The organism is Vibrio sp. VGrn 2 (assembly GCF_009361695.1).
In the GTDB taxonomy this organism is placed as follows: domain Bacteria; phylum Pseudomonadota; class Gammaproteobacteria; order Enterobacterales; family Vibrionaceae; genus Vibrio; species Vibrio diabolicus.
Genome location: NZ_RBWD01000003.1, coordinates 230,686 through 287,924, shown reverse-complemented (window position 1 = coordinate 287,924; position 57,239 = coordinate 230,686). Strand labels below are relative to the sequence as shown.

The following is a 57,239-nucleotide window of genomic DNA, read 5'->3' as shown; positions in this document are numbered from 1 at the left end:
ATCCAAACTGATTGATAGAGTTTAGCAACCTTGGGAGCTCGGATTGGAAGGATAACGCCGTGCAATAGCGGACACCAAAGCCATCGAGTCATGTCTACCACTCGGTGATCATGAAGAAACTGACTTAAAAAGCGCTTTACGGCAGGAGCGGTTGGTGCGTCAGGAGTACCCAGGTTCACTAGGAGTACACCCTGTTTATTATTCTCTTTCATAACATCCTATTCATGGTAAACGGCTTAGTTCATATACTTAAACAGCCTCATAGTGCTGCATCGCTGCAGCTTAAAGTTATTTAGATATATGTTTACGAGCAAACTAAAAAAAGCGACCACTTGGGTCGCTTTCAATATATCAAAATATTAAATTTTTGACTTCAGCAAATTAAGAGAGTGCTTTCTCGATATCTGCACTAACTTCAGCTACTTGCTTAGTACCATCAAACTTAAGGTACTTAGTGTTGCCTGCTTCAGCTTCTTTACCGTAGTAGTTGATTAGTGGTGCAGTTTGCTCGTGGTAAACACCTAGACGTGCACGTACTGTTTCTTCTTTGTCGTCATCACGAACAACAAGATCTTCACCAGTTACGTCATCTTTACCTTCCACTTTAGGTGGGTTGTAAACAACGTGGTAAGTACGACCAGAAGGAAGGTGAGCACGACGACCTGCCATACGCTCAACAATCACATCATCTGCAACGTCAAATTCGATAACGTAGTCTACATCAACGCCCATTTCTTTTAGGCCGTCAGCTTGAGGAATAGTACGTGGGAAACCATCCAGTAGGAAACCGTTTGCACAGTCTTCTTGAGCGATACGCTCTTTGATAAGGCCAAGGATGATTTCATCAGAAACTAGCTGACCAGCGTCGATAACAGCTTTAGCTTGTTTACCAAGCTCTGTACCTGCTTTGATAGCAGCACGAAGCATATCACCAGTAGAGATTTGTGGAATACCGTATTTTTCCATGATGAAGTTTGCTTGTGTGCCTTTACCTGCACCTGGAGCACCTAGAAGAATGATGCGCATGATTTATCCTCTTTAATATTTAAGATTTATACCGAAGCTCACAATAGCTGGGCTTCTTAGACATCAAACCCGAGAAGCACTCGCAACGATAAGTTTCGGTATAACGTATATAGGCGAGCAAAAATACACGCCTTATTACTCACATTCAAGTCGCAGATTCTATCACAGGTTCGCCGCGCAAAGAGTGTCTTAAGACTAAAGAATGTTAACGATACCCTCTTTCACGCCCTATTGATTATTAACTCAACACCTGAGATGCAAAATTTTGCGACAACAAACAAAAAGCTCGCGAAATGCGAGCTTTTTGATGTACTGAGGTTATTACACCTTAGTCAAAAGTTTATTAACAGCTCCTAAGAACTCCGTTGGGTCCTCAATTGAGCCTCGCTCTGCAAGCATTGCTTGACCAAGCAGGACTTCTACCCAACGACCAAATGCCTCTTCATCCGCTTCGTCAGCCATGCGCTTAACCAGCTCGTGCTCAGGGTTTAGCTCAAAGATGTACTTCACTTCTGGCACTGCCTGACCCGCCGCTGCAAGAAGCTTCGCCATTTGAGTGCCCATTTCATAATCGTCCGTTACCACAACAGCAGGTGTAGACGCGAGTTTAAAGGTCGTACGAACTTCTTTCACACGATCGCCTAGGTAAGACTTCGTGCGTTCTACAACCGACTTAAACTCTTCTTCAGTTTCTTTCTGCTTCTCTTTTTCTGCTTCATCTTCAAACTGACTTAGATCGAGCCCAGCTTTTGTGATTGATTGGAACTGCTTGCCGTCAAACTCAGTTAAGTAGTTCATCAGCCACTCATCAATGCGGTCGTACATCAAGATAACTTCAATGCCTTTCGCTTTGAACTGCTCTAAGTGAGGGCTGTTTTTCGCAGCTGCATAGCTGTCTGCCGTCAAGTAGTAGATCTTATCTTGACCTTCTTTCATGCGCTCAACGTAAGCAGCTAGACCCACGGTTTGCTCCGCAGAATCCACTTCAGTTGAAGCAAAGCGCAATAGGCCTGCAACTTTCTCTTTGTTTGCGAAGTCTTCTGCCGGACCCTCTTTCATCACAAGGCCAAACTCTTTCCAGAATGATTGGTATTTCTCTTCATCATTCTTAGCCATGCGCTCTAACATCGTTAGCACACGCTTAGTACAAGCATTACGTAGAGACTGAGTCACTTTGTTGTCTTGTAAGATCTCACGCGATACGTTGAGTGGCAGATCATTGGAGTCTATTAAACCACGTACAAAACGTAGGTAAGACGGCATGAACTGCTCTGCATCGTCCATAATGAACACGCGTTGTACGTATAGTTTCAAACCTGATTTGTGGTCGCGGTTCATCATATCCCATGGCGCTTTAGATGGGATGTAAAGCAAGCTCGTGTAATCGTTTTTACCTTCTACACGGTTATGGCTCCAAACCAATGGATCAGCAAAGTCATGTGATACGTGCTTGTAGAACTCTTGATACTCTTCATCTGAGATATCCGATTTATTACGCGTCCACAGAGCTTGAGCTTTGTTGATTTGCTCCCACTTCTTCTCATCCGTTTCTTTGCCTTCGTCATCGCGAACAACAGTTTGGATTGAAACTGGGATGCCAATGTGATCCGAGTACTTACTGATCACATCACGTAGACGCCATTCATTTAGGAATTCTTTACCTTCTTCACGCATATGAAGAATGATGTCAGTACCACGCGATTCTTTAGTGATGTTTTCGATGGTGTACTCACCTTCACCGGCTGAGTGCCATTGTACTGCTTCATCAGCGGCTAGGCCCGCAGCACGAGTACGTACGGTGACGGCATCAGCAACGATAAACGCCGAGTAGAAACCAACACCAAACTGACCAATAAGCTGAGAGTCTTTGCTCTGCTCTTCAGACAGTTTCGAGAAAAACTCTGCGGTCCCGGATTTTGCAATCGTACCTAGGTGCTCGATCACATCATCGCGGCTCATACCGATACCGTTATCAGAAATGGTTAAGGTATTTGCGCTTTCATCAAACGACAGTTTCACGCAAAGATCTGCATTACCTTCATATAAGTCTGGGTTAGATAGCGCTTGGAAGCGCAGTTTGTCCGATGCATCTGATGCGTTAGAAATCAGCTCGCGCAAAAAGATCTCTTTATTTGAATAAAGAGAATGGATCATTAAATGCAGTAGTTGTTTTACTTCTGATTGAAAACCACGAGTTTCTTTGTTTTGAGATACGGTTTCGCTCATGTGTGCTCCATAACATCTAAACTAATTGGCTTTTTCATGGAGATAAGTTTGTGACTTTCCCCTTGAAATTACCTTACTGAGATGTCATTTAACATGTGGCTGACAAATGTAAATTCAAGGTCAATATTGCTAAAAACGGTGTTTTTTTAGAAAAATTTAATTATCCTACCAGCCTAAAAGCATCTAAAATGTCGTACGCACTCCATGCGCTTCGGTAATTTTGTGACATAAATCACTATAATTACAACATCATCCATCTAAGAAGAACTAAATGACTAACATCGGCACCAAATTTCTACTTGCTCAAAGGTTCACCTTTGATCCAAATAGTAATTCGCTCGCTGACCAACAAAACGGCAACGACGTTGTACGATTAGGAAGCAACGAAAGCCGTATACTTCTGATGTTGGCAGAGAGACCAAACGAAGTTTTAACCCGTAACGAGCTTCACGAGTTTGTTTGGCGTGAGCAAGGTTTTGAGGTGGATGACTCAAGCCTGACTCAAGCGATCTCTACTCTGCGTAAGATGTTGAAGGACTCAACAAAATCTCCAGAGTTTGTTAAAACGGTTCCTAAACGCGGTTATCAACTCATTTGTTCAGTGGAACGCTTAAGCCCATTATCTGCTGACTCTAATACTGACGTTGAAGAAGCCACTTCTGAAAATGAAGCGCACGCTGCGGAAATAGAAACAAGTGACGCGCCGTCAACAGAAGCGGCGGCAGACACCACGACTGAAGTAGAGCCTCAAGTAGAACTACCTAAGGCACAGCCAAAACCAGCAGCTAACACTAATAACTGGCTGCCGCGTATGATCGTTCTTTTGTCTCTGCTGCTTCCTATTTGTGTATTGCTATTCACCAATCCTGCAGAATCCCAATTCCGTCAGATTGGTGAGTATCAAAATGTACCTGTGATGACGCCAGTGAACCACCCGCAAATCAATAGTTGGTTGCCGTCCATTGAGCAGTGCATTGAACGCTACGTAAAATACCATGCAGAAGATTCAATGCCGGTAGAAGTGATTGCTACAGGTGGCCAGAACAATCAGCTGATTCTGAACTACATTCATGACAGTCAACATTCATATGAGAACGTGACATTGCGTATTTTCGCTGGTCAAAATGACCCAACCGATATCTGTAAATAAGGAGGCCAGAATGAAGATAAAATTAGCATCTGCGGTTTTGGCCGTATCCGTTCTTTTCAGTGGTTGGTTATATTGGGGTAGCGACCTAAAAGTGGAACAGGTCCTCACTGCCAATGAGTGGCAGTCAACCATGGTGACGGTCATTACAGACAGCTTGCCTGACGATCCTGTCGGCCCACTGCGTCGTGTTAATGTTGAATCAAATGTGAAATATCTCCCTAATGGAGACTATATTCGCGTAGCAAATATCAAACTATTCGCTCAAGGTTCAACGGCAGAATCCACGATTAATATCTCGGAAAAAGGGCGCTGGGAAGTCAGTGACAACTATTTGTTGGTTTCGCCTTCTGAGTTTAAAGATATTTCATCTTCTCAATCAAAAGACTTCTCCGAAGCACAGCTACGTTTGATCACTCAAATCTTTAAGCTTGATGCCGAGCAAAGTCGCCGTATTGATGTCGTGAACGAAAAAACGCTATTGCTCACTAGCTTGAACCACGGTTCTTCGGTGCTGTTTAAAAACTAACTTTGATTTGATGATAAGGGGGCAAGACGCCCCCTTTATTTTGCTTATGGATTGGCTAGATACCCTCACCCTCTTTTTCGGCTCACTTATCGCCAATACTCTGGCTTCGCTTTCTGGCGGCGGTGCAGGCTTACTTCAATTCCCTTTGCTCATCTTTCTCGGCTTGCCATTCTCGGTTGCGCTGGGGACACATAAAGTGGCTTCCGTCGCTTTAGGCTTAGGGGCAGCAAGCACACACTTAAAAGCAGGCACAATTAAATGGAAGGTCGCGCTCTACCTTATAGTCTCTGGCAGCATTGGCGTAGTCTTAGGGGCGAACTTAATTGTCCAAATACCTGATGGTATGGCGGAAAAAATGCTAGGGAGCATGATTCTCGCGCTCGGCATCTATTCACGATTTAAGAAATCGTTAGGCCAATCAGAAATAATACGTAACCGTCACCCAATCGGTTGGGTCATCGGCGGTGTCGGACTAATGCTCATCGGTATCATCAACGGGTCGCTGACCGCAGGTTCTGGTCTGCTCGTGACATTATTTTTAGTTCGCTGGTTTGGGTATAACTATAAACAAGCCGTTGCTTACACCATGATTTGTGTCGGCCTGTTTTGGAATGGCATTGGAGGCATTGCCGTCGTCCAAGCTGGCGCTCCGATACATTGGGCTTGGTTGCCTGTTTTATTGTTAAGCTCATTTCTAGGCGGCAGTTTAGGCGCATGGGCCGCGACTCGATACAGCAACCGAGTGATTAAAATTGCATTCGAAATTCTCACGTTTGCCGTGGGTATCAAGTTGCTAGTTTAAACCGATTAAAAGGAAAGTTTCATGGATAAAGCAATCATTGATATTTATTACTGCCGCCAATGCAACTGGATGTTGCGTTCAACTTGGCTATCGCAAGAACTACTGCATACTTTTAGCGAAGAAATAGAAACGATCAGCTTACACCCAGATACGGGTGGTCGCTTCGAAATTTTCTGCAATGGCCAGCAAATTTGGGAACGGAAAAAAGACAGCGGCTTTCCTGAAGCAAAGGTGCTAAAACAGCGCGTAAGAGACATTATCGACCCAGAACGCGATTTAGGACATTCAGACACAAAATAGGGAGCAATTCGCTCCCTATATTTTTACTTAGTAAAACCGTTAAATCATGGTTTGTGCTAATACTTCGCCTTCTGGCGTTTTTACCGTTAGCGTATTGTCTTCTAAAGTACCAAAGCTTCTTGGTAAACCATTACGTGGAAATGTCATCGAGCCTGGGTTAAAAATAATGACCCCATCTTGCATCTCTGCGACAGGAACATGCGTATGACCGTGGGCGATGATATCACCTTCACGCAGTGGCGGCCGTTTTTCAGAGTTGTACAAGTGACCATGAGTCAAAAAGATTCTCTTACCAGATTCAAGTAGCACCCACGAGTAATCCATCATCATTGGAAACTTCAATAGCATTTGGTCCACTTCACTATCGCAGTTACCACGCACAGAAATAATTTGATCACTGTATTGGTTCAGTAGCTCCGCCACCTGCGGTGGGTTGTAACCTTCTGGAATCGGGTTTCTTGGCCCGTGGTTTAGCGTATCCCCCAACAAAATCAGGTGCTCCGCACCAGAGGCTAAAAATAGCTCAATAGTTTCTTTAGTTGCTGGCAAAGAGCCATGCAGATCTGAGGCAAAAAATAGTTTCACGACATCGTCTCCTCACAAAGTACGAGGTCATTCTACGGCATTTTTATGACAGCTCAACCAACGACTACTGATAGCGCAATGATTCAATGACCATAGGCAAAATATAGAACCATGCTGCATACGCAGTTCCAACCAACACCAGTATCCAAAACACCATCGACATAAATTTTGACTTAGCTAGGTGGTGCAGCGGGTCTGGCTCTCCGCATCCTGGACATGCGTGAGCGCGCTTTGAGATTTGTTTCTCACACACAGGGCAAGAGACTAAAGGCATGATACAAATTCCTCGACAATAGACTTAGGGCGCAAAGAATAATGGTGAACTAACACATATGCAACCTAACATATATTAAATATTTTAGTTCTTTGTAACAGTCGCTGACTTGAGAAAAAATGCGTTGATTTTTCATTTATATCAACCCATTACACTTCTTCTCGCACCATGCCATTGATGACAATATTGTTATAACTCACCATGCCAATGACCTCCCCATCTTCAATGACCGGAGCTCGGCTAATGCCAAATCGTTCAAATAGGCGCGCACAATATTTCACATTCATATCAGGGTCGACACACAAAGCGGGCTTGGTCATGATTTCATAAATATTCGTGCGCTGTGGAGAGCGATTATTCGCCAGCACCTTTTTGGCGATATCATTCATCAAGACGATGCCATATTCATCGTTGTCATCTCGCTTTTTCACTACCAGCGCTTTGACTTGGTATTTTTTAGCCAACGTTATGCCTTCATAAACTGTCATTAGCCCATCAACCATGACATAAGTAGCCGCCATTACATCTCGAACTCTAATTATCGTTTGACTGCTCATAACTCATCCTCGACCACTTTGGTCAACGTCTCTACTTGATGCGCGACACCGACTGCATCCTCAATATCGATCTGAATAGCAATGCCCTGCCCCGACTCTCGGTCGAACTCACCAACTTCATTGATGGTTTCTAATATGTGTCGAGAAAGGTGCTCCTCAACGACAAACAGCAGCACATCTTTTTGTACTTCCAGCGTTAAGCCAAAAAACGTTCGCTTTTGATTTAAACCTTGTCCACGAGCGTTATTAATCACTGTCGCACCAGTCGCGCCAGCTTCGCGAGCAGCGTCCAGTACCTTGTCTGTTTTGCTGTCTTCAACAAACGCAAGTATCAATTTAAAGCGCATTTTCTTCGTCCTCCGAGACTTCTTTATTCAGCCATTGGGTTATTTGCGCATAGCCCATCACAGAGATCATAGGAAACAGACTGGCAAAAGCGATCAAGCCAAAGCCATCAATCATTGGGTTTCTTCCTGGAACGGTAGAAGCAAGCCCCAGCCCTAATGCGGTTACAAGCGGAACAGTGACAGTAGAAGTCGTTACGCCTCCAGAATCGTAGGCGAGTGGAACAATAAGCTTTGGCGCATAAAACGTTTGAATCACAACCACGATGTAACCCACAATGATGTAATAGTGAATAGGATCACCGACAACAATCCGATAGCTCCCTAGCGCGATGCCAATGGCCACCCCAAATGCAACAGCCACGCGTAAGCCGTTAATACTGATACTGCCACCAGAAACTTGGTTTGCTTTTATCGCTACAGCGATTAGAGAAGGCTCAGCAATCGTGGTACTAAAACCGATAAAAAAGGCGAAGGTATACACCCAATAGTAGTCGACCCACACTAAGGCTTTTCCCACAGAAACTTTAAACTCTTGTAAAAATTCCGGCGCCGTCAGTTGCACGGCCATGGTCTCTCCGAGCGGAAACAGAGCCATTTCTAATCCGAGCAAAAAAAGAGCGAGCCCAAGAATCACATAAACAAACCCAAGCAAAACCTTCTTAAGGTTGTTAACTGGACGCCTTAACACCGCTAACTGAAAACCAAAAATAATGCTGGCGATGGGAATGACATCTCGAACGGTCGATAATAAAGTGTCTAGGAAATGTTCAATTGAAATCATGTTACGACCATTCCGTAAACCATCACAAACATCATCGGTAGAAGCGAGGCAAAAGCGATCAAACCAAAACCATCCACCATGGGGTTGCGCCCTTTAATCGCCGATGCTAAACCAACCCCTAGTGCAGTGACCAAAGGCACGGTGATAGTCGACGTCGTCACACCTCCAGAATCATAAGCAACGCCAATAATGGCTTCCGGTGCAAACCACGTCAGGACTACAACGCCGACGTAGCCGCCGATGATCATGTAATGAATTGGCCACCCTTTTAAGATGCGCAGAACGCCAATAACGATGGCGATCCCCACAGAAAGAGCCACCGTTACTCGTAGCCCTTGTCCATAGTCCTGCATGGATTGCTCTGAGTTTGTGATCATCCCTCCTTCTGCCGCAACTTCTGATGCTTCTTCTGCTACGGCCGTTAATGCTGGCTCGGCGATCGTGGTGCCAAACCCCAAACAAAACGCAAAAACTAACAACCAGAACACGCTACCTTTTTTTGCAAAGGCTTGAGCCATACTCTCTCCGATAGGAAAAAGACCAAGCTCTAGACCAAAAATAAAAAACGTTAACCCTAAAACCACAAGCAATAAGCCAAAAAGAATGGAGATGAGATTAGGAAGTGGCTCTTGCAAAACAACTAATTGAAAAAAAGTGATAACAACAACGATGGGTAGCAGATCGCGAGCACTATTAAGGAGCGCTCGAAAAAGAGCAACAAATGCTTCCATACCTATCCTCCTTGATGGTGCAAACTGATTACGCTTGTTCCGTTAGCGATGTTTTTAGTCTGGCATAGATTTAGTTCTCCTACCGTGAACGAATTAGCGCCATGCATAACATTTAGTTACATTTTTTCAATATGTGAAGTCAGTAGCCTCGCTACAGGCTTGCCACTATCCTAGAAATAATAGTCGTGAGATGATCAAGCTCAGCACAAAACGACTATAATGTTCTAATACGTGTACATTCAAAGAGATAACATGAAGATATTACTCACAGGTGGCACTGGGTTTATTGGTTCGGAGTTGCTCAAGCTGCTATCCACTCACCAAGTTATGCTACTTACACGCTCTCCAGAGCATGCAAAACAACGCCTCCAACATGCTGATTTGGGTAATATCGAATACCTTGACTCGCTTGAGTCATTCGCCGATCTCAATCACATTGATGCCATAATTAATCTTGCGGGTGAGCCTATCGCAGATAAAAGATGGACCAGTGAGCAGAAAGAAAAAATCTGCAAAAGTCGCTGGAAAATTACCGAACAAATCGTTGAGCTGATTCACGCCAGCACAGAACCTCCCGCTGTTTTTATTAGTGGCTCGGCCGTTGGTTACTATGGCGATCAACAAGACCACCCGTTTGATGAGTGCCTGCATGTTAACAGTGAAGACTTTCCTCACGAAGTTTGTGCAAAGTGGGAGCAAATAGCCAAACGCGCAGAGTCTGAACAAACACGTGTTTGTCTATTGCGAACTGGCGTAGTACTCGGCCTTAATGGCGGGGCTTTGGCGAAAATGCTCTTACCTTACAAACTTGGCGTAGGCGGCCCGCTCGGGAACGGTAACCAGTACATGCCTTGGATTCACATTCTGGATATGGTCCGCGCCATCATGTACTTGCTTGAAACACCACATGCCCACGGTGCGTTCAATATGTGCGCACCTCACCCTGTGACTAACCGTATCTTTAGCGGCACGTTGGCAAAAACGCTCAAACGACCACATATCTTGTTCACGCCTAAATGGGCAATGGAACTCCTAATGGGTGAATCTTCCTGCTTATTGTTCGATAGCATGAGAGCAAAACCCAAAAAGCTCACCGAACTTGGCTTCAAATTTAGCTACTCCAGAATAGAGCCAGCACTCAAGCACTTGCTTCATGACCGGAGCTGATGAATGATGACCTCATTCAATGTTTCTTGAGGCTTAATTTATGAAAAAGTCGATTCTTATTACGGGTTGCTCAACCGGTATCGGTTACGTGTGCGCTCACGCCCTGCAAAACGAGGGATTTCATGTCATAGCATCTTGTAGGAAAGAGCAAGATGCCCAACGTCTAATTAATGAAGGGCTAACCTGCATCAAGCTAGACCTAAACAGCCCTGAAAGTATTTCTTCGGGCGTGAAGCAAGCATTAGAGCTAGCAGAAGGTAAGCTTTATGCCGTGTTCAATAATGGTGCCTATGGCCAGCCCGGTGCATTGGAAGACTTGCCCACCGAGGCTCTTCAAGCTCAATTTCAGACCAACTTTTTTGGTTGGCACCAGTTAGTCAGAGAAGTGCTTCCTCACATGCGCATACAAGGCGAAGGACGCATAATACAAAACAGTTCTGTTCTTGGCTTTGCTGCAATGAAATACCGCGGCGCCTACAATGCGTCAAAGTTTGCCCTAGAAGGCTGGACTGACACACTACGGCTAGAGCTTGCGGATACGAATATCAAAGTGGCATTGATAGAACCTGGGCCTATCGAAACTCAATTTAGAAACAATGCATTAAAAGCCTTCGAGAAGTGGATTGATATTGAATCCAGTCCTCACCGCCTCGCCTATGAAGGACAAAGAGAGCGACTCAACAAAGACAAATCTAATAATCGATTTGTTTTACCTGCAGAGTCCTGCGTCGCACCTGTTCTTCATGCATTAACTAGCGCTTCACCTAAAATTCGCTATCGAATTACTACGCCGACTAAATTATTCGCAATCTTGAAAAGGTTATTACCAACCCGTGTGCTTGATAAAATTTTGCGACAAGCTGCATAAAAAAGTTTTGTCACAATGTAATTTCATCGTAACAATGTGATGTCATTATGAGCATGTAGGTTAAAAAAACCTCAAGCAAACGAATCAATTTCTACGCAATTCAGTGAGCACTATTCAGCCTAAAGTGAATGAGTTGCTTAGATTTGGTATCGCCACCCATTACGTTTTGTAGCAATGTTTTTACTACTGCGAGGCAACAATGACATTAAATCAGCTTAACTGGCTTAGTGTGGGTGTAGTGTTGACCATGTTCATCCTATTTTGATACCGCACTAACAAATAGCATTAGAACTGCGCTGCTTCGGCAGCGTTTTCTTTTTGCCTTACACCTATTCAGCAGTAACACTATTCTCTTACCGCATCCTTTCACAAAATAGAATGATTCATTATTGATGACGATTAGCAACCATCGCTTGAATTTCCCTTAAATCAACTCCATATCTATTATCAACGACAAGACACAAAGCAAGGATACTCTGATGCAATCCCCATTTATCGTTGAGATAACAGAACAGAACTTTCGCGAAACGCTTGAAGGATCAATGAACACGCCCGTTCTGATCCACTTTTGGGCCAATGCTCAACCAGAAAGCGCACAGATACTCCCTGAGTTGCAATCTCTTGCTCAACAGTACAACGGTGCATTTACGCTTGCTTTATTAAATTGTGAAGATCAGCCGGCTCTAGCGTCTCAATTTGGTGTGCAAGTATTGCCAACTATCGCGCTGTTTATAAATGGTCAAGCCGTCGATGGATTGGGTGGCCCTCAGCCAATTGATGCCATTGCAACCATGCTACAAAAGCATTTGCCAAGCCCAGATGAACAGCTATTAAAGCAAGTCAGTGAACTTCTTCAGCAAGGTGAGCATGCTCAGGCTTTAAGCATCATCCACACTTTGCCGCCAGAACTGCAAGAGCGTGGTGATGTGAAACTCGCGATGGCTGATTGTTTATTAGAAACCAAACAATTTGATGTCGCTCAAGAGCTACTGAACGCTATCCCTCTTGAGTATCAAGATAACTACTACAAGAGTCTAATAGCCAAGCTCGATCTGCATTTGCAGGCTGCAGATAGCCCTGAGTTACAACGACTAGAACAAACATACGCAGCAGACATGGCAAACTTCGAACTTGCTTGTGAATTGGCGGTACAGTACAACCAAGTGGGTCGTGATGAAGAAGCGCTAGAACTGCTGTGGAATATTCTTAAAAAAGACTTGGGCGCCCAAGACGGTGAAGTGAAGAAGACTTTTATGGATATTCTCAGCGCGCTAGGTCAAGGCAACGCATTAGCAAGCAAATACCGCCGTCAGCTGTATTCAATTCTGTACTAACTCGCTGAAAAGCGAAACTTGAACTAAAGGCCGGATATTCCGGCCTTTGTTATATAAAAAACCAATAACCTCTTAAGGTTCTCAGAACTTCAATTGTCTATTGTCTATAAATAGGTAAAAATGAATCGGACATTATGCACTTAAGGGAATAACTCATGCCAATTGATTCACTGATTACCATCGGTATTTTCGTCGTTCTTGCTGTAGTTATCTTATCTTCAGCCATTAAGACGGTGCCACAAGGAAATAACTGGACAGTAGAACGCTTCGGACGCTACACCCATACGCTAAAACCCGGCTTAAACTTGATCATCCCATTTGTTGATAAGATAGGGCAAAAAGTCAACATGATGGAGCGCGTTCTTGATATTCCAGCGCAAGAAGTTATTTCAAAAGACAACGCTAACGTAGTTATAGATGCCGTCGGATTTGTTCAAGTCATCGATGCTGCCAAAGCCGCTTATGAAGTCAACGATTTGGAACATGCCATTAGAAATTTAACTCTCACCAATATCCGCACCGTTTTAGGCTCAATGGAGCTGGACGAAATGCTGAGTCAGCGTGACATGATCAACTCCAAGCTGCTGGCAATTGTTGACCAAGCCACCAACCCATGGGGTGTAAAAGTCACACGAATTGAAATAAAAGATGTCCAGCCACCATCCGATCTAACGGCGGCGATGAATGCTCAAATGAAAGCCGAGCGAAATAAACGAGCGGAGATTCTCGAAGCAGAAGGGGTACGCCAAGCTGAAATTTTAAAGGCTGAAGGTCATAAGCAATCGGAGATATTAAAAGCTGAGGGCGAAAAGCAGTCTGCTATTCTCCATGCTGAAGCTCGTGAACGCGCCGCGCAAGCAGAAGCAAAAGCGACTTATATGGTTTCTGAAGCGATTGCCAAAGGCGATATGCAAGCCGTCAATTACTTCGTTGCTCAGGGCTATACCGAAGCGATCAAAAGCATTGGTCAAGCCGAAAACGGCAAAATCATTATGCTTCCATTAGAAGCGACCGGACTAATGGGCTCGGTTGCAGGGATAGCAGAGATGTTTAAACAACAAGATAAAGAATAACTTATGGACTTTTTCAGTTTGCTGGAAGGCGTCTCTTTCTGGCATTGGCTAGCCTTCGGTTTTGCACTTCTAGCGGTAGAGCTACTTGGGACTGCGGGATATTTTCTCTGGCTCGGAGTTTCTGCACTTATCGTTGGGGCACTAATGACCGTTTTGCCAATGAGCTGGCAATTACAATGGCTTTGCTTTGCAAGTTTCAGCTTAATCACCACTTGGTTATGGTGGCGACGACAATGGTCTAAAGACAAGAAAGAAGACCAAGAAAGAGATCTGAACCAAAAGTATAAGCAGTTAATCGGACGCACACTTACCATTGAAGAGGACTTTTCTGTTGGGCTCAATCGTATCAAGGTTGCCGATACCACGTGGTCGGCACAGTCGGATCAAGCACTTCCAGCAGGAACGCGCGTTAAAATAAAAGATATCGATGGTATTATTTTAATCATTGAGCCTGATTCTAAGTAATTTATGCCAAAGTAATGGGGCAAACTATGCTCCATTACTTTAATCTAAACAACCGCTTTCATTTCATTGATCTAATTAAAATCGAACAAAAAATAAGTAGCAGAAATATTATTAATATCCTACCCTCTTCTTCCAATTATTTAATTCTTCATCATACGATAATCAATAAGATAGAAATATATCGATATAAATTATCTTTCTAAATTTATTTTAAAAAATAAAACTTTATTGAATTATTTTTTGATCTTTTTGCCCCCCCATACATACTTAACGCATAAGCATTTAAGTTGAATGCTTTTTATTTGGTAAGTAAGAGGATGTACTATGAAAAAACTTCTCTTTTTAATGTTATGCGGTATCTTTTCTTTTTCTTCCTTTGCCTACACCAACGGAAATGGTGGTACAACTAATTTAGGACCGATAGTCGAATGTAAATTGCCAAGTGGTGATGTCACTAATATTCCAAGTGAAATGTGTCGATTTAGAGGCGGAGAATGGAACTAATATAGAAGTCAGTAGTTAGTTCGATATAAGTAAACTATTGATACCTTACTTTTCAGTAAAGTCATTATTTACCCAAGCAAGTAGATATTCAATGTCTACATTAAGGTGATGATTATGAGATTTTTAGCTGGTCTATTGTTAGCATGTTTTGCCCTAGCTCCATTAACTACTCATGCCAATGGTGCTTCAGGTGGACGTACGCTAGCCCCAGAGATAAAGTGTGAGTTACCAAACGGTAACGTGCATATGTTACCGCCGTTATATTGCAAAATATATGATGGTCGAGAAGTAAAATAAAAAAGGAGCCTAGCGGCTCCTTTTTATCATCTCACTAAGTATTAGTGGAAGCTGTAAGGGATAAGAACTTGTAGACGTAGGTCTGTTTCATCCGCATCACCAGCACCAGCGTACTCATCGCGCTCTAGGATTGTACCGTGTAGACGGATCGTAGAACCTTTCAGTGCGCCACTCTGTAGAGAGTAAGATACTGTCGCGTTAACTGCGTATTCACTTTCGTAATCCCAGTCACCTGATGCACCGCTTGCTGCAGAATCAGCACCAGTACCGTAACCAAAGCCTAGGTAGTAGTTCCAGCCGTTACCTTGGTTGTAAGATAGACGGTTGTACCACGCTAGCTCACCCGCTTTGTTCCAGTCAGACAGTGCATCCCACCACTGAGACCAAGTACCGTTGTTCATACCGTAAGTATGAATTGTACGAGGAACGAAGTCAGCACGGTTGTCTGTGTCTGTGTAGCGTAGCTCAGACATCCAAGCTAGCTTGCCGAAAGATTGATTCAAAGATAGACCAGTGTGGAAACCTAGACCATCGTATTTCACATCATCGTCAACACCGTAGAAATCAAATGCTAGAGTTGTACGGTCACTCACAGTGTACTTCAAGTAAGCCTTGTAAGAAGTGTTGTCAGTTTCGTTGTGGTAGCTAGTTACTTGACCTGCACCCCAGTCGATACCATTTGCATATTGAACGCCAGTAGCTTGACCCAAACCAAGTTGCATAAACAAGCTGTCAGTTAGGTTACCGTTTAGGCCTAGAGAGTGTAGGTAGCTCCATGACGTGTCAGACCAAAGCGCTGGCGCGTAGTCATCTTCGTGAAGTAGCCAAGGTGCTGTAAATTGGTCTGCACCAAAGTAGCTTAGGTTGAAATCACCTAGTTTAGCGTTCAGTTCGAAACCACGGTAAGTACCAGGTACGAAACTCCAAACGTTACCAATAGTACCGTTACCACCCGCTTGTAGCATACCAAAGCGCGCGTTGAAGCTTTCGTTTGCTTTGAACTTCAGTGCTGCTTTGTAAACTTTAAGCTGTTGACCATCACCTGCACCCCAGTCTAGGTTGTTACAAGTTGAAATTTCATTACATAGGTAGCCTTCGTTTGAATTGTAAAGGCTATCGTTGTAAAGGTCGCCAGAATAGTAAGCCGCAACATCTGCACCAACCCAACCATCGTGGTAGCCAGAAGTAAAGTCTAAAATTGCGTTGTAAGAAGAGTAGTTTAGACGACTCCAACGGTCACCGTTTTCACCGCCAGGCTTACCTGTTGTACGAGTACGAGAACGAGTATCAACTAGAAATAATGCATTAAGACTAGAGTCTTGCATAAATTCGTTCACTTTCTCTACGTACTCGCCACCTGCTGCACTTTCAGTAGACGCTGTAGCTGGAGCAACAGCAACAACACCAAACATTGCTGCGGTTAACGCTGAAACCTTAAAAAATTTGTCCATGGAAAAACTCCTAAAAATGGATATAGCTGTATTTTTCTATCTCACCTTTAGTTGGCCGCCGAAGGAGAGAAGTAAATTCCTGATCAAACCTCATTATTTCTAATTTGGCTTTTTTTAGTTCCTGCATACACACCGTGTATCCACGTGATTAAGACTAACTTCGCAGCTAAAAACATCCAAACGGAACTTATTTTTTTTCTAAAAAAATATGAGCCAGTCCAAAGTTCCATATAAGTTGTTGATCCAGATCTTACTTTTAACAACACTAACACAAAAAGACAGTTAAACATTAAATATCAACAGCTTAAATCACACCCTAGAATTCCAACTTGAAGTCACTCGCAGACTAAAGAAGTAAAAAACCTTAATAATTCAATGGGAGATCTTGATCACTGAAAAGATAAAAAGCACAAATAACTCAATAAAAAAGCACTTAATTATGATCAAGAAAAAGCCCCACATGCTTACCATGTGGGGCTTTTAGTTATTTTTTAGCTTTTTTGATGAGACTTAATTCATCAACTCGAGTAAGTCTTGTTCTGTTTTGATCTCGATACCCAGTTCTTGTGCCTTTGCCAACTTCGAACCTGCATTTTCACCAGCAAACAAAATATCCGTTTTCTTAGAAACACTACCTGTCACTTTTGCACCTAGTGATTGAAGGGCTTCTTTAGCCTCTGTGCGACCTAATTGAGAAAGTGTTCCTGTCAATACAACTGTCTTACCTTCTAACGGTAGCTCTCCTACCTGCTCAGTAGTATTAATCTCTGGCCAGTGGATCCCTTGTTCAAGCAAATCTTTAACCACTGCTTGGTTCTGCTCTTCACTGAAGAAAGTCGTAATATGTTGAGCAACCACAGCACCGATGTCTTGCACTTCAATTAACTGCTCTTCGTTAGCATTTTGGATGGCTTCCAACGTTTTAAAGTGCATTGCTAGGTTTGCGGCGGTTGCCTCGCCAACTTCACGAATCCCCAGCGAATACAAAAAGCGAGGTAACGTTGTTTCTTTGGATTTTTCTAACGCATTCACAATATTCTGCGCAGACTTTGGCCCCATGCGATCTAATATCGTTAAAATCCCCGCAGATAACTTAAATAAGTCAGCAGGAGTTTTTACCATCTCACGATCAACAAGTTGCTCGATCACTTTATCGCCTAGACCGTCAACGTCTAACGCTTTGCGAGACACAAAGTGTTTTAGCGCTTGTTTACGTTGGGCTTGGCAAACTAAGCCACCCGTGCAACGTGTTACCGCCTCTCCTTCGATCCGCTCAACATGCGAGCCACAAACCGGACACTGAGTTGGAAAAATAATATCTCGCGCTGTTTCTGGTCGACGCTCTTTGATGACAGAAACGACTTGAGGAATAACGTCACCCGCTCGACGAATCACAACGTGATCACCGATCTTAACTTGCAGACGTTCTATCTCATCTGCGTTATGAAGCGTCGCATTACTTACCGTTACCCCGCCAACAAATACAGGCTCTAGTTTAGCAACAGGTGTAATCGCACCAGTACGACCAACTTGGAATTCCACCTCATTCAACGTCGTCATTTCTTCCTGAGCCGGGAATTTGTAGGCAATCGCCCAACGTGGAGCGCGAGCAACAAATCCAAGACGCTCTTGCACGGCAATATCGTCAATTTTAATGACGACACCATCGATCTCATAAGGAAGGGCATCACGACGCTGCAAGATATCTTGGTAGTAAGCTTTTACATCCGCCAAGCTTTCAACTCGCTTGGTCTCCGGGCACATTGGTAATCCCCAAGATTTAATTTGCAAGAAGCGTTCGTAGTGACTTGCCGCCAATTCAGCGCCTTGCACCACGCCCACACTGTATGCATAGAAGCTAAGCGGACGAGAAGCCGTAATGCGTGAATCCAATTGTCGTAAGCTACCTGCCGCAGCATTACGTGGATTAACAAAGATTTTCTCGCCTTTCTTCCTTGCTAATTCATTGAGCTTTTCAAACCCAGCTTTCGGCATAAAGACTTCACCACGAACTTCAAGACGATTTGGCCAGTCATTACCCCTGAGTTTTAAAGGAATGGCTTTAATCGTACGTACATTTTCTGTGATGTTCTCGCCAGTAGTGCCATCGCCTCGTGTTGCCGCCTGAACTAACACACCGTTCTCATACAGTAAACTAACTGCGAGTCCATCCAGTTTCGGCTCACAACAGTATTCTTTCACACTCTGACTGCCCACCCGCTCTTGTGCTCGCTTATGGAAACTATCAAGTTCGCTGTCATCAAACGCATTATCAAGCGAAAGCATCGGTACTTCATGTGTCACTTGGCTAAACGCAGAGAGAGGTTGTCCACCGACACGTTGACTTGGTGAATCTACGGTAATTAAATCAGGGTTCTCAGCTTCAATATCCAGGAGCTCTCGCATTAAGCGGTCGTACTCGGCATCAGGGATCTCTGGGTTATCTTCCACGTAGTAACGCACAGCGTGGTAATGCAACGACTCTTTTAGTTCTTCTAATCGCTGAAGTACTGATTCAGACATAGTAAAGCCCCGTGTATTTTCAATCGGTGAGGTTGGGAAATCCAAGAAAAAGGGCTCCATCCGGAGCCCTATTATTATTTGCTGTTAAGATTATGCGTTAGCGGCATTAAACTCAACTATTTGACGTCGATAAGACGCTAAACGATCTGGCGTCATTAAGTTACGCTGGTCATCAAGAACGTTGCCACCTAAATCATCAGCAATTTGCTGCGCAGTTCGGAGCATTAAGTTGAAGTTCTGTTCAGCCTCGCCATAACAAGGCAATGTCATGAAGAATGAAATACCCTTCGTTGTAAACTCAGCAGGATCAGCATGCTCAAACGTACCAGGGTGCATCATATTAGCGACGCTAAACAGCACTTTGCCGTTACCGGACAAGTCGACATGACGGTGGAAAATATCCATCTCGCCGTAAATTAAGCCGTTTTGTTGCATACTTTCAAATAAAGCAGTACCAACAAATGGCTCTTCACCCGCGCAGTGCACATTCAATACAATCACTTGCATTTCAGGTTCTGGCTTTGGCTCTTCCTTAGGCTCTGCAACTACAGGCTCACTAACCGTTTCGACTTGCTGTTCTTTCTCAGCAATATCAAACGCGGCGGGAATAGCTTCTTCTTCCACAGCAGGCTGGAGTGGCTCTTCAACTACTGGTGCTTGAACAACAGGCTCAACGTCCTCTTCTTTATCTTTTTCTGCAACAAATGAAGGGATGTCATCTGGCTCCTGCTGCGTCTGTTTTACTTCAGATGGACCACCGAATAACGGGTCAGATTCAAACTTGTTGTCGAAAGAACTCGCCATCCCAAAATCTGGCTCTTTGCGATCTTTACGAATGATCTCAAAGTCATCTTCAGGAGCGGGAGCGAAGTCTCGTTCTTTCTCGACAAGATCATTTTTGTCTTCTTGGTCAACATCCAGCTTACCAAGTGGCTTGTTACCAAACTTTGCTTTGCCTTCTTTTTTACTGCTCCATAAACCATGAAACAGTAATGCCGCGATGGCTAATGCGCCAACAACAATGAGTACGAATCGCAATTCCTGCATTATTTACTCTCAATATACTTGTTTTTACTACTCGCAGTTCCTTGAGCAGCAACCCAAGTGCAATAAATCTGAATGATACGTTTACTTTACCAAAACTATATGTAGATTTAGAACAACTTAATGCAAGAAGTTCCGTTTTTTGTTGTGATTCTTGCCACGATTCCACTTAACAAGACGTCATTTGTCAGGGCATTGAAAGAAAAGTCCTCACAGGTACAATGAGTTTTCATTTACACGAAGCCAAAATAGACATGAAGCAAAACAATCAGCAGAGAACCGGATTCGGTTATTTTCTATACGGGATACAATTGGCACTTGCCCCTAAAATCAGACGCTTTGTCATCTTACCTCTACTTGCAAATATCTTGCTTGTGGGTGGTGCCATCTTCTATCTATTTTCAAACCTTAATATATGGATCGAAGACTGGATTGGGCAGCTGCCTGAGTTTTTATCCTGGTTAACTTACATTCTTTGGCCTTTACTCGCTCTGACAATACTCGCTACCTTCTCCTATTTTTTCAGCACACTCGCGAACTTTATCGCCGCGCCATTCAATGGCCTCTTAGCTGAAAAAGTGGAAGAGTACTTAACGGGACAAAAAGTAAATGATGATGGTTTCACTGCCGTCCTGAAAGATATTCCTCGCGTTTTAGCTCGTGAGTGGAGAAAGCTGCTTTACATCTTACCTAAAGCAATAGGCCTATTCCTGTTATTGCTCATCCCTGCCCTTGGACAAACAGTAGGCCCATTTTTATGGTTTATCTTTACCGCCTGGATGCTCGCGATTCAATATTGTGACTACCCGTTTGATAACCATAAAATCCCATTTAACGACATGCGTTACAAATTGAAACAAAAGCAAGGTAAGGCCTATGGCTTTGGGGTATTGGTGTCTGTGTTTACGACGATCCCAATTTTGAACCTCATTGTCATGCCTGTAGCAATATGTGGTGCAACCGCTATGTGGGTCGCGGAGTTTAAGCACCAACGATAGTCGACTAGAGATTAAGGAAAGGGATCAGCGCCAGCTTTTCCCTTTTCTTTTATCAAGTTCTGGGCCAACCTAATAAGATATAACTTTTTAATCCTTTTCCCTTTTTTTCATACCGCATATTCTTCTATCCATATTCACACAACGTGTAATGAAGGAACATCACTATGAGCAAAATCTACGAAGATAACTCTCTTACTATTGGTAATACACCTCTCGTTCGTCTAAACAAAGTAAGCAACGGCAAAGTTCTTGCGAAAATTGAAGCGCGTAACCCTAGCTTCAGTGTTAAGTGCCGTATCGGTGCAAACATGATTTGGGAAGCAGAGAAAGCGGGGCTTCTTAAGCCAGGTGTAGAGCTTGTAGAACCTACCAGTGGTAACACAGGTGTTGCTCTAGCATTCGTAGCGGCCGCTCGCGGTTACAAGCTAACATTGACCATGCCTGAATCAATGAGCCTAGAACGCCGTAAGCTACTTAAAGCACTGGGCGCTAACCTTGAGCTGACTGAAGCGGCGAAAGGCATGAAAGGGGCGATTGCTAAAGCAGAAGAAATCGTAGCAAGCAACCCTGAGAAATACCTACTTCTTCAACAATTTGACAACCCTGCGAACCCAGAGATCCACGAAAAGACTACGGGCCCTGAGATTTGGGAAGCGACAGACGGTGAAATCGACGTATTCGTTGCTGGTGTCGGTACGGGCGGTACTATCACAGGTACAAGCCGTTACATCAAAGGTGAAAAAGGCAAAGCCATCACTTCTGTCGCAGTTGAGCCAGCAGAGTCTCCAGTTATTGCACAAGCACTTGCTGGAGAAGAAATCCAACCTGCTCCGCACAAAATCCAAGGTATCGGTGCTGGTTTTATCCCAGGTAACCTCGATTTAGACATTATTGACCGTGTTGAGCAAGTCACCTCAGAAGAAGCGATTGAGATGGCTCGTCGCCTAATGGAAGAAGAGGGTATCCTAGCTGGCATCTCATCTGGCGCGGCTGTTGTTGCAGCTAACCGACTTGCAGAACTACCTGAATTTGAAGGAAAAACAATTGTAACCGTTCTACCAAGTTCAGGTGAGCGTTACCTAAGTACAGCACTCTTTGCAGGTATCTTTACCGAAAAAGAGAACCAACAATAATATGTGTTCAAATCAATTTTTAGTTTAAAAAAGCCCCGTTTAGGGGCTTTTTTGTTGATCCCTGCCCTACCTTTGGTAATATCAGGGTGTTTTATTTCTAGCTTCAAAATAAAGAAGCAGAACACAAAAAGGTTTCAAAGTGATTACGCACGCAAACAGTTGCGTAGTTACCAAACTTTTGACTAGTATCAGAACTGACGCGCTTTGAACTCTTCCCGTGCTAGCGCACAAGATGTAAAGCAGTTAAGCTAAAATCTAGTCACAAACTAACAAAAAAATACATTTATTGGGGTATATCACATGTACGAGAAGCAAGTAGAAATCACAGCAGAAAACGGCCTTCACACTCGTCCAGCTGCACAGTTTGTTAAAGAAGCAAAAGCATTCGACGCAGACATCACTGTGACTTCTAACGGTAAAAGCGCTAGCGCTAAGAGCCTATTCAAACTACAAACACTAGGCCTAGTAAAAGGTACTCAAGTAACTATTTCTGCTGAAGGCCCACAAGCTCAGCAAGCAGTTGACCACCTAGTTGCTCTAATGGACCAACTACACTAATCCGGTCTCCTACTCCAGAAGCCATTTTGTGAAAGCAAAATGGCTTCGTTGGAAATAGGCTCAAAACTAAGCTAAAACTATTCGTTAGCGCACCCATTATTCTCCCGTTTTATAAAGTTGACCAAACTTAAGGTAAGGCTATGATTTCAGGCATCCTAGCATCTCCTGGTATTGCAATCGGTAAAGCACTACTACTTCAAGAAGATGAAATTGTCCTAAACACAAACACTATTTCTGACGATCAAGTAGAAGCTGAAGTTCAGCGTTTCTTCGACGCTCGTAACAAATCTGCAGCTCAGCTAGAAACTATCAAGCAAAAAGCGCTTGAAACGTTTGGTGAAGAAAAAGAAGCGATCTTTGAAGGTCACATCATGCTTCTTGAAGACGAAGAGCTAGAAGAAGAGATCCTAGCACTTATCAAAAACGACAAGATGACTGCGGATCACGCTATCCACTCAGTTATCGAAGAGCAAGCATGTGCTCTTGAGTCACTAGATGACGAATACCTAAAAGAACGTGCAACTGACATCCGCGATATCGGTTCTCGTTTTGTGAAAAACGCACTGGGTATCAACATTGTTTCGCTTAGCGACATCAATGAAGAAGTTATCCTAGTTGCTTACGACCTAACGCCATCTGAAACGGCACAAATTAACCTAGACTACGTACTTGGTTTTGCTTGTGATATCGGCGGTCGTACATCTCACACTTCAATCATGGCTCGCTCTCTTGAGCTTCCAGCTATCGTTGGTACTAACGACATCACGAAAAAAGTTAAGAATGGCGATATGCTGATTCTTGACGCGATGAACAACAAGATTGTTGTTAACCCATCAGAAGCTGAACTAGAAGAAGCGAAAGCGGTTAAAGCGGCATTCCTAGCTGAAAAAGAAGAGCTAGCGAAACTGAAAGACCTGCACGCAGAAACGACTGACGGTCACCGTGTAGAAGTTTGCGGTAACATCGGTACAGTGAAAGACTGTGACGGTATCCTCCGTAACGGCGGTGAAGGTGTTGGTCTGTACCGTACTGAATTCCTATTTATGGACCGTACTGCGCTACCAACTGAAGAAGAACAGTACCAAGCGTACAAAGAAGTTGCAGAAGCAATGAACGGTCAAGCTGTGATCATCCGTACAATGGATATCGGCGGCGATAAAGATCTCCCATACATGGATCTTCCAAAAGAGATGAACCCATTCCTAGGCTGGCGTGCTGTACGTATCAGTCTGGATCGTCGTGAAATCCTTCGTGATCAGCTACGTGGCATCCTACGTGCGTCTGCACACGGTAAACTGCGTATCATGTTCCCAATGATCATCTCTGTTGAAGAAATCCGTGAGCTTAAGAAAGCGATCGAAGAGTACAAAGAAGAGCTACGCGCTGAAGGCCACGCGTTCGACGAAAACATCGAAATCGGTGTTATGGTTGAAACTCCTGCTGCTGCTGCGATCGCACACCACTTAGCGAAGGAAGTGTCTTTCTTCTCTATCGGTACAAACGACCTAACCCAGTACACGCTAGCGGTAGACCGTGGTAACGAGATGATCTCTCATCTTTACAACCCACTATCACCAGCAGTACTAACCGTGATCAAGCAAGTTATCGACGCTTCTCACGCAGAAGGTAAATGGACTGGTATGTGTGGTGAACTTGCAGGTGACGAGCGTGCAACGCTTCTACTTCTAGGTATGGGTCTGGACGAGTTCTCAATGAGCGGCATTTCAATCCCTAAAGTGAAGAAAGTAGTTCGTAACTCTAACTTCGCAGAAGTGAAAGCAATGGCGGAAGAAGCCCTTTCTCTACCAACAGCTGCAGAAATCGAAGCAGTGGTAGAAAAGTTTATTGCTGAGAAAGCTCAGTAATCGGTAGTACCAAGTAATTCAATACTTAATGGCCATTAGACGGCGAAAAAAGTCGTCTAATGCGCTATATTGGTATACTATAATTCGACAGAATAAAACCAAACCTTAGGAGCATGACACAATGGGTCTGTTTGACAAACTTAAGAAGCTTGTATCTGATGACAGCGCTGACGCTGGTGCTATCGAAATCATCGCGCCACTTTCTGGTGAGATTGTAAACATCGAAGACGTGCCAGATGTTGTTTTCGCTGAGAAAATCGTTGGTGACGGTATTGCTATCAAGCCAGCAGGCAACAAAATGGTAGCTCCTGTAAACGGTACTATCGGTAAGATCTTCGAAACTAACCACGCATTCTCTATCGAGTCTGATGACGGTGTTGAGCTTTTCGTTCACTTCGGTATCGACACAGTTGAACTAAAAGGTGAAGGCTTCACGCGTATCGCTGAAGAAGGTCAAACTGTTAAAGCTGGCGACACTGTAATTGAATTCGATCTAGCTCTTCTAGAAGAGAAAGCGAAGTCAACGCTAACTCCAGTTGTTATCTCTAACATGGACGAAATCAAAGAGCTAAACAAGCTTTCTGGTTCTGTGACTGTTGGTGAAACTCCAGTTCTACGTGTAACTAAGTAATTTTTACTTAGCCGAACACGAAAAAACGCTGCCATTGGCAGCGTTTTTTATTACCTGAAGTTTATACTTTCTTACCGGATTCAACTGAGTAGACCAAGTGCCGAACTCGGCCTTTGTTTTGCCTGAGCCAATAACGCAGTTGTCGCATCTTGGAGCACTTGAGAACGCACCATTTCCGTAGATTCTCTTGCGAAGTCTGTATCTCTTATTCGACTCTTGGACTCTGTAACACTCCGATTCACAGTATTTAAGTTATCCATCGAGCCGTTTACACGGTTCTGAAAGCTGCCAATTTCACTTCGGTGCGAATCAACGTACTTAATTGCTGCATCAATCACCCCAACTGAAAGCTGAGCCTTACCTGCCGTCGACATATCAATGTCATCCATTGTGACTAATTGACCAGCGCTCACATCAAGCTCATCCGCTAAACTCCCTTCGAGAACCACACCCTCTGGCGCCTTCATCGTAGAAGCGAAGAATTGCAGTTCGTTGTTTTCCGTTACTGAGGCACTCACTACCGATTGTTGGGCATTGATGTAAGTGGCGACCTGTTCTACGCGATCACCCAATTTGAGCCCAATGGATTCCGTTTGGGTTTGCCCTTTACTGTCTTGGTATTCGACTTTGAGGGTTTGGTTACCTTGAGTGACTCGCCAATCTTTATCGACCGCATCACCAACATAATGCTTCCCTCCCATCTGTGGGATATGGCTACGCATATTACGTAACGTCAAAGAGATTGAGTTAGCGTTCGCTCCAATATGGAAACTTTGTGAACCGTAAGATCCATCAAACAGGTTTTTATCCGCAAATGTTGTCGTGATCGCGACACGATCAAGCTCATCCTGCAGCGCTACGACCTCGTATTGGATGCTTTGTCGGTCACTGGTATCGTTACTACCATTTGCCGCTTGAAGCCCTAGAGAGCGTAACCGTTGCAAAATATCACTGCTCTCATGTAACGCGCCTTCCGCGGTTTGCGCGACCGAATAAGCATCGTGCGCATTTCTTAAGGCGACATCAAGCCCTCTCGTTTGCACATGGAGAGTATTCGATATCTGTAAACCTGCCGCATCATCACTCGCCGAGTTAATTCGAAAACCAGAAGTGAGGTTCCGTTGTGACTCGACGTTTTGCGCTGCCGCTTGACTCAGGTGTCTCTGCGCCACCATCGCGGCAACATTGGTATTTAAAGAGACCATCTAATCGATATGAGTGCCTTGTCGAACATCCTGTTGGGACGCATCTAAATCGTTATAGCCGATAAGCAAAAAAGCCAGGGATGAGCCTGGCTTTTGTATCTTGTCTTATTAAGGTGATTAACCTAACAGACTTAGCGCTGAGTTTGGCGCTTGTTTCGCTTGCGCAAGGATTGAGCTTGACGCTTGCGATAGAATTTGTGACTTGGTCATTTGAGTCGTTTCTTTCGCGAAATCTGTATCTTTGATACGACTCTTCGACGCATTCACGTTCTCGTTGATGTTGTCCAAGTTGCTGATTGCATGGTTGAAACGGTTCTGGAATGCACCCAGCTCTGCGCGGTGGCTGTCGACGTATTTCAGTGCCGCATCGATTATAGCCACAGATTCTTGTGCGCCACCAACTGAGGTTACGTCGATAGTATCTACCGTTACTTTTTTACCTTCGCCTAAACCTAGTTCACCAGATAGGCCGCCTGAAAACTCGACTTCGCCTTCGACTTTGTTGTTGCCAGCAAAGATTTGCAGTTTACCGTCTTGGTCTACTGAGGCTTTCACTAGGTCAGTTTGACCGTTAATGTAAGTCGCAAGCTCTTCGATATCGTCACCTGCTTTTGCGCTGATGTTGATTTCTTGCTCTTGGCCGTAGCTGTCCGTTAGGTTGATTTTTAGGTCGTTCTTACCTTCAGCAACGTTCCAGTCTTTACCTTTACCACTTTCAGCTTGGTAGCTCACACCGCCCATCATTTTGTTGTCTGAACGCATGTCTTTTAGCTCAAGCATCACTGCTTCACCGTTATCCGCACCGATTTGGAACGATTTCGCGCCGTGTGTGCCGTTTAGTAGCTTGTTACCACCGAAAGAAGTGGTTTCTGCGATACGGTTTAGTTCGTCATTTAGCGCGGTCACTTCTTCTTGAATCGCCACACGCTCTGATTTCGAGTTTGAGCCGTTTGCTGATTGTAGAGACAAGTCACGCATACGTTGAAGAATGTTAGTGGTCTCGTTCATTGCACCTTCAGCGGTTTGTGCAATTGAGATACCGTCGTTCGCGTTGCGAACCGCCACATCCAAACCACGGCTTTGTACGTTCAAACGGTTCGAGATTTGTAGACCCGCAGCGTCATCTTTTGCGCTGTTGATTTTGAAACCCGAAGACAAACGCTCCATAGAAGTTTGTTGAGCTGAGTTTGCGTTGTTTAGGTAACGCTGAGCGGTCATCGCTGATACGTTAGTGTTTACATTCACTGCCATGGTGATTTCTCCAATTGATTTTCCGGTATAGCGGTTTCCGACGTCTCGGAAAACCAAGTAGTTCTCTCAAAGTTACCCCTATTAACGACACCAAATTCAGAAGCTTTAGAAAAAAATTTAAAAAAATAACATTGCGAGATTTGGCTAAAAAAATTGAAGAAAAGTAAGAAAAAGTGCTCAAGTTTCCACAAATCGAGCCGAGAGGGCCAAATTGTATAGAAAATCAGCAAAAGGAAACAATTGAAGGTAAGTTCGCAGACGATAGACGTGAGAATTAGAAAAGAAAAAGCCCCTTTTCCTTTGAGAGAACTGGGGCTAGGTTGGTCGCCAGAGCCTATGTGGAGATCAAGAGAAATGAACACATTTCCGGCATACCGAGTGCAACTTTACATTGAAAATGATTGGCAGGTGAGAGATGAGAGAGCCGCTCATTCTATTATAAAGTTGCTTGCCAAAAGCCTGCATTCCCATCCACGTCTGAATGTATTGAGTACAGGCTAAGTAAACTACTGCAATAGCGACATTGCAGAGTTTGGCAACTGTTTCGCTTGAGCAAGAATCGATGTACCTGCTTGTTGCAAAATTTGTGCTTTGGTCATTTGCGTGGTTTCTTTCGCAAAGTCCGTGTCTTTAATTCGGCTGTTCGACGCGTCAACGTTTTCTTGGATGTTTGCCAAGTTGTTGATGCTGTGACTCAGACGGTTTTGCTTCGCACCCAGATCCGCACGTTGTGAATCCACGTATTTCAGTGCCGAATCCAGCACAGAGATAGCGTTTTGAGAACCTTGTACGGTTGTCATATCAATATCTTGTACTGATGTTCTAAGAGGTTCATCGCTCAAACCAAGCTCAGACGCCAATCCACCCGAAATTGAAATTTCACCCTGAACGTTTGGATGTGCAACAAAAACTTGTAACTTGCCATCTTCACTTACAGACGCGTTGATCATATCAGACTGACCATTAATGTACGTTGCAAGCTCTTCGATGTCGTCACCTGCTTTTGCATTAATGTTGATTTCTAGATCATCGACATTGCCGTCTTCGTCTTCACCCATACCTGGCAAAGTGATTTTTAGATCCGATTTAGCTGGGTCAACGCCCCAATCTTTATCTTTACCGTTTTCCGATAAGAAGGTCACACCGCCCATGCGAGTATCGTCCGCACGAATGCTGGTTAGCCCCATAATCATTGCTTCACCTGAGCTCGCACCAATCTGGAATGCCGCTTCACCGAATGAGCCGTTCAATAGACGACGGCCACCGAATGACGTGGTTTCTGCGATACGGTTTAGCTCGTCAATCAATGCCATTGACTCTTCGTTGATCGCCTGACGCTCAGCCGGAGAGTTAGTACCGTTCGATGATTGAATAGCAAGGTCACGCATACGTTGCATGACAGATGTTGCCTCATTCATCGCACCTTCAGCGGTTTGTGCAATCGAGATACCATCGTTCGCGTTACGCATTGCGACATCTAGACCACGAGACTGTGCAGTTAAGCGGTTAGAGATCTGTAGACCTGCCGCATCATCTTTTGCACTGTTAATCTTATGTCCTGAAGATAAGCGCTCCATCGACGTGTTTAATTCGTCAGTCGCTTTGTTTAGGTAACGCTGCGCGGTCATCGCGGAGACGTTAGTACTAACTGTTACAGCCATTTTGCTCTCCTTTTGAGTTCGCAAGCTTTTGCGAAGCGGCCAGCTTTACTCTCATTTGGATAAGCACTGACCGTAAAAATTACTTGCTAAATCTGCCTTAAACGCAGGGTTTAGAATCTCTAAATCTGTTCTGATATTTTCAATACAATTTGTGTGCCAACTTATAAAATTTATTTCACCGCTCTTAAAAGGAGCACATAAACAATAAGTTAGCGTTATCACTAAACCATTTCCGGATAATGAGGCTCATCTTGCTTCATGGATATTGACCGCTACTTTGTTGCCGCCCGACTTGCCTCTCGCGTCATTGCCGCTTTGGGTAAAATCGTGCCGCATAGCCTGACTCTTAATTTACGTCGATTTATCGCACTTAAGGCTTTGCACATAAGGCATCAAAAATCAGACAGTGTGTCTTAAATCAGACTAAATATAGTTAAACAGAGTTAGATCTTTGGTCTTACCGAATGCTTGTTGCGATGCCTGTAACGCTCGCGAGTTTTCACTGAACTCGATAACGGCTTTAGAGTAATCCAAATCCTCAAAGTTGCTCTTCGCTTTCGCCAGAGACAAATTAAAGTCTTCGTGGTTTTGCTCTTGGATATCGAGCGTGCTCAATCGAGCGCCAGCATCAGTACGCGCTTTATTCAAATGGATAAAAGCAGCGTGAAATTCTTCTGTCATTTGGTGCAATTTGGCGGTCGCCGACGTATCCGACACCGATTTATCTGACCACGCCATTGCATCCTTGAAGGTATCGAAAATGCTGAACTCTGCCCGCTTTTCAATCTCGATGCTGTCGCCAGGCGTAATTTGACCTTTTACGTGCACTTTCAGGCCTTTGTACTCAATGCCTTTTTCTGGAGAAAACTCATCGGCATCCACGACTTTACCGTTACGCTCTAGTTGGTAACCAAATTTGCCGTTGTTCATATCGACAAATGTCACGCGATACGCCGCATCATCCTTCGTATCAACGTTAGTGGCTCTGTTTAATAGCAACTCAGAACCGTTTTGTAGATCGTAATTCGGCTGATAATCGCCAAATGGGTTTGGTATCTCCATAAACAGCTTGCTGCCAGGATCGTTCATTGGCATCTCAAGCATGCTGGAGACTTTCATTTTGCGCTGGTAATCGTCTCCAGCGTATTGCACGCTACCGTCTTTATCGCGATAGAATGGTTGGCTTTTTGGCTTAGTGCCCGCAAACACGTAGTTACCAGATTCATCTTGCGAGTTCACTAAGTTAAGGAAGTTGTTCGCAATCTCTTCTAACTCACGCTTCTTTGCTTGTCGGTCTTCCGCAGAAAAGGCACCGTTAATCATCTCCATCGTTAAGCGCTTCGACTCGTCGGCAAAATTCTCCGCATTGGCGATATTAACTTCGTGGTTTTCTAGACGATTACGCACCAACACTATCGAGCTAAGATATTGTTGTAGCTGTTCTTGTTGCTGACTAATATTTTGAATGTAATGCGACGCAAGGGGATCATCGCTAGGTTTCAGTAACTTTTTCCCTGAAGCTAGTTGCTCTTGGTTATGGTGAACCTTATTCTCTTGACGACGCAAATCATTTTGTACGGACTGATAGTTGTGGAAACTAGAAATTCGGGTTAGCACTTATCTCTTCTCCTTACCTCAGTTGTAAAATGGTATTGAAGGTATCATTCGCCGCTTGCATCACACGTGATGAAGCCATGTACGCTTGTTGAAACTTCATCATGTTGGCCGCTTCTTCATCGAGGTTAACGCCAGAGATAGAAGCAACGCGCTCTTGTGCCGCTTCATGCTCTAAGCGAGCGACAGAGGCTAATCGGTTTGCTGTAGAAGATTTCAATCCGACTTCGGTATTGAGGTTGTGATAAACATCAATCAAAGTACTGGATTTTCCGTCCATCATCTTGTCTGTTTGGATCTTCTGCATTTTTCTCAAGTTGCCATTACCACCTTCCGAAGGCACCAAGTTCGCGGTGAACTTGTCATTCATCAGCGCACCTTCGCTCAGCTCAAATACAGTCGCATCGCCATTTTTATACAGCGGATGACTTTTCGGCACTGAGATTTCAATCATCGGGTTATCTTTGTCTAGCGGGTATGAGTATTTGTCCGATAGCAAATTGCCTTTGTTGTCCGTGATCTTTAACCACGGCTTATCATGTTTCTCGTCAGCTGGTTGTACGGTGACCTCAAACTCTTTGACATCCCCCGCCTCACGAATTTTGAACTTGGCGTTACCTTGAGCAAAAGTGGTTGAAGCTTCATAACTTTGCGCGGCAATGGCTTTCGCATCATTGGTTTCCATCTTGATGATGGCTGCGCCACTTCGTGTTGGGCGCAACAATACGCGCTCACCAGCGGCAAGACCTTCACCAATTTGCACTTTCATACCATCTAGAACAAACGAAGAATCCGATTGATCAATGTTCAACGACATTTGCTCACCTTTCGGTGTTGTCACGCTATACTGGTCGCCATCATAACGTAGCGAATATTCACCACCTTTGATCGCTGAGATATCATCAATGTAAACCGCAACATCAGCTTGAGAGTCAGGCGCAGCAAAAACTCGAGATTTTGCCACCAGCTCAGAGTTCACGTCGGTAAATACGTCTTTACCTATCTTACCGTTAAGATCCAGACCTTGAGATTGCAGCTGATTAATTTTGTAGGAAAATCCCGTCGCTAAGCGGCCCATTTCATCCTGAAGTTGCGGAATGTGTTTATCGCGCATTTCAAGCAAGGCACCGATTTTGCCATCCATGTCGTCAGACTTGATCGCTTTAATGCCATCTCCTTCCACCATCGCTAATCGTCTTTGGTGAACATCAGGATAGCCGTCAATCATTTTGAGCTGGCTTGCTTCCGTGCCCGAAACTAGCGTGTGTCCATTGCCAATGTGAACATTAAACCCTTCCGCATTTTTGCGTGGGGTTACGGTAACTTTGGTGTACTCAGATAACTCAGTAACCAGCTTTTCATGCTGGTCCATCAAATCATTATGTGGACCGGGTGTGCGCATCATTAACCGATGCACATCGCGGATTTCCAACGCAAGTTGGTTCACGCGTTCAATGCCCATATCCAATTTTTTATTGGTCACATCAGATTGCAATCGCACGGTTTCATGGAAGTCATTTAATGTATCAGAGAAGATTTTCGCCTTTTCCAATACCACTTTCCGTGCCCCCAAATCGTTCGGGGTATCTGCCATGGTTTTGATCGCATCGAACCACTCGTTCAAGTTCTCTGGGATTTTCTTCGATGCAACTGAGCTCAACATGCTAGAGAGCATATCAAGATTGTCTTGGGTATCCGTTTTGTTGGCATTGTTGGTTGACGACAAGTTCAGTTCATTCACGGCAAACTGATCCCACGAGCGGCGAACATTTTCCACATGCACACCCATGCCGTAGGTAGAACCACCAAACATGCGCGGATCATTCGTACCTTGGATAACAGACTGGCGGCTATAACCCTCTGTATTAACATTAGAAATGTTATGACCAGTGGTGTTTAATTGTCTCTGAGCAGTAAGCACACTTTGAGTACCTACATTCAGAAGATCTGACGCCATACATGCCCCCAAAAACGAAATAAAATCGGCAAAACCGATCACCTAGACACATCAAAGCAAAAGGTGTGCCAAACAAAAGAGAGGTAAAGCAAAAGGTGTGCCAAATAAAAGAGAGGTGTGAATGTTCAGAAAAAGTAAAGGCTTGCACTGTGGCAAGCCTTCGAAAACAACATGAACTGGCGAAGAGTAAATTACATACTTTCGATTTTCTGCTTCACCTGCAGGACTTTGTCTGCGTAATTCGGATCGGTCGCGTAACCCGCGCTGTGAATGCCGCGAATGAAGGACTCTGAATTCCCTCGCTGTTGCAATGCTGTCTCGTAACGTGGGTTGTCATTTAAAAAGCGCACAAAGTCATTAAAGCTGTCTTCGTAATTTGAGTAGGCGCGAAACGCTGCCGTCTCTTTCACTGGCGTATTATCGTGGAACTCTAGCGTTTGAGTCGTCACTTTGTCACCCAGCCAGCTTCGATCTGCTTTGATGTTAAATAAGTTGTTGCTGCTGCCACGCGCGTTCTTCACTACCTTTTGTCCCCACCCGGTTTCCAAAGCCGCTTGCGCAAGTAGCAGAGATGGCTCGACACCTAGGGCTTTCGCGGCTTTCTCCGCGTATGGCTTCATCGAGTTAACAAAAGATTCTGGCGAATCGAATCGAGTTGGTTCATTGCTTGGTCGAGATAGCTGACCAGATTCAATCAAGCGCTGTTCAATCTCACGCGCTTTTTTCGGGTCAACACGACGATATTCCACGGCATTATTTGCCGCATCACGCATTGCCGTTTCACTCTTGTCGTTACCTTGCCCAGCCGTTAATTGCTTAACAATCATATCGGCCAAGCCCATTGAACCAGACGAACTGAGCTCGCTCGCCATCTGCTCATCCAGCATTTGTCGATAGAACTTCTCGTTCTGGCTGTTCATCATGTTGGACTCAAAGCCCTCATTGGCTTCTCGCATGGATTTCAACATCATGGAGGTGAAAATAGATTCGAACTGACGAGCCGCTGCACGCAATGCTTCTTGCTCGCCATCTTTACCTTCCTTCACTGCTTTTTGACGCAAGGTATCCAGCGAACTGATGTCATGAATAAAACCAATGTCGTTAGGATTGTTCATTATACCTACCTCCTAACCATTAAATGATGATCAACTGGCCTTCAATGGCACCAGCTTGTTTCAATGCTTGCAAGATAGCCATCAAATCCGACGGCGCTGCGCCGACTTGATTCACTGCACGGACCAAATCATCCAACGTTAAGCCTGGCTCAAACTTAAACATCTTGCCCTGCTCTTCGCTAACTTCGATATCCGAGTCTGGCACGACAACGGTTTGCCCACCAGAAAAGCCGTTAGGTTGGCTAACATTCAGGTTTTCTTTGATCGCAACCGTCATGCCACCATGCGTTACCGCAGCAGGTTTGAGACGAACATGTTTACCAACTACGATGGTACCCGTGCGAGAGTTAACGATGATTTTGGCTGCGCCATCTGCTGGGTCGAATTCTAGGTTTTCAATTGCCGATAAGAACGCCACACGCTGGCTGACATCACGAGGGGCACGTACACGTACCGACGTCGCGTCTACCGCGCTCGCCATTTGTGGGCCAAGGAAGTTGTTTACCGCATCCGCCATACGTTGAGCCGTTGTGAAGTCTGACTCAAGCAAGTTGAACGTGATGTAATCGCCACGACCAAATGGGTTTGGAATTTCTCGCTCTACTGTCGCACCACTAGAGATAAGACCAACGGTTGGATTGTTACCTACGATTTTTGAACCGTCAGCACCTTCAGCACTGAAGCCGCTCACCACTAAGTTACCTTGAGCAACCGCGTAAACTTGACCATCGAGACCTTTGAGGAACGTTTGCAGTAGCGTACCACCACGCAAACTTTTGGCACTTCCGATGGAAGAGACTGTCACGTCTACTTGCTGACCCGGTTTAGAGAAAGGCGGCAACTCTGCCGTTACCATGACTGCAGCAACGTTTTTAATTTTTGGCTTTGTGCCCGGCGGCATCTGAATGCCGAAGTTTTGCAGCATAGCGGCGAAACTTTGCTCCGTAAACGGGTTCGCTTCGCCTGTGCCAGGTAAGCCTGAAACCAAACCATAACCCACGAGTTGGTTGCTTCGTACACCTGCCACTTGCGCGACGTCTTTGATACGTGCAGCTTGGGCAGCGGTAGCAAACAGAGCAACGCTCATCAGTATTAAAAGGAGTTTTTTCATGCTTACTTATCTCTTGCAGTCAAATTGCCGTCAGCACGGCGTGTTATAGCGCTACATTAAAGAATCGTGCCAAGAAACCCGGCTCTTGCATATCTTGTTGTACACCGGTGCCAGAGTACTGAATTCTTGCGTTAGAAACGCGGTTTGATGCAATAGTATTATCGAAACTAATGTCATCCGGACGAATAGTGCCGCTTAAACGTATGTACTCATCACCCGTATTAAGCGTCATCCATTTTTCTCCACGGATAACGAGGTTGCCATTTGCCAGAACTTCAATCACCTCAACAGTAATGTAACCACTGATGCTGTTGCTCTGCTTTGCAGAAGAGTCACCTGCAAATGAGTTTGAGTTATTTAAGTCATAAGAGAAATTGTATTTGCCACCAATTTGCAGCTCTTCTCCGCCCACTTGAAGCGGGTCCATTTGCGCTTCATTGGTTTTCGATAAATCGGCATTGGCGCTTTTCGTGGCGCTGGTAGTCTCATCCAGTGTCACGGTAATAATGTCGCCAATACCACGTGGCTTGGAATCGTCGTAAAGATCGGTAATGTGCTCGGCGCTAAACAGTGAACCTGTTGCAGCAGCATAATGCTCAGGTTTCTTTTTCGGATGAATAGGAGCCCATGCAGGATCACCCGCAACCGGATCGCTTCTGCCACGCAGTGTATCCACGATACCGCTGCTCTCTTCTTTCGATTTATCGCCTTCTACCGCGTCAACCACCGTCGTTGCTTGTGTCACTTCATCCGTTTCAATCGGCTCTAACATGGCACAACCCGACATCGTGGCAATCAAAGCAAGTAGACAAATACGTTTCATCGTGAGCTCCTCAATTCTTGCTCTTAACCGTTATAACTGCTGGTTAACGAAGCTCATCATCTTATCGACTGACGAGATCACTTTTGAGTTCATTTCGTAAACGCGCTGGGCTTCGATCATGTTGACCAACTCCTCCGTTACATTCACGTTAGACGCTTCCAGCATGGATTGACGGATTTCACCCAAACCGTCCAAACCAGGAACACCTTCTTGTGGATCGCCACTGGCACCCGTTGGTAAGTAAAGGTTCTGGCCAATTGGCTCTAGGCCACCTGGGTTAACAAAGTCTGTAATGGTTAGCTGACCAACGACTTGGTTATCTTGCTGACCACGGACGCGAACCGATACTTCACCATCCGTACCGACAGTAATAGAAATCGCATCTTCTGGAATCACAATTTCAGGTTCTACAGGGTAGCCAGAACCCGACGTGACCAACGTGCCTTCACCATTTAACGTGAACTGACCGTTACGGGTGTAACCGATGTTGCCATCCGGCAACGTCACTTGGAAGAAGCCGTCGCCTTCAACCATCATGTCCAGTGCGTTGGTCGTTGTCTGCGCATTACCATGCGTGTGCACTTTTTGCGTCGCAACCACTTTAGAACCCGCACCTAGCATCAAGCCACTCGGAAGCTCAGTGTTCTGAGATGATTGGCCGCCAGGCTGGTTGATGTTCTGATAGAACAAATCTTCGAATACCGCACGGCTCTTTTTGTAGCCCACAGTAGAGGCGTTCGCCAAGTTGTTCGAAATCGTGGCAATGTTGGTTTGTTGGGCGTCTAGACCTGTTTTACTTACCCATAGTGCTGGATGCATAGTGAACCTCTAACTCTGTTAACTCATACGAAGCAGTGAATCTGAAGATTTATCCATCTCTTCAGCAGTGCTCATCATCTTGACTTGCATTTCAAACTGACGCTGTAAGTCAATCAATGCGGTCATTTCACCTACGGCATTCACGTTACTGCCTTCAATCGCTCCTGTCTGGAGGCTAACAGTCGCGTCTGCTTCGTAAGGTTGGTTTGGAGTTTTATGGCGAAATAAGCCATTGGTGTCTTTAAATAAGCTTTGATCATTAGGCTTAACAAGCTTGATGCGATCAACCGCTTGGAATTCTTCTGCCGGGGCACCCTGAGGAAGCACAGAGATGGTGCCATCTCGACCGATTTCAATTTTGGAGAGAGGAATAGGCAAAGTAATCGGCGCATCATTTTCACCTAGCACCAAATGGCCACTTGCGTTAGTAAGCATGCCATTTTGATCGACTTTTAGGTTACCGTTACGGGTCAACCCTTCTTTACCCGTGTGATCGAGTACCGATATCCAGCCGCTGCCTTCAATCGTCACATCCAGATCACGCCCTGTTGTAATCACGCTACCTTGAGCAAAGTTATGCCCTGGACGCTCTGTCATGCTGAACACACGTGAAGGATGGCCTTCACCATAAGCCTGCATTGAGCGAGCCTGTGCTAAATCCGCACGAAACCCTGTCGTGCTTACGTTAGCCAAGTTATTAGCACGCAATTGTAGTGCCTGCATATTTTGCTTGGCCCCACTCATTGCGAGAAACAGTGCGCGATCCATAAATTACTCCAAAAACTTCTCTGTACACGGAGTAAAAGCAATAGTTATGCCAAAATAAAATGAGCTTATTTATCAAATATTTAAATAAGAAACAAAAGATTAAGAGGGGTTTCAGTGGCAGAAAACTGCAACAAGGGGCAAGGTTTTGATCCACATGGCGGCAACGGCGGCAAATCAAAGATCAAAGCATGCTTAACCTGAACTGAGGTATTTTCAGGCTAAGCATCAGATGAATGTCATGATGTTATCAAGCCAAGCGGCGAAAGCTCGCCTAACTTGATGATGCAGATTATCGGATCTGCAGGATATTTTGTTGTAGCTGGTTGTGCACTTCTAGCGAACGTGAGTTTGCTTGGAAGTTACGCTGAGCAGAAATCAGGTCCACCAGCTCCTGCGTCATATCAATGTTTGACTGTTCCAGCATACCGTTGTTGATGGTGCCAAAAGAGCCTTTGTTAGATTCACCCCAAATCTTGTCACCAGAGAACTGAGTTGAATCCCATTGCGTACCGCCCTTCTTATCTAGACCTTGCTCGTTTGGAACACGTACTAGCGCAACACGACCCAATGTGACGTTTTCACCGTTTGAGTAAGTCCCCATTACGCTGCCGTTTTCATCGAAGTCAACTTTGGTTAGGAAACCCGTTGTTGCACCGTCTTCATCGAACTTAGTCAGTTCGAACGGAGCAGCAAACTGTGTTGCCGAGCCTAAACCGAAGTTAAGCGTCTGCGCAGGATCGGCACCATTCATATCGACTGGTGTCGTGTTCGTCGCCGGATCGCCTAATGCCACAGACGTAATTGGCTGACCATTGTTCAAGCTCGCCAACGTACCATCGTTGTTGAACTTCATGGTATGACCCACATGGCCTGTTGGCGTTTGTGCATCACCTGCCGCAACGTTTAAAGGCTTTTCACCTTCTTTGTCTGTCACGGTGTAGTAAGTGTTCCACGTGTTTGGCTGAGTCTGATCTTTCAAGTAGTACGTCGTTAGCTTGTAAGACTGACCCATCGAGTCATAAATAGTCGAAGAGGTTGAACGGTTGTATGTATCTGGGTCTGAAAAATCAAACTGAGTCGGATCTTTCAAATCGCCGTTAGCTGGCAAGTTCACGCCCACTTCAATGTTTGCTGTTTGCTTTGGCTTACCAAATTCAGCAGGAATATTGATAGGTTGTGGCTCGTATGAAGAAACCTCACCAGAGCTTGGATCCACTTGGTAACCTAATAAGAACTCATCGTTCGCGGTCACCATGTAGTTTTCTTTATTTAAATGGAATGCACCATTACGTGTCAGTTCATTCTGTTGTGGAGTCAGACGCTCCTTCGCCACGGCGAAGAAACCTGTACCCGAAACACGCAGATCCATTGGGTTGTTGGTGTAAATGCTTGAGCCTTCATGGAACTGCTGCGCCACTTGGCTTGCTTGCGCACCACCACCCGGCGTGGTTTTTGCGTTAGTAAATAAAGAGTTAGAGTAAACATCAGCAAACTCAGCACGGGACTCTTTAAAGCCGTACGTGTTGGCGTTCGCAATGTTGTTACTGGTGGTGTTCAAATCCAGTTGGGCGGCGGACAAACCGCTTAAAGATACATATGACATTCCAAAATCTCCTAATCTAGCGAGCTATGACTACGCTTTGCCGACTTCCAAAACTTCTGCAAGTCGAACTGGCGATTCAAAACCAGCCAGATTGAGTAATACGTTTCCGTCACCTTTGCCGAGCAATACGCTGTTTACGTTGGCGTATGTCGATACTGGGAACTCTTGCGACTCCCCTTCAACTAAGCCAGACGCTTTCACTTTGTATTTGCCAGCAGGCAGTGGATTTCCGCTTTCATCTTTACCGTCCCAAAGCACACGCGTGTCGCCGGCTGGTTTCGCTCCTACCTCAAAAGTACGAACCAGTTGGCCAGCTTCATCCTCTACACGAACAAACAGATTATCGATAGATTGTGAAAGCTTAACCATTGCCGCCATTGGCGCGTCGTCCTGCTTCACACCTGCCGCTCCTGGGACCAATACGTCACGTCCTACCAAAGAGGAAGCTTGTAACGCTTGGTTTGATGTCATTGACGAGTTCAAACTCTCAAACTGAGTGTTCATCTTGCCAATGCCATCAACGGTCGCAAATGAAGCCATTTGCGCAATCATCTGGTCATTACTTACCGGCTTAAAAGGGTCCTGTTGAGACAATTGCTTCGTGAGCAATGATAAGAAGTCTTCCTGCTTTAGGTCCTGCTTACCCGTGCTCTCTTCCGTCTTCTTGTTACTCTCTTGTAGACTTTTAAGCTGGTCGATATAGGACAAGCCGCTTTGACCAACGTTGTTAATTCCGGCCATACGCTACCTCCTTATCCTTATTGACCCATCTGCAGCGTACGCAGCAGCATTTGTTTACTAGAATCCGCTACTTGCACATTGGTTTGGTATGCGCGAGAAGCTGAAATCATGTTCGCCATTTCTTCCATTACATTCACGTTCGGCTTGTAGATGTAGCCTTCTTCGTTTGCAAGGGGATGGTCTGGGTTGTACTCCGCACTCAGCGGTTTATCGCTTTCTACAATACCCATCACTTTCACTGGCACCGTATCACCGCCACGCATGGCGTTACTTAACTCAGCACCAAACACAGCATGGCGCGCTTTATAAGTGTCTTTCGCAGAGCTGCTGACACTGTCGGCGTTCGCCAAGTTGCTTGAGGTAGTGTTCAGACGAACGGATTCAGCGCTCATTGCGGAACCTGTCACATTGAAAACGTTAAATAAGCTCATCTAAATTATTCCCCTTTGATTGCTTTGGTTAAGTTCTTGAATTTGCTGCCTAGAAAGTCGAGTGATGCTTGGTGTCTGATTTGGTTTTGCATAAACAAGTTACGCTCTAAATCCAAATCTACCGTGTTGCCATCACCCGTATCAGGTTGCGTAGGAAGACGATATAGCTTGTCCCCGACCAACGTTGTAGTGGCAGGAATATGCCGACCATCCGTACGACTAAGACCAATGCTTGCCCCAGATGTTGCCGCTTGCAATTCCTTCGCAAAGTCTAAACCTCTTGCTTTGTAACCAGGCGTGTTGGCTTGTGCAATGTTGGTGGAAATCACCTCAGCATTGCGCTCACGTACGCCCACCGTGTGCTGGTGGATGCCTAGTGCATTGTCAAAAGATATAGCCATGTTTGCCTCTACAATTAAGAACTGACCGTGATTGATAACCAAAAAGCAATTAGCATGCCAAAAACATAAAGCGCTCTATCTACTTAATAGCTATCACCCATTGGAATAGCAATAAGTGAGCCAAAGTGACTGGAATGTCATGTCGTTTCACTTTGTTCACTTAATAAAGATACACCGTGATGAGGGAACAAGGCAAAATCGCGCTTCAATTTAGCGAGTGAAAACGTGGAAATACTCGAAGGTAGGAAACCAGCAAACAAAAAAGCCTGACACTAGGTCAGGCTTTTTATCAATGAAGAGATACCGCTATTTAAGCTTGTAAATGATCCCCGGATTACAGCGCACCATTTCAAATTTATCAGTCAGACCAGTTAGCGACTCTGATGCCCCTAACAGCAGATAACCACCAGGGTTTAAGCTGCTCGCCATTTGGTTAAGCACTTTTGATTTCATTTCCGGTGAGAAGTAAATCAGCACGTTGCGACAAAAAATAATGTCGAACTTACCCATCAGTGCATAACTGTCCATCAAGTTTTGTGGACGAAAGTTCACCAAACGTTTGACGTTGTCTTTGACTTTCATACGGCCACCGTCCGCATCCTCAAAGAAGGTGCGGCGACGTTCTGGTGAAAGTCCGCGCCCTAGAGCCAAATTGTCATACACACCTGCACGACACATCTCGAGCATACTTGCTGAAATGTCTGTTGCTGTAATAGACACGTTTGGTAACAAACCCGGCTTACGCTGTTGCGTTTCCAGAATCGTCATTGCAATAGAATACGGCTCTTGGCCCGATGAACTGGCTGCAGACCAGATCTTGATTGGGCGCTTGCTTGCCGCTACTTCTGGCAATAATTTGTCAGCTAAAACTGTGAACGGATAAGTATCTCGAAACCACAAGGTTTCGTTAGTCGTCATCGCGTCCACAGCGGCCACTCGTAATTCACGATTGCGCCCTGTAACAACATCACGTAGCAAATCTGATAACGATGCGAGCTTAAACTTCGTCACTAAAGGACTCAGTCGGCTACGCACAAGGTATTGCTTGCTATCACCTAACACGATGCCACATTGCGATTCTAGAAAACGGCTAAAGTCACGATACTCTTGATCACTGATTGTAATAGCAGTCATTAATGTCTCTTTTATTGTGTTAATGCAGATTTAACCGCGTTACCCAATTCATCTGGGTTAAATTTCGCAATGAAGGTATTGGCACCTACACGCTCAACCATAGCCTGGTTGAATACACCACTTAATGAAGAATGGAGGATAACATAAAGGTCTTTCAAATCGGCATGTCTGCGAATTTCAGCCGTTAAGGTATAGCCGTCCATTTCTGGCATTTCAATATCGGAAATAACCAACGAAATTTGATCGTAGATATTGCCTTCTTGAGCCATTTCAATCAACTTATTGTACGCTTCTTTGCCATCTTTGACAGATACGACCTCGAAACCGATGGATGTAATCGCACGCTCTACCTGTTTGCGCGCGACAGTCGAGTCATCGGCAATCAATATACGGCGTACAATAGGCTTTTCTTGTTCTGCTTGCGCGATTTCTTCACCGATAGCGGAGTCCATCGTTTCATCAACCGGCGCAATCTCTGCCAGGATTTTTTCAACGTCAAGGATTTCAACCAGCTCGTTGTCGATGTTCGTCACTGCGGTCAAGTAGTGCGCTTTACCCGCACCGTCTGGCGGCGGCAAAATCGCTTCCCAATGCATATTGATAATACGCTCAACCGATGATACCAAAAATGCTTGGATCGTACGGTTAAATTCTGCGATAACAACAAAACATTTATCCAGATCAGTGGTTGGGCGGCCACCAATTGCCAGGCTCAAATCAATAACGGACACGGTATGGCCGCGGATATGAGCGATACCTTTTACCAGCGGGTGTAGATTTGGCATTGAAGTCAGCTTAGGGCACTGCAGTACTTCTTTCACTTTGAATACGTTAATGCCGTAGCGCTGTCGGCCCATCAGTCGAAAGGTCAATAATTCCAATCGGTTCTGACCGACGAGTTGCGTACGCTGATTCACCGAGTCAAGAATCCCCGTCATATGCTCATCTCCATCTCAAACTTTTTGTTTTTAAATGATACTCTACCACTGGCAAGCACGATACCAGGGAGACAGTATGGCGTATTTCACTTTCACTTCGACACCATTGACTATGACAATATGTAGAGCGCTAATTACAAAGTACGCTAAGTCTATCGGCATTTTGCTCAGTATGTTTAGCTTTTTTGTTCATTCAGCTTCAGATAATCAGATCGAGCAAATAAAAACGGCAGCAGAACAACATATTCTTGCTACAGTTGATCAGCCTGATGGTGGCGAGCTATCTGTTAATGCGGCAGATATCGACTCGAGAATAAAAGCAACGGATTGCCCAGTGCCCCTAGATACGTCAGCTTCTTCCACCAGCAGTACTCGAAGCAACATCAATGTTCTAGTGGAATGCCCACCGGATGACTGGAAAGTCTATGTGCCTGTACGGATCTCTGTATCGGTGCCAATGATCGTCGCAACACGAACGCTAGGGAGAGGAGAAATCGTCAGCGCATCGGATGTCACCACTTCTATGATCGAGCTGCAGCGCTTTCGCAAAGATGGCTTTTCTAACTACGATCAAGTGGTTGGCGCAAAGCTAAAACGCAACGTTCGCTTAGGTGATGTTGTTGAGCGTAATGATGTCTGTGTCGTTTGCCGGAATGAAAAGGTCACAATCAAAGCGGTGAATTCTGGCATGACAATCACCACGCAAGGCACTGCATTGCAAGATGGTGCGGCTGGCGATCAAGTAAGAGTGAAAAATGATAAGTCACAGCGTATAATAGAAGGCATAGTGACTGGCATTGCGGAAATCACTGTTAATTTTTAACACCCACTGGTAGCGTGTTTAAACTGATCAATAAAAATGCAAAAAATGACTAAAGTTATTTTTGCACTGGTCGATAGTCTGGATACCAGTATTACGATACAAGGCAAAGGTTAAACATGGCAGGTATAGATAATATACGTTCAGGGCAAATGATGACGACGACAAGTCGTGCACCTGCGCGTAACGATTCCAATGCTACCAGCACGACTGAATCGAAAAAAGCACCCGCACAACAAGACGCTGTATCACTCAGCCAGCAAAGCAAAGCCGTTAGCAAACTCCAAAAAGATATGGCAGCTTCTCCGGCCTATGACAGCGCCAAAGTGGCGGCAATCAAAGAGGCAATCACAAACGGTTCATACAAAGTCGATCCTGAAAAATTGGCCGACAACATGATTAAGTTTGAAAACGAATTGCAAGGCAAAAGCTAACTGACTTAGGCCGAAGGTAAGTATTTTATGGCAGCATTAGTCGATCTCGTCAATTTCCAACTAGAAAATGCTAAGGCACTTTCTGCTGTTTTGCGTCAAGAAACACAAGCGATAACTGCGCGTGTCTCTACCGAGATTGAGAGTATTGCCAAACAGAAGATGACACTCATTGATCAGCTTAGAACAACTGATCAGCGAATCGCCTCTCACCCGCACGTCAATCAACTTACTGAAGATGAGCACCTAAGTCAGGTTGTTGCTCAAATCCAATCGATCGTCCTCGACTGTCAACAAGTCAACAAAGTAAATGGTGAATCGCTTAGTCGCGCACAGCTGAGTTTTAATAAACTCAATAACATGCTTCAGCGAACTCATGGCAAAGTGGGCATGACCTACAATGCCGGTGGCAAAACCCACACTATTTCGACACTTGGCACCAATATAAAAGCCTAAACGTCACTCCTACCCCACCATCTCTAGAATGTAGATATAAAAAAGCGACTCATTGTTGCCAATCAGCCGCGGGAAAGATTATCTGGTCTTCTGAAGTAATGCGCTTAGGGCATTAGAACAAGGTTTGTTGACGCTTCTCAGGCACCTGTTGAACTTCTCCGTAATCACGCAACTTATCCATTTTACGAATATCCAGACGCAGCTCTGTCACGTAACTGTCTTCAACAAGATAACTACGCACAACTTCTGCACCGCGAATCACACCATCAACCGCGCCTGTAGTGCTCTCAATACCTAAACGCTGGTCTTGCAGTTCTGCACGTCCACTAACACGCATACCATACACTTGTTCTGCCAGTTCACGGTATGCATCAATTTTTGATGCGCGCATCGCTCGTACACGCTTCTCTTCAACAGTACGACCTGTTTGCTCACTGACACTCGCATAACCCACTGCCACTAAGATTTCATCTTGACGCATCTGTTGTAGTGGCTGACACCCCACCAATACCAGTGTGGTAATAATAAATAATAACTTCTTCATGCTTCTATCCTATGGACGCAGAATTACAGTGTACGGCTGACGAATGGTTGGGTCTGAGCGAATCAACACGCCATCTTGCGTACGGATACTGTTTAACGTATCTAAGTCACGACCAATACGGTCAGCCGGAAGGAAACCCTGCGCCGTTGCTACAACCACACGGCTCTGCATACCGACCACACGTGCATTGACCAGCACCCCGCCCTCTTGGCGCAGCATCGTGCCGGTCAGTACATACTGAATTTGTTGCTCTTGCGCCAGATCTTGCCAATCACGGCTTAAAGCAAAATCGCCCTGCTGCGTCACTTGGATAGAGCCCGTAGTTTTGAAATCAACCACTTTGAACCCTCGGCGCTGGAACTGATGGATAAAACCTTCCGAGACCGAGTTACCTAACCAGTTTGTTGCATCCATATTTTGTAGATCAACAAACGAGGTAATCGCAATCGGTGTCCGCGCAGATACCGCCACATTAGAAACCATCAGGTCTTCGGTCATGCTTTCAATGAAAAAGTCCATCGTATGACGTGGACTATCCATCAGCATGAACTGGCTTCCCGAGTACGGTTCTTTACCATTGTAAATCGGTGAGTACGCGCACGATGTCAGAAGCGTCATCATCGATGCGGCGACAAGCCACTTTTTCATGGTTTGATTCTCCAGATAATCTTAGGTGATACCGTTCTTGATTAATTCCTTTCTAAGAAAGTGAATATTGGAACAGTCTTTGCTTTTCTTTGTTTGCCTAACGAAGAAAAATCCACCAAACTTCACTGAAATTGTTAAAGCAATATTTATACCCGAACGGTTGTAATCAATGAAAAAAATATTAAACAGTCTGTTTTCAATCACTTTAGTGATGCTTGTGCCTTTTAAAGTAATGGCATCTTGGTATGAAGTAACAGGCGTTGCCACTATCGTTTCTTCAGAAGAGACGGCAAGGCTCCATGCGTTGGAAGACGCGCTGTTCAAAGCCGTCAATTTTTCGGGCGCAGATATTGGCAGTATTAGCAATTTGATGCCGCTACTAGAAGAAAGCCGTAACGAGTACCAGTTTACCAACCATGAAGTCCGTTACATTTTGGTCGAGTCTGAGCGTAAACGTCGAGGTAAAGTCGAGGTAAAAATTCGCGTCGATATTTATCCATCGGCAACGGGTTGCCACACCGATCAATACAAAAAGACGATCCTTGTCGGCAATATTGAGGTTGCCTCACCACAACAAGCGGTGATGGGACAGATTTACCAAGTGGGTGACGATTTTAGCCGCGTGGTGAATCGCCAGCTGGATCAAACCTCTCGCAGCTTTGTGTCTGTGGGTACAACGGACTATTCAATTAGCAGTAACTATCCCGCTCGTACTCAAATGATCGCGCAAGACAACGGCGCACAATACATCATTGGGGGAGTCATTACCGATCTCACTGCGACAGTCGAATCTCAGCTACTGCAAGATGACATCATCAATCGTCAGTTTGCGTTAGAGATGAAAGTATTTGATGGTAAAACTGGCCATGAAGTCTTCAACAAAGCCTACCGTGAAGTGGCGCGTTGGCCATTTGCCAAAACGAGCCAAGTGGATACTCGCAGTGCGCGCTTTTGGGCGTCGACCTATGGCGAGATGATGCTACGCGTTAGTCGCAATATAATGCTGGATCTAGAATCAGAGCTGTCTTGCAAAATTACGCTGCCAGAGGTCGTTGCTGTCTTCGGCAATACAGTAACGATGGATCTCGGCCGTATGCATGGCGTAAAAGAGGGAGACAAATTGCAGCTTTGGCACACCGCATCATTTATCGACCAAAACGGATTACCAAGAAATAAAGTATCGCAAAGTGAAATTACATTGACGGTATCTCGTATATACGAACACGAAGCCGAGCTGACGATTGATCAGCCAAATTTAGCCTCTAGTGTTCAAATTGGCGACGTAATGAACAAGATCCTATAAAAGCAAACATTAAGTCTTGAGATATGCTCACTTTTGAATATCATAGGCAGCGCATCTTATTTGATTATACCAATGACCGTAGTGAGTCGTTCAAAGTGATACTGATAAAGACCTAAACAAAGTTGCTAGGTTTGCATTCAGTAAAACGGTTCAATGAACTGCAACTATTGGTATTACGCCCCCATGGCACAGCTGGATAGCGCAGTCCCCTCCTAAGGGACAGGTCGTAGGTTCGAATCCTACTGGGGGCGCCATATCATAGCCTTAGCTCCCACTTGAGCTAAGGCTTTTTTGTATCCACTATTTCGAGCTTCACAGAGCGTTTCCAAGTAACGTGTGAAACAATTTCCTCAGTAATCAATATGATCGCCTCGCTCCTTTACTCGACGAGATAAAACCTTTTACTGTTCCGACCTCTTCCCCTTGAAATCATTTCAACAAGCCCTATTTACAGTTTTGTATTTTATTACTTTAATTATCTATGAGTTTTGCTTACCCTTTTAGCTATTAATAAAATTATTAGTTAGCACTATGTCTAAGAGCAATTTAATAACTAACACTGGACACCGCTTTATTTCTAAAGGCAAGACTGCCTTTAAGATTCATATCCATACCCCCGAGGACACGGTACTGCACCGCTCGGTTGGGTTTGTTCGTATTGGAGAAAAGAAAGGCTTACAAAAAGCCATTAAGCTGAGAAACGAATTAGGCCGGCAAATGTGGGGCAAATTTTGGCGACGTCTTTTGAAGGATCCTTACCTCATGACCAGACTCCCACACAGCGTTGAGCCAAAAATTGTTCACAAGCCTAACCCCACTCTTGAAAACCCAGATAACCGAGATACGTGTTACATCGCTAAGTGGCGAGAGTTCAATGATGACGGTGACTACAAATACAAAACGGTGGTTCGCTCTATTAGTAAATACGGCAAGCTTGCCGCCTACATGCAAACCAAAAAAGCGTTGTTAGAAGCACATAAAGACAACTTGGAAATCCTAACGTTCATGGGGCGCTTAAACAGCATTGACCTCAAGTGATGTTTACCGTTTTTAACTTTTCAGTCCGTTTCAAATAGAAATGAAAAAGCCCCAAAGAGCGAACTCTTTGGGGCTTTCAGCTTTAGTCTTCTATACTACGGTCGGATAGAAGCTTATTGCTGAACTTGGTATTCAAATTCTGGAACAACGATTTCTACGCGACGGTTTTGCTGACGACCTTCACGAGTGTCGTTTGAAGCGATTGGATTGTTTTCACCTTCGCCACGCGCTTGAATACGTGATGAATCAATGCCTTTTTCAACAAGTGCGTTAGCTACAGATTCCGCGCGTTTCTCAGAAACTTTTAGGTTGTAAGCTGCTGGGCCAGAAGTATCTGTGTAACCTACAACTTCAACGTTCGCTTGTGGGTGCTCGTTTAGGAAAGCAACTAGGTTATCAAGTTTTGCAGCGCTCTCTGGTTTTAGAGTTGTGCTGTTTAGATCGAAGCTACCAGTGCCGATTGTTTGAGTTTCGAATGTTTTCGTTACAACTACTGGCTCTTCTACCACTTCTTCTACAACCACTTCTTCAACAACAACTGGCTCTTCTACGATTACTGGCTCATCGTTGCCGCCGAATTTGAAAGAAACACCCAGTGTTGCTGTGTTACCTGTCGCACGAGTTACATCGTTGCTGATATCAGTCAGAGTTTGGTATTCCGCACGAGCAGTTACGTTTTGGCTTAGGTTGAACTCAAGGCCAGCTGCGCCTAGGTAAGAGTAATCATCTTTGCCATCAAACATTACGTAAGCGCCACCCACTTTACCGTAAAGTGCGATGTCTTCAGTGATTGGTAGGCTGAATTTAGGTGCAAGAGTGATTGCTTCTACATGGCCACCGAAAGAAGTTTGGTTAAAATCACCGATGTTGTCGAAACCTGCTTCTACTGCGAAGTATTTATTCATTTCGTAACCAACAAAAGCGCCAAGAGTAGAGTCGTCTTTGTCACAAGCCTGGCCCGCTACACACGCGTCTTCCATCCATGACTTACCCATCTTACCACCAACGTATACTTCTGCTTGTGCTGCTGAAGCCATAAGTAGAGACGCTGAAATTACCGCTGCTAATTTTTTCATTATTGATTCCTCTAAAGAAGTTCTTTTGTTAGATGCCGAAATGCGCCGTCTGACTGACGTTGTATTTCAATTCTTTTTATTCATTCCTTGAGTGAGATACTTAGTCAGCTTCTTTTTATGCACATGCATTTTTTTTATGGAAGCTACTTACGTACATTTCCTGTTCAGTGATACATATCGCCATCTCGGTATCACTGACGGGGTGAACTATAACGCTAAGAAATCGCGAGAAAAATCCCAATTCTGTCAATTTATTGTCATCAAAAATCTCAACAACATGTGATCTTAAGCAAAAAAATCCCCACACAATCACGACGCAAACGTTTGCTTTATTTTCTGGAATACTACAACTTAAGCAAAGTTTTTTCCTAAAAATGAGACAACAAAAATGGAACTTTAAGGAAGGTGGATAAAAATCAATCAGATATTTGATATATAATCGCTCGTTTTTTATTCATGCCAACGATGTTTGGATTAAAAAATCTTATCCATACCTAGGTGAATTACGGTCCTAAATACCACATCCTTCACCGACATATGAGAAGATTTCTCATTATCTAGGATTCAGATACAAAAAAGCCGCGGGTGTTTACCGCGGCTTTGTGACTATTTATTCAAAAGAACGTTTAGTTCAAAGCAATTATGCGTTTGCTTCACGCTCAGCAATGAACTCAAGCGCCATCTTAATACGAGCAACACAACGCTCTTTGCCAACCAGTTCCATTACTGCATCTACAGAAGGAGACTGACCGCCGCCTGTTACAGCAACACGTAATGGCATACCGATTTTGCCCATGCCGATTTCTAGCTCTTCACAGACTGCTGCGATAACGCCATCTTTGATGTTTGCTGTTGTCCACTCGGTCAGTGCTTCAGCTTTCGCTAGAGCAAGCTCCAGAGGCTCTTTAGCCACACCGCGTAAGTGTTTCTTCGCTGCGCCCGCTTCAAACTCAGAGAAATCTTCGTAGAAGTAACGGATTTGCTCAGCTAGCTCAACCAGCGTGTTGCAACGCTCACCCACTAGCTTGATCACGTCAGTGATAGCAGGACCATTCGTTACGTCTAGTTTTTGTTGATCTAGGTGCCATTGTAGGTGCTCTGCAACGTACGCAGGATCTGAATTTTTGATGTAATGGTTGTTCAACCATTGCAGTTTGTCCGTGTTGAAGGCAGACGCTGACTTAGATACTGCGTTTAGGCTGAATAGGTTGATCATCTCTTCTTGAGAGAAGATTTCTTGGTCGCCATGAGACCAACCTAGACGCACTAGGTAGTTGTTTAGTGCTGCAGGCAAGTAACCCATATCGCGGTATTGCATGACCGATACAGCGCCGTGACGTTTCGACAGTTTCGCACCGTCATCACCTAAGATCATTGCACAGTGCGCAAACGTTGGTACTGGTGCACCTAGTGCTTCGTAGATGTTGATTTGACGAGGCGTATTGTTGATGTGGTCTTCACCACGAACAACGTGAGTGATACCCATGTCCCAGTCATCCACTACTACACAGAAGTTGTAAGTAGGTGAACCGTCAGTACGACGAATGATTAGGTCATCCATTTGATCGTTGCGGATTTCGATACGGCCACGGATTTGATCATCAAATACTACGCTGCCTTCTTTCGGGTTACGGAAACGGATAACACATGGATCGCCATCTTTTGCCGCTTCGTTTGCTGCTTTGATTTTTGGATGGTTAGCATCATAGCGAGGTATTTCTTTATTTGCTTCTTGCTCTGCACGGATTTCATCTAGCAGCTCTTTAGACGCGTAACATTTGTAAGCTTTGTCTTCAGCAAGAAGCTTATCAACCATTTCGTTGTAACGATCAAAACGTTGAGTTTGGTAGTAAGGACCTTCATCCCACTCCAAGCCTAGCCATTCCATGCCTTCAAGAATTGCATCAACCGCTTCCTGAGAGTTACGCTCAAGGTCTGTATCTTCGATACGTAGAACGAATTCACCACCTTGGTTTTTAGCGTATAGCCAAGAGTAAAGTGCAGTACGCGCACCACCAACGTGTAGATAGCCAGTTGGGCTAGGAGCAAAACGAGTTTTAACCGTCATTTGAGTTCCTTAGGGGTAATGAGCAACGAGAGATCTCTCGTTGTAATGTCAAGGATAAAAGTGGCGACATTTTACCACCGTAAGTCAATTCTACAATCGGTTTGACACCAGAAATACAAACAGGGCAGCACCAATAAAGGTACTGCCCTCCTATTTACTGTTAAAGTGCAGAACGAAATTACTTCAGGTTACGCATCGCCCATTGCATAAATTCTTGCTGCTCTTCACGGCTTAACTCATTAAACGATGCTTTGATTGTTTTGGTTTCCGCCGGAGAAGACGCAATGCTTGCCTTGGTCGATTCTTTGTTCATTGCATTGTTATAGTCAGCCACTTCTCGCTCGTAATCACGAAAACCTTGCAAGCCACCTTTACGAAGTTGAACCATAGAGAATTCCACTTCTTTTCCGTGTTTGTCTTTCAATACCACTTTTGGATCGAGTTCAAAAGCTTTCGCTTCTTCGATGGTACGGAACGCTTTGTAAGTAAGCGATAGCTCGGCGTCTTTTTCTGCTTCAAACTCTAATACCAGTGGCTGCGAATCGAACTTACGGCGCTTGCCATCTTCAAAGACAATTTGTCCAACCGTCACCGCCAACTGATTTTCCCCGTCCTTCAGCTCGATGCTGTTATTTTTGGAAATCCACTCAGGGTACACGAACTCACCGTTGAGAACGCGAGGAACCAGTTCAGCTTGCAGAGTTAGTTGAGCAGCAAAAGCAGGCGCAGAAAGCATTGCGCAAAGTCCGAGAAGTGTCGTTGTTTTTTTCATCGTGGTTTCTCACTTTATACCAATTTAGATAAGCCTCTGAAACTTACAGGCCTGTCATTCCAAAGGCTTATTTGAATCAGTATCAAGACAAAAAGGGCGTTTCCGCCCTTTTAGCTGCTTCTTTATTAGAAGTAGTATTCAACACCCACAGAGAACTCATCGTAGTCCGCAGATTTCCAACGCGCTTCTGTTGGTTTATCCAGTTGATATGCACCGTCGCCAAAGTCTAGAGTACGAGCACGTACGTAAAGCACTGCCGATGGGTCTACGAAGTACATAACTTGTGCAGATAGTACATCGTCTGCTGTATCGTTAATTGTCTTACCATCACGCTCTAGATCAAAGTTCGCTGCGTAAGCCAGTTTGTATTGCCAATCACCTGTGGTGTACATGATAGCGGCAGACATTGCGTCTTGCTTCTCACTCACGCCGTTGCTTGCGTCAGCTTCCATGTATTTGTATTGCGCGAAGAAAGAAATACCGTTATCAAACCAGCCTTGAGCACCCACCAAGTATGTGTTGTTTTCCCACGTTTGGCCTTCCATCTTAATGTTACGGTTACCCTCGTATGCGGCATCTAACTGAATTGGACCAATTTTGTAGTGCGCCGCGATACCACCCCAGTAGTCATCACCTTCACCCAGACCTGCTTTGTCACCTGCACCAGCCGCGATATCTAGAGAGAATTTGTCTGCATACATTGGCGAGTCCCAACGAATGGTGTTTGATTGACGGTCTTGATACTTAGCACCACCGATTGCACCACCCCAGTCGTAAACGTCACCGAGACCTGGGTTAGATGCAGGCCAGTCAACCAATTCGTACATCGGTGTTAATACACGACCTAAACGAACTTGACCCCAAGATGCACTTTCAAAACCGACGAATGTGTCACGTTCACCAAGACCTGCACCCTCGCCGCCAAAGCTAGGGTCAACGTAACCACCTTCGATTTGCCAAATAAAAGTAGGACCGAAGTTAGCAAATTGTTTTTTACCACGGAAACCGATGCGAGATTCGTTGTTTAGCTGCATGCCACCTAGATCATCGTCCGTTGCTTTGTTGCCAGAATCGTAATCGCGGTACGCGGCCTGCATCGCGATGATCCCGTAAACTTCATAAGAGAATGAATCTTTAGTTAGGAACTCTTTTGCTGCGTCACTGTTTGCACCATCAGCAAATGCAGCACCACTGAACATCATGCCTGTGATTGCCGTAGCAAGTAGGCTTTTCTTTAGGTAAGACATTTTTAACCCCTATATTTTTTAGTTTTTTCCATTTTCAAATTCGCTAACTAGGACATGGCAGGAACTTGAAACAATGTTTGGACGGGGCAAATATGACAAACTTTTTTCGCACTAAAAAACTTTCCCTACAGCAATCTGAGCGACTTCAAAATGAGAAGATCAAAAACAATATAAATACTTAATAATCAAATAATTAAGTTCAAATATAAAAAGTTAAAAACGTTAAAAGCACTTCTTGACACTGAACTGACATTGAGAGCATCTTAAAAGCGTGAGCGACTTCATTCATCTTTTAGGTGTTTTAACGGAACTTTATATTCAGAGAGAAAAAACCTTGAGATCACTCGCAAGTAAAATGGCAGTGAACTTTTGTGATTCAAGCGATTTTGACGAAATTGTTGTGAGCCCAAAATGGGTATTGACCTTACCCTTGCAGGAAGGTTTAAGCTCAATGTATCACGATTATTGAGGTGCAGATTATGTATCAGTTTGTTATACCTTTATCAGGGCTCAACTGCATGGGCTGTGCGAGAAAAGTTGAGAAGGCTTTACATGCGAATCACGATGTAGAGATCCTCACTTTGTCCCCAACGCAAGTAGAGGTCAAAACCGAGTCCTCTATCAAAGAGCTTGTCTCATCAATTGAATCTCTTGGTTACCAAGCAGGAAATCAGTACGAGTTAAACCTTTCAGGCTTAAGCTGTGGCGGCTGCGTGAAAAAACTCTCGTCTTTATTAGACTCTCATCAAGACGTTATTTCTTTCGAGGCTTCAACAACGCACTTAGAGATTCGTACCCTACTCTCCGAGCAACAAGTCATTGAGCTAGTTGCCAGCTTGGGCTATACGGCCAACAATAGCGCTGTTACTGATAACTCAGTTGCTGAAGAGCACAAGGCAATCACTCCCGATCAATGCCAAAGCCAGACATATCAAAGCGAAAAAGGCGACCAAGCAGCGCCTGACGAGCAACCAGCAGGCACGGCTCAACTACAGATGTTGATTCAAGGTATGACCTGTGCAAGCTGTGTCGCATCAGTAGAAAAAGCTCTTACTAATGTACAAGGGGTTGAAAAAGCTCAGGTAAACCTCGCAGAACAAAGCGCACTGGTGTTTGTGACTGAAGACTCAGATTCGTTACATCAATCTATTTTGCAATCTGTCAAACAAGCGGGTTACCAAGGCGAGGTTTTACAAGACGCCGCGACACAGCAAGAAAAGCAAGCGCAGCAACAACGTCAACAGCAAAAACGCTTTAAGTTGGATGCAATTGCCGGCCTTGTTGTGGGTGCCCCTTTGATGATTTGGGGTGTTGCTGGTGGCAACATGATGATTCGCAACACCAACGACCAATTAGCTTGGGGCGCGATCGGTATCGTATGTTTACTCCTTCTTGCCACAGCAGGGAAACACTTCTTCAGTAACGCTTGGTTAGCGGCTACTCACAAGCGAGCCACCATGGACACGTTAGTCGCTCTCGGTACTGGCGCAGCGTGGTTCTATTCGATGCTTGTGGTGATTTTCCCAGACTGGTTCCCTCTTGCTTCACGCCACGTGTACTTTGAAGCGAGTGCAATGATCATCGGCTTAATTTCTCTTGGCCACTATATAGAAGCAAAAGCCAAAGCAAACACAACACGTTCCTTACAAGCGTTGATTAACCTGCAACCTCAGCAAGCTACGGTAATTACGGAACAAGGCGACCAACAAATCGCGGTAGAAGAAATCACTCTAGGAATGAAGTTACGTATCAAGCCGGGAGAGAAAGTGCCCGTCGACGGTACGGTAATCAATGGTGAATCGTATATCGATGAGTCCATGCTAACTGGTGAACCCGTTCCTGTATTAAAAGCACAAGAGGCACATGTATCCGCAGGGACATTGAATACCGACGGCTCTATAACTATAGAGGCTACCGGAATCGGCGCAAATACGATGCTCGCACGTATTATTCGTATGGTGCGCAGCGCTCAGAGCAGTAAGCCTGCCATCGCGAAATTGGCAGACCAGATTTCATCAGTGTTTGTCCCTGTCGTTGTAGGCATAGCAATACTGGCCGCGCTTGTTTGGTTTGCCGTTGGCCCAGAGCCAAAAGCGAGCTATATGCTGGTGGTCACCACAACCGTACTTATCATCGCCTGCCCTTGTGCTCTAGGCTTAGCAACCCCACTTTCTGTCACGGTGGGAGTGGGTAAAGCCGCAGAACTCGGCATTTTGATCAAAGATGCTGATGCCCTGCAGCTAGCGAGTAAAATAGATACGGTTGTGTTCGATAAAACAGGCACGCTTACCCAAGGTAAACCGAGTGTGCAGCAAGTGTTTACTCAGACCACCAGCCAAGAAGAGCTGTTGGGGTTAGCGTACGCCGCCGAGCATCAGTCAGAGCACCCACTAGCAAAAGCGGTATGCGATTTTGCTAATCAGCACGACACGCAAGAAGTGACTCTCGATAAATTTGAAAACGTTCGTGGGCGCGGCATTTTGGCAACGTATCAAGGTAAACCGCTGCTTATTGGCTCGCTTCAATTTATGCAAGCGGAAAACGTTGCAACAGAGGCACTTCAGGATGCAATTGACGAATGCGCTCAGAATGCATGGACTCCGGTTGCCGTTGCGCTCGATGGTGAGTTAGTCGGCCTGATCGCCATTGCTGACCCAATCAAATCAGATGCAAAACAAGCGCTCTCTGCATTAAAATCGCAAGGCATCAAAACGGTAATGCTAACGGGTGACAACCAACACGTAGCCAACGCTATCGGTCAAGAACTTGGTATTGATGAAGTAATCGCTCAAGTAATGCCAGATGAGAAAGCTCAGCACATTGAGCAACTTCAATCCCAAGGCCATGTCGTGGCAATGGTGGGGGATGGCATTAACGACGCCCCTGCTCTCGCGTTAGCCAACCTTGGTATTGCAATGGGTAGCGGCAGCGATGTCGCCATTGAAAGTTCGCAAATGACCATCCTTAACACGTCACCAATGGCGGTGGTACATGCGATTGAACTGTCGCGCGCTACACTTAAAAACATGAAGCAAAACCTATTTGGAGCCTTCGTTTATAACTCACTGGGGATCCCTGTTGCCGCAGGCGTACTTTATCCTGCATTTGGATTTTTGCTCAGCCCAGTTGTCGCAGGTGCGGCAATGGCGCTGTCATCTATTACTGTCGTTAGTAATGCAAATCGACTACGACTTTTTTCAGTAAAATAACCACTTATATTTGAGGCTATTATGAAGTTGAAATTATTGACCTTTGCAATGCTTGCGACCGCATCCGCCAACGTATTGGCAGCTGATGTCATTAACCACAAATCGCCATACTGCGGCTGCTGTGGTGAATGGACAAAACACATGGAAGAGAACGGATTTACGGTCGAAGAGAAATTGCACGATGACATGAACGCCATAAAACGCGATCTAGGCATCAAGAACGAACAGCTTTACTCTTGCCACACAGCAGAAATCAACGGCTATGTGTTCGAAGGTCACATTCCAGCCGAAGACATTAAAGCATTCTTAGAAAATCCACCACGTAACGCAAAAGGGCTCTCGGTACCGGGCATGCCAATGGGTTCCCCTGGTATGGAGTATGGCGATAAAAAAGACAGCTACACTGTTTACGCGTTTAACGAAAAAGGCCAAGTGTTCGAATATAGCCACCACGAAGGCAACGACAAATAACAAGAAAGCCCAGCAAATCAATTGCTGGGCTTTTTCTTAATGGACAGATATAAGATTAGAAGCCGTAAGAGGCACCAAATACAAACGCATTGTTAACTAGGCTATCACCACTTGCGTTTTCTGCACCGTGTGCTTGGCTACGGAACTCAAAGTAAGGCTGAACACCTTTACGTGTCCACGTTGCGCGAAGTTCGTGGTCCATCGTTTCCGCTTCAATCATGTAGACGTTGTTGTAGCTTAGCGTCACATCTTCATTCATCACGTAACCAATACGATTATCCATACGGTAATCTGTATCCGCATCTGCGTCTGTCGCATCAATATGCGCACGAGTACGGTTACTTAGCGAGATACCGTTATCGAAGTTG

At 44.9% G+C, this 57,239-nt stretch carries 58 protein-coding genes and 1 tRNA gene (2 of these 59 only partly in view); 24 read left to right on the top strand and 35 right to left on the bottom strand.

The annotated features are described in order from the left end of the window. The 3 genes from hemH to htpG form a co-directional block, all read right to left on the bottom strand. Positions 1–212 carry the beginning of a ferrochelatase gene (gene hemH / locus D8S93_RS07930; protein WP_152812690.1) on the bottom strand. The gene continues 751 nt to the left of window position 1, outside the view, so the window shows 212 of its 963 coding nt (coding positions 1–212); the start codon lies at positions 210–212; the stop codon falls past the left edge of the window. Positions 213–381: 169 nt separating this feature from the next. Continuing rightward, positions 382–1,026 carry an adenylate kinase gene (adk, locus tag D8S93_RS07925; protein ID WP_005393061.1) on the bottom strand — a complete coding sequence of 215 codons (645 nt, stop codon included), beginning with the start codon at positions 1,024–1,026 and terminating at the stop codon, positions 382–384. 321 nt (positions 1,027–1,347) lie between these two features. Continuing rightward, positions 1,348–3,252: a molecular chaperone HtpG gene (gene htpG, locus D8S93_RS07920; protein ID WP_005393063.1), complete on the bottom strand. Its 1,905-nt coding sequence runs from the start codon at positions 3,250–3,252 to the stop codon at positions 1,348–1,350. Between the two features lie 271 nt (positions 3,253–3,523). Between htpG and D8S93_RS07915 the strand changes: the two genes are divergently transcribed. Genes D8S93_RS07915 through D8S93_RS07900 form a run of 4 tightly spaced genes read left to right on the top strand, consistent with a single transcriptional unit; the run spans position 3,524 to position 6,030 of the window. Next, positions 3,524–4,402, top strand: coding sequence for a transcriptional regulator (locus D8S93_RS07915; RefSeq protein WP_005393065.1), 879 nt, complete (start codon positions 3,524–3,526; stop codon positions 4,400–4,402). A gap of 10 nt (positions 4,403–4,412) precedes the next feature. Continuing rightward, entirely contained in the window at positions 4,413–4,928 is a 516-nt protein-coding gene (toxS, locus tag D8S93_RS07910) for a transmembrane regulator ToxS (RefSeq protein ID WP_005393067.1), read from the top strand. 46 nt (positions 4,929–4,974) lie between these two features. Then, positions 4,975–5,730, top strand: coding sequence for a sulfite exporter TauE/SafE family protein (locus D8S93_RS07905; protein ID WP_053807090.1), 756 nt, complete (start codon positions 4,975–4,977; stop codon positions 5,728–5,730). A gap of 21 nt (positions 5,731–5,751) precedes the next feature. Beyond that, entirely contained in the window at positions 5,752–6,030 is a 279-nt protein-coding gene (locus tag D8S93_RS07900) for a SelT/SelW/SelH family protein (RefSeq protein WP_005382088.1), read from the top strand. Between the two features lie 39 nt (positions 6,031–6,069). On the opposite strand, the gene yfcE is transcribed toward D8S93_RS07900, so the two are convergent. From yfcE to D8S93_RS07870, 6 genes are all read right to left on the bottom strand, one after another. Next, positions 6,070–6,615 carry a phosphodiesterase gene (gene yfcE / locus D8S93_RS07895; RefSeq protein ID WP_104974381.1) on the bottom strand — a complete coding sequence of 182 codons (546 nt, stop codon included), beginning with the start codon at positions 6,613–6,615 and terminating at the stop codon, positions 6,070–6,072. Positions 6,616–6,679: 64 nt separating this feature from the next. Then, entirely contained in the window at positions 6,680–6,889 is a 210-nt protein-coding gene (locus D8S93_RS07890) for a hypothetical protein (protein WP_005393073.1), read from the bottom strand. A gap of 149 nt (positions 6,890–7,038) precedes the next feature. Next, positions 7,039–7,446, bottom strand: a complete 408-nt coding sequence (locus D8S93_RS07885; protein ID WP_005393075.1) for a CBS domain-containing protein — start codon at positions 7,444–7,446, stop codon at positions 7,039–7,041. Then, a complete protein-coding gene (locus D8S93_RS07880) occupies positions 7,443–7,793 on the bottom strand; it encodes a P-II family nitrogen regulator (RefSeq protein WP_005393077.1) in 351 nt (116 codons plus the stop codon). Before D8S93_RS07880 ends, D8S93_RS07885 begins: the two co-directional genes overlap by 4 nt. Then, positions 7,783–8,574: a DUF1538 domain-containing protein gene (locus D8S93_RS07875; protein WP_152812688.1), complete on the bottom strand. Its 792-nt coding sequence runs from the start codon at positions 8,572–8,574 to the stop codon at positions 7,783–7,785. The genes D8S93_RS07880 and D8S93_RS07875 overlap by 11 nt, the downstream gene beginning before the upstream one ends. Continuing rightward, positions 8,571–9,305 (bottom strand): DUF1538 domain-containing protein, encoded by a 735-nt coding sequence (locus D8S93_RS07870; RefSeq protein ID WP_046874270.1) that lies wholly within the window; start codon positions 9,303–9,305, stop codon positions 8,571–8,573. Before D8S93_RS07870 ends, D8S93_RS07875 begins: the two co-directional genes overlap by 4 nt. A gap of 252 nt (positions 9,306–9,557) precedes the next feature. Here D8S93_RS07870 and D8S93_RS07865 point away from each other — a divergent pair, with 252 nt between their 5' ends. From D8S93_RS07865 to D8S93_RS07835, 6 genes are all read left to right on the top strand, one after another. Beyond that, positions 9,558–10,472 carry a TIGR01777 family oxidoreductase gene (locus tag D8S93_RS07865; RefSeq protein WP_145532369.1) on the top strand — a complete coding sequence of 305 codons (915 nt, stop codon included), beginning with the start codon at positions 9,558–9,560 and terminating at the stop codon, positions 10,470–10,472. A 40-nt stretch (positions 10,473–10,512) separates the two neighbouring features. Continuing rightward, positions 10,513–11,340: an SDR family oxidoreductase gene (locus D8S93_RS07860; protein ID WP_152812686.1), complete on the top strand. Its 828-nt coding sequence runs from the start codon at positions 10,513–10,515 to the stop codon at positions 11,338–11,340. A 479-nt stretch (positions 11,341–11,819) separates the two neighbouring features. Then, a complete protein-coding gene (locus D8S93_RS07850) occupies positions 11,820–12,674 on the top strand; it encodes a co-chaperone YbbN (protein ID WP_152812684.1) in 855 nt (284 codons plus the stop codon). Positions 12,675–12,829: 155 nt separating this feature from the next. Then, positions 12,830–13,747 carry an SPFH domain-containing protein gene (locus tag D8S93_RS07845; RefSeq protein WP_152812682.1) on the top strand — a complete coding sequence of 306 codons (918 nt, stop codon included), beginning with the start codon at positions 12,830–12,832 and terminating at the stop codon, positions 13,745–13,747. A 3-nt stretch (positions 13,748–13,750) separates the two neighbouring features. Continuing rightward, entirely contained in the window at positions 13,751–14,212 is a 462-nt protein-coding gene (locus D8S93_RS07840; RefSeq protein ID WP_012842052.1) for an NfeD family protein, read from the top strand. A 324-nt stretch (positions 14,213–14,536) separates the two neighbouring features. Continuing rightward, entirely contained in the window at positions 14,537–14,716 is a 180-nt protein-coding gene (locus tag D8S93_RS07835) for a hypothetical protein (protein ID WP_074191004.1), read from the top strand. Positions 14,717–15,054: 338 nt separating this feature from the next. Here the strand turns inward: D8S93_RS07835 and D8S93_RS07825 are convergent, their stop codons facing one another. The 3 genes from D8S93_RS07825 to zipA form a co-directional block, all read right to left on the bottom strand. Beyond that, the gene (locus tag D8S93_RS07825; RefSeq protein WP_006742721.1) at positions 15,055–16,464 is read right to left on the bottom strand and encodes a hypothetical protein; all 1,410 of its coding nucleotides are present in this window, start codon (positions 16,462–16,464) and stop codon (positions 15,055–15,057) included. 510 nt (positions 16,465–16,974) lie between these two features. Further along, positions 16,975–18,987 (bottom strand): NAD-dependent DNA ligase LigA, encoded by a 2,013-nt coding sequence (ligA, locus tag D8S93_RS07820; protein WP_152812679.1) that lies wholly within the window; start codon positions 18,985–18,987, stop codon positions 16,975–16,977. A 90-nt stretch (positions 18,988–19,077) separates the two neighbouring features. Next, a complete protein-coding gene (gene zipA / locus D8S93_RS07815) occupies positions 19,078–20,034 on the bottom strand; it encodes a cell division protein ZipA (RefSeq protein ID WP_152812677.1) in 957 nt (318 codons plus the stop codon). A 251-nt stretch (positions 20,035–20,285) separates the two neighbouring features. Between zipA and cysZ the strand changes: the two genes are divergently transcribed. The 5 genes from cysZ to crr all read left to right on the top strand — a co-directional run bounded on the left by cysZ (position 20,286) and on the right by crr (position 25,216). After that, positions 20,286–21,029, top strand: coding sequence for a sulfate transporter CysZ (gene cysZ, locus D8S93_RS07810; RefSeq protein WP_134648072.1), 744 nt, complete (start codon positions 20,286–20,288; stop codon positions 21,027–21,029). Positions 21,030–21,193: 164 nt separating this feature from the next. Further along, positions 21,194–22,162 carry a cysteine synthase A gene (cysK, locus tag D8S93_RS07805; RefSeq protein WP_047009545.1) on the top strand — a complete coding sequence of 323 codons (969 nt, stop codon included), beginning with the start codon at positions 21,194–21,196 and terminating at the stop codon, positions 22,160–22,162. Between the two features lie 300 nt (positions 22,163–22,462). Continuing rightward, on the top strand, positions 22,463–22,720 hold the full coding sequence (locus D8S93_RS07795) for an HPr family phosphocarrier protein (protein WP_005382043.1): 258 nt from the start codon (positions 22,463–22,465) through the stop codon (positions 22,718–22,720). A 140-nt stretch (positions 22,721–22,860) separates the two neighbouring features. Then, entirely contained in the window at positions 22,861–24,585 is a 1,725-nt protein-coding gene (ptsI, locus tag D8S93_RS07790; RefSeq protein ID WP_005393100.1) for a phosphoenolpyruvate-protein phosphotransferase PtsI, read from the top strand. 121 nt (positions 24,586–24,706) lie between these two features. Then, positions 24,707–25,216: a PTS glucose transporter subunit IIA gene (gene crr / locus D8S93_RS07785; protein WP_005382041.1), complete on the top strand. Its 510-nt coding sequence runs from the start codon at positions 24,707–24,709 to the stop codon at positions 25,214–25,216. Positions 25,217–25,296: 80 nt separating this feature from the next. Here crr and D8S93_RS07780 read toward each other — a convergent pair whose 3' ends face one another. The 3 genes from D8S93_RS07780 to D8S93_RS07760 all read right to left on the bottom strand — a co-directional run bounded on the left by D8S93_RS07780 (position 25,297) and on the right by D8S93_RS07760 (position 29,333). Beyond that, positions 25,297–26,421 carry a flagellin gene (locus D8S93_RS07780; protein WP_152812675.1) on the bottom strand — a complete coding sequence of 375 codons (1,125 nt, stop codon included), beginning with the start codon at positions 26,419–26,421 and terminating at the stop codon, positions 25,297–25,299. A 117-nt stretch (positions 26,422–26,538) separates the two neighbouring features. After that, complete coding sequence (locus tag D8S93_RS07775; protein WP_005393103.1) at positions 26,539–27,672, bottom strand: flagellin; 1,134 nt, start codon at positions 27,670–27,672, stop codon at positions 26,539–26,541. A 506-nt stretch (positions 27,673–28,178) separates the two neighbouring features. Further along, on the bottom strand, positions 28,179–29,333 hold the full coding sequence (locus D8S93_RS07760; protein ID WP_006743025.1) for a flagellin: 1,155 nt from the start codon (positions 29,331–29,333) through the stop codon (positions 28,179–28,181). A 258-nt stretch (positions 29,334–29,591) separates the two neighbouring features. Here D8S93_RS07760 and D8S93_RS24825 point away from each other — a divergent pair, with 258 nt between their 5' ends. Continuing rightward, positions 29,592–29,750 carry a hypothetical protein gene (locus tag D8S93_RS24825; protein WP_181869548.1) on the top strand — a complete coding sequence of 53 codons (159 nt, stop codon included), beginning with the start codon at positions 29,592–29,594 and terminating at the stop codon, positions 29,748–29,750. A gap of 6 nt (positions 29,751–29,756) precedes the next feature. Here D8S93_RS24825 and flgL read toward each other — a convergent pair whose 3' ends face one another. From flgL to D8S93_RS07695, 13 genes are all read right to left on the bottom strand, one after another. Next, positions 29,757–30,950, bottom strand: coding sequence for a flagellar hook-associated protein FlgL (flgL, locus tag D8S93_RS07755; protein ID WP_005393113.1), 1,194 nt, complete (start codon positions 30,948–30,950; stop codon positions 29,757–29,759). Between the two features lie 13 nt (positions 30,951–30,963). Further along, positions 30,964–32,904, bottom strand: coding sequence for a flagellar hook-associated protein FlgK (gene flgK / locus D8S93_RS07750; protein ID WP_152812673.1), 1,941 nt, complete (start codon positions 32,902–32,904; stop codon positions 30,964–30,966). 191 nt (positions 32,905–33,095) lie between these two features. Beyond that, on the bottom strand, positions 33,096–34,022 hold the full coding sequence (gene flgJ, locus D8S93_RS07745) for a flagellar assembly peptidoglycan hydrolase FlgJ (protein WP_114323790.1): 927 nt from the start codon (positions 34,020–34,022) through the stop codon (positions 33,096–33,098). 16 nt (positions 34,023–34,038) lie between these two features. After that, entirely contained in the window at positions 34,039–35,130 is a 1,092-nt protein-coding gene (locus D8S93_RS07740; RefSeq protein WP_145532375.1) for a flagellar basal body P-ring protein FlgI, read from the bottom strand. 43 nt (positions 35,131–35,173) lie between these two features. After that, the gene (gene flgH / locus D8S93_RS07735; protein ID WP_006743029.1) at positions 35,174–35,953 is read right to left on the bottom strand and encodes a flagellar basal body L-ring protein FlgH; all 780 of its coding nucleotides are present in this window, start codon (positions 35,951–35,953) and stop codon (positions 35,174–35,176) included. Positions 35,954–35,983: 30 nt separating this feature from the next. Next, positions 35,984–36,772 (bottom strand): flagellar basal-body rod protein FlgG, encoded by a 789-nt coding sequence (gene flgG / locus D8S93_RS07730; protein ID WP_005382032.1) that lies wholly within the window; start codon positions 36,770–36,772, stop codon positions 35,984–35,986. Positions 36,773–36,790: 18 nt separating this feature from the next. Beyond that, positions 36,791–37,540, bottom strand: coding sequence for a flagellar basal-body rod protein FlgF (gene flgF, locus D8S93_RS07725; RefSeq protein ID WP_005382031.1), 750 nt, complete (start codon positions 37,538–37,540; stop codon positions 36,791–36,793). A 289-nt stretch (positions 37,541–37,829) separates the two neighbouring features. Further along, positions 37,830–39,143: a flagellar hook protein FlgE gene (flgE, locus tag D8S93_RS07720; RefSeq protein WP_005393123.1), complete on the bottom strand. Its 1,314-nt coding sequence runs from the start codon at positions 39,141–39,143 to the stop codon at positions 37,830–37,832. A 30-nt stretch (positions 39,144–39,173) separates the two neighbouring features. Beyond that, complete coding sequence (flgD, locus tag D8S93_RS07715) at positions 39,174–39,884, bottom strand: flagellar hook assembly protein FlgD (RefSeq protein WP_005393125.1); 711 nt, start codon at positions 39,882–39,884, stop codon at positions 39,174–39,176. 17 nt (positions 39,885–39,901) lie between these two features. Beyond that, the gene (flgC, locus tag D8S93_RS07710; protein WP_005393132.1) at positions 39,902–40,315 is read right to left on the bottom strand and encodes a flagellar basal body rod protein FlgC; all 414 of its coding nucleotides are present in this window, start codon (positions 40,313–40,315) and stop codon (positions 39,902–39,904) included. A 5-nt stretch (positions 40,316–40,320) separates the two neighbouring features. Then, entirely contained in the window at positions 40,321–40,716 is a 396-nt protein-coding gene (gene flgB / locus D8S93_RS07705) for a flagellar basal body rod protein FlgB (protein ID WP_005382026.1), read from the bottom strand. 306 nt (positions 40,717–41,022) lie between these two features. Then, positions 41,023–41,850, bottom strand: a complete 828-nt coding sequence (locus D8S93_RS07700; RefSeq protein ID WP_005393137.1) for a protein-glutamate O-methyltransferase — start codon at positions 41,848–41,850, stop codon at positions 41,023–41,025. 11 nt (positions 41,851–41,861) lie between these two features. Next, positions 41,862–42,788, bottom strand: a complete 927-nt coding sequence (locus D8S93_RS07695) for a chemotaxis protein CheV (protein ID WP_005382022.1) — start codon at positions 42,786–42,788, stop codon at positions 41,862–41,864. A gap of 76 nt (positions 42,789–42,864) precedes the next feature. Between D8S93_RS07695 and flgA the strand changes: the two genes are divergently transcribed. The 3 genes from flgA (at position 42,865) to D8S93_RS07680 (ending at position 44,495) form a co-directional block, all read left to right on the top strand. Continuing rightward, positions 42,865–43,611, top strand: a complete 747-nt coding sequence (flgA, locus tag D8S93_RS07690; protein WP_005393139.1) for a flagellar basal body P-ring formation chaperone FlgA — start codon at positions 42,865–42,867, stop codon at positions 43,609–43,611. A gap of 116 nt (positions 43,612–43,727) precedes the next feature. Then, on the top strand, positions 43,728–44,042 hold the full coding sequence (flgM, locus tag D8S93_RS07685) for a flagellar biosynthesis anti-sigma factor FlgM (RefSeq protein ID WP_005382018.1): 315 nt from the start codon (positions 43,728–43,730) through the stop codon (positions 44,040–44,042). A 27-nt stretch (positions 44,043–44,069) separates the two neighbouring features. After that, positions 44,070–44,495, top strand: a complete 426-nt coding sequence (locus tag D8S93_RS07680; protein ID WP_046874280.1) for a flagella synthesis protein FlgN — start codon at positions 44,070–44,072, stop codon at positions 44,493–44,495. 112 nt (positions 44,496–44,607) lie between these two features. Here D8S93_RS07680 and flgP read toward each other — a convergent pair whose 3' ends face one another. Together flgP and D8S93_RS07670 are read right to left on the bottom strand one after the other, a co-directional pair. Continuing rightward, complete coding sequence (gene flgP, locus D8S93_RS07675) at positions 44,608–45,039, bottom strand: flagellar assembly lipoprotein FlgP (RefSeq protein WP_053807681.1); 432 nt, start codon at positions 45,037–45,039, stop codon at positions 44,608–44,610. A gap of 9 nt (positions 45,040–45,048) precedes the next feature. Then, positions 45,049–45,687: a FlgO family outer membrane protein gene (locus D8S93_RS07670; protein WP_005382013.1), complete on the bottom strand. Its 639-nt coding sequence runs from the start codon at positions 45,685–45,687 to the stop codon at positions 45,049–45,051. Between the two features lie 169 nt (positions 45,688–45,856). Between D8S93_RS07670 and D8S93_RS07665 the strand changes: the two genes are divergently transcribed. From D8S93_RS07665 to D8S93_RS07655, 3 genes are all read left to right on the top strand, one after another. Beyond that, positions 45,857–46,990, top strand: a complete 1,134-nt coding sequence (locus D8S93_RS07665) for a flagellar assembly protein FlgT (protein WP_048626114.1) — start codon at positions 45,857–45,859, stop codon at positions 46,988–46,990. A gap of 177 nt (positions 46,991–47,167) precedes the next feature. Next, positions 47,168–47,244, top strand: a tRNA-Arg gene (locus tag D8S93_RS07660). A gap of 277 nt (positions 47,245–47,521) precedes the next feature. Then, on the top strand, positions 47,522–48,028 hold the full coding sequence (locus D8S93_RS07655) for a hypothetical protein (protein WP_031780328.1): 507 nt from the start codon (positions 47,522–47,524) through the stop codon (positions 48,026–48,028). Positions 48,029–48,141: 113 nt separating this feature from the next. Here D8S93_RS07655 and D8S93_RS07650 read toward each other — a convergent pair whose 3' ends face one another. From D8S93_RS07650 to chiP, 4 genes are all read right to left on the bottom strand, one after another. Continuing rightward, positions 48,142–49,104, bottom strand: coding sequence for an OmpA family protein (locus tag D8S93_RS07650; RefSeq protein WP_006743033.1), 963 nt, complete (start codon positions 49,102–49,104; stop codon positions 48,142–48,144). Positions 49,105–49,744: 640 nt separating this feature from the next. Next, positions 49,745–51,172 (bottom strand): glutamate--tRNA ligase, encoded by a 1,428-nt coding sequence (gene gltX, locus D8S93_RS07645; RefSeq protein WP_152812669.1) that lies wholly within the window; start codon positions 51,170–51,172, stop codon positions 49,745–49,747. A 178-nt stretch (positions 51,173–51,350) separates the two neighbouring features. Beyond that, positions 51,351–51,944 (bottom strand): DUF2057 domain-containing protein, encoded by a 594-nt coding sequence (locus tag D8S93_RS07640; protein WP_048626113.1) that lies wholly within the window; start codon positions 51,942–51,944, stop codon positions 51,351–51,353. Between the two features lie 125 nt (positions 51,945–52,069). Beyond that, positions 52,070–53,191: a chitoporin gene (gene chiP / locus D8S93_RS07635; protein WP_006743034.1), complete on the bottom strand. Its 1,122-nt coding sequence runs from the start codon at positions 53,189–53,191 to the stop codon at positions 52,070–52,072. 479 nt (positions 53,192–53,670) lie between these two features. Between chiP and D8S93_RS07620 the strand changes: the two genes are divergently transcribed. Together D8S93_RS07620 and D8S93_RS07615 are read left to right on the top strand one after the other, a co-directional pair. Continuing rightward, positions 53,671–56,400, top strand: a complete 2,730-nt coding sequence (locus D8S93_RS07620; RefSeq protein WP_152812665.1) for a heavy metal translocating P-type ATPase — start codon at positions 53,671–53,673, stop codon at positions 56,398–56,400. Between the two features lie 21 nt (positions 56,401–56,421). Then, positions 56,422–56,871 (top strand): DUF411 domain-containing protein, encoded by a 450-nt coding sequence (locus D8S93_RS07615; RefSeq protein ID WP_012842060.1) that lies wholly within the window; start codon positions 56,422–56,424, stop codon positions 56,869–56,871. A gap of 55 nt (positions 56,872–56,926) precedes the next feature. On the opposite strand, the gene D8S93_RS07610 is transcribed toward D8S93_RS07615, so the two are convergent. Next, positions 56,927–57,239, bottom strand: partial view of an oligogalacturonate-specific porin KdgM family protein gene (locus D8S93_RS07610; protein ID WP_005382004.1) — the 3' end only. It continues 380 nt past the right edge of the window; 313 of the gene's 693 nt are visible here — the last part of the coding sequence; its start codon lies off the right edge, out of view — the gene reads right to left on this strand; it ends in the stop codon at positions 56,927–56,929.

What these genes read in the sequence shown, in the direction of transcription:
- adk (WP_005393061.1), bottom strand. Translation starts at nt 1,026, where the DNA reads ATGCGCATCATTCTTCTAGGTGCTCCAGGTGCAGGTAAAGGCACACAA.
- htpG (WP_005393063.1), bottom strand. Translation starts at nt 3,252, where the DNA reads ATGAGCGAAACCGTATCTCAAAACAAAGAAACTCGTGGTTTTCAATCA.
- D8S93_RS07915 (WP_005393065.1), top strand. Translation starts at nt 3,524, where the DNA reads ATGACTAACATCGGCACCAAATTTCTACTTGCTCAAAGGTTCACCTTT.
- toxS (WP_005393067.1), top strand. Translation starts at nt 4,413, where the DNA reads ATGAAGATAAAATTAGCATCTGCGGTTTTGGCCGTATCCGTTCTTTTC.
- D8S93_RS07905 (WP_053807090.1), top strand. Translation starts at nt 4,975, where the DNA reads ATGGATTGGCTAGATACCCTCACCCTCTTTTTCGGCTCACTTATCGCC.
- D8S93_RS07900 (WP_005382088.1), top strand. Translation starts at nt 5,752, where the DNA reads ATGGATAAAGCAATCATTGATATTTATTACTGCCGCCAATGCAACTGG.
- D8S93_RS07890 (WP_005393073.1), bottom strand. Translation starts at nt 6,889, where the DNA reads ATGCCTTTAGTCTCTTGCCCTGTGTGTGAGAAACAAATCTCAAAGCGC.
- D8S93_RS07885 (WP_005393075.1), bottom strand. Translation starts at nt 7,446, where the DNA reads ATGAGCAGTCAAACGATAATTAGAGTTCGAGATGTAATGGCGGCTACT.
- D8S93_RS07880 (WP_005393077.1), bottom strand. Translation starts at nt 7,793, where the DNA reads ATGCGCTTTAAATTGATACTTGCGTTTGTTGAAGACAGCAAAACAGAC.
- D8S93_RS07875 (WP_152812688.1), bottom strand. Translation starts at nt 8,574, where the DNA reads ATGATTTCAATTGAACATTTCCTAGACACTTTATTATCGACCGTTCGA.
- D8S93_RS07870 (WP_046874270.1), bottom strand. Translation starts at nt 9,305, where the DNA reads ATGGAAGCATTTGTTGCTCTTTTTCGAGCGCTCCTTAATAGTGCTCGC.
- D8S93_RS07865 (WP_145532369.1), top strand. Translation starts at nt 9,558, where the DNA reads ATGAAGATATTACTCACAGGTGGCACTGGGTTTATTGGTTCGGAGTTG.
- D8S93_RS07860 (WP_152812686.1), top strand. Translation starts at nt 10,513, where the DNA reads ATGAAAAAGTCGATTCTTATTACGGGTTGCTCAACCGGTATCGGTTAC.
- D8S93_RS07850 (WP_152812684.1), top strand. Translation starts at nt 11,820, where the DNA reads ATGCAATCCCCATTTATCGTTGAGATAACAGAACAGAACTTTCGCGAA.
- D8S93_RS07845 (WP_152812682.1), top strand. Translation starts at nt 12,830, where the DNA reads ATGCCAATTGATTCACTGATTACCATCGGTATTTTCGTCGTTCTTGCT.
- D8S93_RS07840 (WP_012842052.1), top strand. Translation starts at nt 13,751, where the DNA reads ATGGACTTTTTCAGTTTGCTGGAAGGCGTCTCTTTCTGGCATTGGCTA.
- D8S93_RS07835 (WP_074191004.1), top strand. Translation starts at nt 14,537, where the DNA reads ATGAAAAAACTTCTCTTTTTAATGTTATGCGGTATCTTTTCTTTTTCT.
- D8S93_RS07825 (WP_006742721.1), bottom strand. Translation starts at nt 16,464, where the DNA reads ATGGACAAATTTTTTAAGGTTTCAGCGTTAACCGCAGCAATGTTTGGT.
- ligA (WP_152812679.1), bottom strand. Translation starts at nt 18,987, where the DNA reads ATGTCTGAATCAGTACTTCAGCGATTAGAAGAACTAAAAGAGTCGTTG.
- zipA (WP_152812677.1), bottom strand. Translation starts at nt 20,034, where the DNA reads ATGCAGGAATTGCGATTCGTACTCATTGTTGTTGGCGCATTAGCCATC.
- cysZ (WP_134648072.1), top strand. Translation starts at nt 20,286, where the DNA reads ATGAAGCAAAACAATCAGCAGAGAACCGGATTCGGTTATTTTCTATAC.
- cysK (WP_047009545.1), top strand. Translation starts at nt 21,194, where the DNA reads ATGAGCAAAATCTACGAAGATAACTCTCTTACTATTGGTAATACACCT.
- D8S93_RS07795 (WP_005382043.1), top strand. Translation starts at nt 22,463, where the DNA reads ATGTACGAGAAGCAAGTAGAAATCACAGCAGAAAACGGCCTTCACACT.
- ptsI (WP_005393100.1), top strand. Translation starts at nt 22,861, where the DNA reads ATGATTTCAGGCATCCTAGCATCTCCTGGTATTGCAATCGGTAAAGCA.
- crr (WP_005382041.1), top strand. Translation starts at nt 24,707, where the DNA reads ATGGGTCTGTTTGACAAACTTAAGAAGCTTGTATCTGATGACAGCGCT.
- D8S93_RS07780 (WP_152812675.1), bottom strand. Translation starts at nt 26,421, where the DNA reads ATGGTCTCTTTAAATACCAATGTTGCCGCGATGGTGGCGCAGAGACAC.
- D8S93_RS07775 (WP_005393103.1), bottom strand. Translation starts at nt 27,672, where the DNA reads ATGGCAGTGAATGTAAACACTAACGTATCAGCGATGACCGCTCAGCGT.
- D8S93_RS07760 (WP_006743025.1), bottom strand. Translation starts at nt 29,333, where the DNA reads ATGGCTGTAACAGTTAGTACTAACGTCTCCGCGATGACCGCGCAGCGT.
- D8S93_RS24825 (WP_181869548.1), top strand. Translation starts at nt 29,592, where the DNA reads ATGGATATTGACCGCTACTTTGTTGCCGCCCGACTTGCCTCTCGCGTC.
- flgK (WP_152812673.1), bottom strand. Translation starts at nt 32,904, where the DNA reads ATGGCGTCAGATCTTCTGAATGTAGGTACTCAAAGTGTGCTTACTGCT.
- D8S93_RS07740 (WP_145532375.1), bottom strand. Translation starts at nt 35,130, where the DNA reads ATGAAAAAACTCCTTTTAATACTGATGAGCGTTGCTCTGTTTGCTACC.
- flgH (WP_006743029.1), bottom strand. Translation starts at nt 35,953, where the DNA reads ATGAAACGTATTTGTCTACTTGCTTTGATTGCCACGATGTCGGGTTGT.
- flgG (WP_005382032.1), bottom strand. Translation starts at nt 36,772, where the DNA reads ATGCATCCAGCACTATGGGTAAGTAAAACAGGTCTAGACGCCCAACAA.
- flgF (WP_005382031.1), bottom strand. Translation starts at nt 37,540, where the DNA reads ATGGATCGCGCACTGTTTCTCGCAATGAGTGGGGCCAAGCAAAATATG.
- flgE (WP_005393123.1), bottom strand. Translation starts at nt 39,143, where the DNA reads ATGTCATATGTATCTTTAAGCGGTTTGTCCGCCGCCCAACTGGATTTG.
- flgD (WP_005393125.1), bottom strand. Translation starts at nt 39,884, where the DNA reads ATGGCCGGAATTAACAACGTTGGTCAAAGCGGCTTGTCCTATATCGAC.
- flgC (WP_005393132.1), bottom strand. Translation starts at nt 40,315, where the DNA reads ATGAGCTTATTTAACGTTTTCAATGTGACAGGTTCCGCAATGAGCGCT.
- flgB (WP_005382026.1), bottom strand. Translation starts at nt 40,716, where the DNA reads ATGGCTATATCTTTTGACAATGCACTAGGCATCCACCAGCACACGGTG.
- D8S93_RS07700 (WP_005393137.1), bottom strand. Translation starts at nt 41,850, where the DNA reads ATGACTGCTATTACAATCAGTGATCAAGAGTATCGTGACTTTAGCCGT.
- D8S93_RS07695 (WP_005382022.1), bottom strand. Translation starts at nt 42,788, where the DNA reads ATGACGGGGATTCTTGACTCGGTGAATCAGCGTACGCAACTCGTCGGT.
- flgA (WP_005393139.1), top strand. Translation starts at nt 42,865, where the DNA reads ATGGCGTATTTCACTTTCACTTCGACACCATTGACTATGACAATATGT.
- flgM (WP_005382018.1), top strand. Translation starts at nt 43,728, where the DNA reads ATGGCAGGTATAGATAATATACGTTCAGGGCAAATGATGACGACGACA.
- D8S93_RS07680 (WP_046874280.1), top strand. Translation starts at nt 44,070, where the DNA reads ATGGCAGCATTAGTCGATCTCGTCAATTTCCAACTAGAAAATGCTAAG.
- flgP (WP_053807681.1), bottom strand. Translation starts at nt 45,039, where the DNA reads ATGAAGAAGTTATTATTTATTATTACCACACTGGTATTGGTGGGGTGT.
- D8S93_RS07670 (WP_005382013.1), bottom strand. Translation starts at nt 45,687, where the DNA reads ATGAAAAAGTGGCTTGTCGCCGCATCGATGATGACGCTTCTGACATCG.
- D8S93_RS07665 (WP_048626114.1), top strand. Translation starts at nt 45,857, where the DNA reads ATGAAAAAAATATTAAACAGTCTGTTTTCAATCACTTTAGTGATGCTT.
- D8S93_RS07655 (WP_031780328.1), top strand. Translation starts at nt 47,522, where the DNA reads ATGTCTAAGAGCAATTTAATAACTAACACTGGACACCGCTTTATTTCT.
- D8S93_RS07650 (WP_006743033.1), bottom strand. Translation starts at nt 49,104, where the DNA reads ATGAAAAAATTAGCAGCGGTAATTTCAGCGTCTCTACTTATGGCTTCA.
- gltX (WP_152812669.1), bottom strand. Translation starts at nt 51,172, where the DNA reads ATGACGGTTAAAACTCGTTTTGCTCCTAGCCCAACTGGCTATCTACAC.
- D8S93_RS07640 (WP_048626113.1), bottom strand. Translation starts at nt 51,944, where the DNA reads ATGAAAAAAACAACGACACTTCTCGGACTTTGCGCAATGCTTTCTGCG.
- chiP (WP_006743034.1), bottom strand. Translation starts at nt 53,191, where the DNA reads ATGTCTTACCTAAAGAAAAGCCTACTTGCTACGGCAATCACAGGCATG.
- D8S93_RS07620 (WP_152812665.1), top strand. Translation starts at nt 53,671, where the DNA reads ATGTATCAGTTTGTTATACCTTTATCAGGGCTCAACTGCATGGGCTGT.
- D8S93_RS07615 (WP_012842060.1), top strand. Translation starts at nt 56,422, where the DNA reads ATGAAGTTGAAATTATTGACCTTTGCAATGCTTGCGACCGCATCCGCC.